Here is a 56,145-nt window from a genome sequence, read left to right as displayed (position 1 = left end):
AGAAGGCGAGGTGTGGATCATCGTTCGGATCGCCGAGACGCCTGCGGCGTCGCGTGCCCCGCTGGACGGACGGCAGCGGCGCGGCGTCGCGGGGATGGCGTCGGTCGTGGTCGTCCTGCACGTTCTCGGGTGGTCGGCGCTGCTGCTGCTCGTTGTCCCCGGTGGATACGTGGTGGACGGTGCGGTGTTCGGCGTCGGCCTCGGCGTCACCGCCTACACGCTCGGCATGCGGCACGCGTTCGACGCCGATCACATCGCCGCGATCGACAACACCACCCGCAAACTGGTCGCGGACGGGCGCAAGCCGCTGTCGGTCGGATTCTGGTTCTCCCTCGGGCACTCCACCATCGTGTTCGTCCTCGTCGCGCTGCTGGCATTCGGCGTCAAGGCGCTGGCGGGCAACCTGCGCGACGAGAACTCCGGGTTGCAACGCTGGACCGGCCTCTTCGGCACCGGCATCTCCGGCACTTTCCTGCTCGCCATCGGGGCGTTGAACCTTGTCTCGCTGATCGGCATCTGGCGGGTGTTCCGTTCGATGCGCCGTGGGAGCTACGACGAGGCCGCCTTGCGGCAGCGGCTGCACGACCGCGGCGCGTTGCAGCGGGTGACCGGGCCGCTGACCCGGGCGGTGCGCGCGCCGTGGCAGATGTACCTCGTCGGGCTGCTGTTCGGCCTCGGCTTCGACACCGTCACCGAGGTGAGCTTGCTGGTGATCGCGGGCGGCGCGGCGGCGACCGACCTGCCGTGGTACGCGATCCTCGTGCTGCCCGTGCTCTTCTCGGCGGGCATGACGCTGTTCGACGCGCTGGACGGCGCGTTCATGAACTACGCATACGGATGGGCGTTCGCCGGACCGCTGCGCACCGTCTACTACAACATCGTCGTCACCGGTCTGTCGGTGGCCGTGGCGCTGCTGATCGGCGCGCAGGAGATGATCTCCTTGCTGGCCGACGAATTCGGCATCGCCGACGGACCGCTGGCGTGGGTCGGCGGGCTGGATCTGGGCGCCATGGGCTTCGTCATCGCCGGACTGTTCCTGCTCACTTGGGCGGTCGCCGTCGGAGTGTGGCGATTCGGCCGGATCGAGCAGCGGTGGTCCCCGGGCCGGGCGGGCGGAGGGCCGTGCTGATGGCGGGCAGCGGAGCGGAGATGTTCGCCCGGTACGCCTACGCGCCCAATCGGCTGGGCTACTGCGGGCCGCCCGACGCGGCCGCCCTGCGCGACGGCTCGGACGAGCAGGTGCGGGCGGTGGCGCGCCGGTTCACCGGAGCGTGGCCGTACCTGCGCGTGATGGCGCGCATGACCGGTGTAGCGGACCCGCTTGACCGCAGGATCGTCGAGGCGTACTGGCTGGGCGGCGGCGTCGGCGCGGAACTGGATGCCCGCGAGTTCACCGCCGAACTGCTGGATCTGCTCGGCCCGGTCGCGGGCGGGTACTGGACGTACCTGACGCCACGGCTGGCCGAGGAGGCGGCCGCCAACCACTGCTTCCACGTCTTCGGTGTGTACCCCTGGTCGCGGCTGCTCGGACACGGCAACGAACATCCCCTGCACGTGCTCGACAACTGCCGGATCGGCTGGGGAACGGTGCTCGACCGCGCCGGCGGCGAGGTCATGTTGGGCTGCCGTGCGCTGAGCTGGGACGGCGAACGTCTCGCGTTGTCGGCGGAGACGGCGCGGTCGGTGCCGATCCGGGTGGACGGGTACGCGGCGCTGCCGGATGTCGCGGTAGGGGAGCGGGTCGCGGTGCACTGGGGGCGGCTGTGCGGGCGCTTGGACGACGCCCAGGTGAGTGCTCTGGAGGTGGGCACGGTGCGTCAATTGGAGCTCACCAACCGACGACTCGCCGCACAAGGGAATTCCGCGATCAGCTGACGAGCACGTGAGTTGCCGGTCGTCCACACCCGACACCGAGGCGGGCTGCTTGCTAACAGCGCCGATATGTCGCGGCGGTTGCCGATGAGAAAGTTTCGATTCCCCGTCAATCGTGGCGAACTCGACGGTTCGCGAATTCGGCAGATCCGCGAGGCGTGTTTGGCTCACCTAGGTGCGCGTATCCTGTATATAGCTGTCGAGCCCGACCTCGGGGAGTGACACGTGTATTTCACCGATAGTCGTCCGGCGAAACTCCGAACCGTTCCCGGATGATTCATCCGGTGTGTCGGCGCGTCCTCCCGCCATCGTGCCCGACGGGCTGATCCGCATTTCGGATCTCACCCGAAGGGAGGTGAACTACAGTGTTGGATCAGATGATGGGGATGATTCGCGACATGTGGAACAACATGTTCCCGGGCATGCCGATGCCGATGCTTCCGATGATGTAGTAGCCATCCCACAAGCCGGAAAACCGCAGTTGTGCAAGCGTCCGACAATTTTGCGTCGAGGCGATGGGTGCGGCTTTTCCGAACGAGGTGTGCAATTTCCGTACGGTGGTACATCCACTTTGTGGCCTACCGTATTCGATGCGATATTCCCGTATACAGGAGAGTGGAATCCGTCGGCCATCTGCGCGGGCGGATTCAAATGACTCGGCGGACCGTGGCCGAGCGACGGCCCCGTGGCCGGTCGGCGCATGCGAAGGCGATCGACCTCGATGGAGGTGCGCCATGACCGAGGATCCGCAGCAGGCGAAGCGGCCGGTGAGCGCCGCGCTGGCCGGCCCGTACGGGCACCCATTCCATCCGATCCTGGTCACCGTCCCGATCGGCGCATGGGTCGCCAGTCTGGTGTTCGACCTCGCGTCCCGAGTGGTGGACGATCCGGAGTTCCTGGTCAAGGGGTCGTCGTGGCTGATCGCGATCGGTGTGCTCGGCGCCTTGGCCGCCGCGACGATCGGGTTCCTCGACCTGCTCGCCATCCCAACGGGTACGCTCGCCTTCCGCACCGGCCTGCTGCACATGACCCTCAATCTGCTGGTCACCGTCGCCTACGCGGTCGGTTTCGTCTGGCGGCGGGGCGCCGACACCACACGCGCGGTTCCGGCCGGGCCGCTGGCGCTGTCGGTGGCGGCCCTGGTGGCATTGGCGATGTCGGGGTATCTCGGGGGCAAGCTCGCCTACCGGTACGGCGTACGTGTCGCCGACGAGGCAACCCAGGCGAGCGGCTTCAAGCGCTGAATCCCTTCCCAACGTCAGGAGGCACACCATGGGCATCGCCGCATTGATCTTCTGGCTGCTCACCGCGGGCGGCGGTTTCTTCCTGCTCGGCACCTGGATCGCCAAGGGCGGCACGCGTCAGCCGAATTCGACCCAGCTGCCCGCGCCGGTATTGTTCGGGCACTTCCTGCTCGCCGTGGCCGGACTGATCGTGTGGATCGTGTACCTCGTCGTCGACAACACGGCGTGGGCCTGGATCGCCTTCGTGCTGCTGATTCCGGTCGCCCTACTCGGATTCACGATGTTGGTGCGCTGGATTCCCACATATCGAGAGCGTTCCGCCGCGGGAACGGTCGAACGCCGCTCCGCCGCGGGAACGGCCGAACCGCCCGAAAAGCACTTTCCCGTTGCCGTCGTCGCCGCACACGGGGTTTTCGCCGTGACGACCGTCGTGCTGGTGTTCCTGACCGCGCTCGGCGTCGGCAGCTGACCTCTCGTCCCAGACGACAGCCACCGGTGGGTGGCCGCGACGGCGGGAGTCCCCAGTCAATTCGCGCAGGCCGCGGGCGGCGAGGGTTGTGTACTGTCGCAGGCCGGGGCGGTGAGGTCGTAGACCGCGACGTTGCCGATGTGTACCGCGCTGTAGTGCGCCGCCACCCACTCGGCGATGTCTTTGTGCCCGGCCGGCCGCCACCATCCGTTGTCCGGGGCGTCGCTCCGGCCGGCCCCTGCGGGCTGGTCGCGCACCCGCCACGAATCGGGCAGCCGCACCTCCTGCGCGAGGTAGTACGTCACCTGATGGGTGCGCACCATGGTCTGGAACTCGTCGAGGGTGGGCACCGGATCGTCGGAAGTGAAGCCGCCGATCGCGACTACCGAGGTGTGGGTGGCGAGTTCCAGCGACGCGGCGACCGAGGACCGGTCCACTGCGGCCGACCAGGGGGTGGAGGTGTCGCGCAACAGCGTGGCGAGTCGGGGTTCGACCTCACCGTCGAGGAACGCGGTCACCTCGCGGCGCATGTCGCTCGACGGATCCGCCGTCGTGGGCCGTGCCGGGCCCACAGTAGGACTGCCGCCCGTGTGCGCCTGCGGCAGAGTGGCCGCGGCGTATGCCGTCGATCCGCCGATCCCGGCGAGCACGCCCACGGCGACGAGCACCGATACGGCTCTGGCTCGCACCCGTCGCGCCCCGGCCGGGAAGGCGGCGGCGACCAGTCCCAGCGCCACCGCCAGCGAGATCGCCACGAGCGTCCAGCGCAGCGGCGGCAGCCACCCGGGATTGCGATTCAGCAGGACGAAAGCCCACAGTCCCGACGTCAGCACCAGTGCGGCGGCGCCGACACGACCGAACGCCTCCGACCGGCGCCGCCACACCTCGGCCACCCCGATGGCGAACATCCCGGCCACGGCCGGACCGATCGCCAACGTGTAGTAGGCGTGCATACCGCCGCGCATCACGGTGAACGCGACGCCGTCGACGACCAGCCACAGCCCGAACGCCAGCGCGGCCGCACGAACCGGGTCCGTTCGTGGCATACCCCGACGGGAGACGAGCACCAGTGCGAAGGCGAGCAGGGCGGCCGGAAGCAGCCAGGAGATCTCGAAACCGATCTCACCGGTGAACAGGCGAGCCGGGCCTGGTCCGCTGAAGCCGCCGAACCCGCCGCCGGTGTGCCCGCCGGAGGTAGGCATCTCGTACCCCGGAGGCAGCGCGAATCTGTTGCCGCCGTGGTGGTTCTGTCCCAGGAAGCGAGCGAACCCGTTGTAGCCAAGCACCAGATCCATGAACGTGTTGTCCGTCGAGCCTGCCAGGTACGGCCGCGCCGTGGCGGGCCACAGCACCGTCAGCAGCACATACCAGCCGGACGAGACGACCAGTGCCGCCGCGGCGGCCGACAAGTGCAGCAACCGGTTCCGCACCGAGGTCGGCGCGACGATCAGATAGGTGAGCGCCAAGGCGGGCAACACCATGAGACCTTCGAGCATCTTCGCCAGGAACGCGAACCCGAGCGCGACGCCCGCCAGCATCAGCCAGCGCGCGCTCGCCTGCCGCGCCGACCGAAGCGTGCAGTACGCGCCCGCGGTCATCAGCAGCACCATCACGGCATCCGGATTGTTGAACCGGAACATCAACGCCACCACCGGCGTTGCCGCCAGCGCGGCTCCGGCGAGCAGACCGGCGGCCCGGCTGGTCGTCGCCCCGGCGACCATCGCGTACATCAATGCCACCGCGGCGACAGCCATCAGCGCCTGCGGCACCAGCATGCTCGCGCTGCCGAATCCGAACAGTTGCCCCGAAACACCCATCACCCATTGCGACACCGGCGGCTTGTCCACCGTGATGAAGTTGCCCGGGTCGAGAGAACCGAACAGCACCGCTTTCCAGTCCCGCGCACCCGACCAGGCCGCCGCGGCGTAGAAGCCGTTGCCCATGCCGTTGACCGTGATGTGCCACAAGTACGCGGCCGCGGTCCCGAGCAGCAATGCCGCCAGCCCTGCGCGCTCCCATAGCCGCGCGGGCGATAATTCCCCCGGCTCGGGACGGGTGGCAATCGGATTCGCATCGGGCAGGGCGGCCTCGGCGGGGATCGCTGTCACCGCAGGAGTCTCGCAAGCGTCCTGGTGAATCTCCTGCGCGCATCCTGGCAATCAGCTGTGAGTACCGGACGTCCACCGGCCGACGAGCATTCGGCCCGCCGACGGTGGATCGTTGCGCCGGGCCGTCAGATCTTGCGGATGACCGTGACGACCTTGCCCAGAATTTGGGCGTCGTTGCCGGGGATCGGCTCGAAGACCGGGTTGTGCGGCATCAGCCAGACGTCCTTGCCGGTGCGCTTGAAGGTCTTCACCGTGGCCTCACCGTCGATCATCGCGGCGACGATGTCGCCGTTCTCGGCGACGTTCTGCTGCCGCACGACCACCCAGTCGCCGTCGCAGATCGCCGCGTCGATCATGGATTGACCGACGACCTTCAGCAGGAACAGCGAACCGTCGCCGACCAGCTCGCGCGGCAGCGGGAAGACGTCCTCCACGGCCTGCTCGGCCAGGATCGGGCCACCGGCGGCGATGCGGCCGAGCACCGGAACGAAGGTGGGGACGGGACGGTCGACGTCGACGGTGATCTCACCGTCGTCGACCGCGGCGACCGGCAAGCTGGTCACCGACCGGACCACTTCGTCCAGGCCCCTGACGTCCACGGCGCGCGGGCGATTCGGGTCCCGGCGCAGGTAGCCCTTGCGTTCCAGGGCGCGCAGCTGATGGGCGACCGACGAGGTGGACGTGAGGCCGACGGCGTCACCGATCTCCCGGATGCTCGGCGGGTAGCCGCGCTCGCTCACCGAGGTGCGGATCACCTCGAGCACTTTGCGCTGACGCACGGTGAGATCCGCCCCGCTACCCGCCGCGTCGGCGCCGCTCTCGGTCTCGTCACCCGTGTCGTCCGTCTGCCTCACCGCAACCGCCCTTTCCTGCTGTGCCAGACCGGTCCGCGCCCGGCATGTGTCTTCTCGGCCTGTCGTGTCTTCGGTCCTTCGAATCTAGTCCGGTAGCGCCGCTGGATCAAACATCTGTTCGACGCATGTCGGGTGTTCTTGCTGACTTTGTCGTCGCGGCGTGGTAGAAATCGAACACCAGTTCTTCGAACATGTGAGCGAATGAGCGCGGAACGTGTGTTCGAACGGCTCGACCGGCAACGGAGCACCCACTACGGAGGTTTGTCCGATGAGCACTGCGATCAGCCATGTCACCCCTTCAATCGCTGCGGCGGAGGCCGAAGCCGAGCGCCGCGTCGCCGATCCGGCCCCGGCGCAGGATGATCTCGGGTACGAGACTGCTCGGCGGCTGCTGTGCGGCGGCGCGCGCCCGCGCACGCTGACGCCCGCGCATCGATCCGCGGTCGATCGGCGTCCGCCCGGCGCGCGTCCCGGTGCGGGCATGCTCGCTTATGACCGGGGCGTAAGCACTTTCGCGCGGCGTCGTCCTCGTGGCGAACATCCCATGCGCCGGGTCGAGCAGGCGCGGATCGGGTTCGCCGCCCTCGCCGTCGCCGCCCTGCTCACCGCTTCGACGGTGGTGGGCTTGATCGCTTTGTCGCATGTGCGCGCGGGTGAGTGGGGCGGTGGGTCCGGCCGGTCGGTGCCGGCCGTGGTGGATGGCTCGAGCGTGCCGATGGGCGGCAATTCGCGCTGAGCACAAGGGAAATCGGCCACCCTGGGCGGCCGGAATTGTTGATCGAAAACTAGAACGTGTTGCTACCGTGCTGAAAACGTGATCCGGGCGACGCCGCCCGAACGATGTCGGGACTTCTCAGCACATGACACTCCTTACCGCAGGGCGCTCGGTTCGCGTCTTCACCCGCGTTGCCGCCTTGTCCCTTTGTCTGGTCTTCGGGCTCGGCGCGGCAGCCATCGCCAGGGCGGAGCCCGCCTACGCGGCGTATCTCGATCTCCCGTCCGTCAATGGCGACGGTGCGGGGCCGGGTGGACTCGATCCGCTTCTCCCGCTGAGCGAATTCGACCTAGCGGAGGCGTTGCGGCAGGCGCGGGCCGACGGAGTGCCGCCGCGCAGATACGCGACGCTGCTGCACCAGTACTGGCTGGTGGTCGCCACCCGCAACGCCGACATCGACCTGGCGGCTTGGGATCCCGGTCGGGGCCCGCGCGCGAACGAACGCACGTTCAATCAGGTGTACGTCAACTACCTGCGGCTGGCCACCCAGCACCCGGAGTTCTACTGGGCGGGACTCGCCGGAATCGCGGGCGGATCGTTCGCCTCCGGATTCTTCGACATGAGCGACGCGGGTTTCGTCCTGGACCTGCCCGGCATCCATCGGCTCGGCGACACGGTCGCCGATCTCCTGCGCGCCACTCCACCGGAACTGGCGGCTGCGCTGCCGGAGGACATCCGGCTGCTCGCTACCGAGGGTTCTCGGCTGACCGCGGCGGACGTCGCCTGGTACCAGACCCGCCTGATGATCATGCAGAAGCACATCTTCACGGATCTGGTGCCGATGCACGAGGCCTACGTCGCGCTCGGCATACGCGGAATCGACGAGATGTACGCGGCCGGTGTGCTGGACGACGACATCCACGCCGCTTGGCGGTCGATCGCCTCGGGCACCCGGGACGGCTACATCGACGCGCTGGTCCGGATGACCGATCGGGAGCAGAACCACGTCGTGGCCGACCAGTGGGACGAGACATCGGCGGGTCGCGCGCCGATCGGCCGCGTGCTCACCTATGTCAGCACCATCGCGGGCAAACCCGCTGTCCCGGGCGTTCGCGCGCCAGGCGTGTTCGCCCCGACGGTAGTGAGCGCCGAAGTCGGAGGCCGCGGCCTCGCGCTGCGCGTCCCGTTGCCCGGCTTCAACTGGGCCGACCGCGACACCCGATGGAACTACATCACCGGTGACCTGGTGCCCCGCCACATCGATATGGAGACCGATCCCGTGTCGGCCGGCGCCGTCCTCGGCGAGGCGTTCTGGAACAAGCTGGCGCGCGGTCGCCTGGCCGCCCGCTTACCGGAGCTGCTCGCGGACCTGACCGCGCACTGGCAGATCTCCGGCTGACCGAGCAGCGTCCGACAGCCGGGGTGAGTGCGACAAACCGGAAACTCGGACGGGTATCCTCGAAGTGTTATGCAGGTATTCCGCGTGTCGCACGAGGAATACCTGGTGCCGGGGTATAGACCTCTGTACACGGGCTCGCCGGACCGATCGCCGCGATCGGTGCCCGGTCCGGACGCGAGCACGCGCATCGACGAAGGATTTCTCGGATGCATTGCCCGTACTGCCGACACCCCGACTCCCGGGTGGTGGATTCGCGCGAGGCCGACGAAGGCGCGGCCATCCGTCGCCGTCGTGCCTGCCCGCAATGTGGGCGGCGGTTCACCACGGTGGAGACGGCCATTCTGTCGGTGGTCAAGCGTAGCGGCGTCACCGAGCCGTTCAGCCGTGAGAAGGTCATCCGGGGTGTGCGCCGGGCCTGCCAAGGCCGTGAGGTCGACGACGACGCGCTGAACCTGCTCGCTCAGCAGGTGGAAGACGCGGTGCGGGCGAAGGGTTCTCCCGAGGTGCCAAGTCACGAGGTGGGCTTGGCCATTCTCGGCCCGCTGCGGGATCTGGACGAGGTGGCCTACCTGCGCTTCGCCTCGGTCTACCGATCGTTCACCTCGGCCGACGACTTCGAACGCGAGATCAGGGAGATGCGCCGGGCGCGTGCGGAAGCGTTGTCGGCCGCCGACTGACTCAGCGCCGCACAGCGGCGATCGCCTTCTCGATTCGCTTGGCCGACACCGGAAACGGGGTGCCGAGCTTCTGCGCGAACAGGCTGACCCGGAATTCCTCGATCATCCACCAGATTTCGGTGACCGCGGGTGCATGCTTGCGGTTCTCCGGTAGCGACGCGACCAGGCGGTCGTAGGCGGCCAGCGCCCGATCGAGTTCGGCCATGCCCTGCCGATCGCGAACGGCGGAGCCGGGCAGCGCCTCCAGTCGCGTCACCGCGGCTTGGAGATAACGGGGCAGCTCGCGCAGCCTCGTCGCGCCGGTCTCGGAGACGAAGCCGCGGAACACCAGGTTGTCGAGCTGATGACGGACGTCATCGGCGATGTCGCGCTCGCTCGTTCGCTCCAGCGCCGCGGAGACCTGGTGTGCGCCGGCGAGGATCGGCACGACCAGGCGCACGAAACGAGCGATGGTAGCGGTGAAATCGGGCCGAATCCGGACGACGAGCGCGTCGAACTTCGCCGGGTCGTGCACCGGCCCGCCCGCGGCCGCGAGCAATTCGTCGGCGGCGGCCGCGCGGCAGTCCTCGAGCAGCGCCTCCAGCGAGCCGTACGGATTCTGACTCAGGGCGAGGCGGTCCGCGGGCGACAGGCCCGCGGTGGCGGAGCGGACCGACGTCGGCAGTGCGTGCAGCAGCAACTTTCTGGTGCCGAGGCGCATGGCGGCGGCCTGCTCCGCGGGGGAGCTGAGAACCCGGAGCGCCACGCCGTCCCCTTCGGCGACGAGCGCGGGATATCCGGTGACGGTCTGGCCCGCCACCTCGCGCCGCACCGTCGGCGCGATGGTGCCCAGCGATTCGGAGGTCCACACCGTGGCCGGAGGGCGTTCCGCGCCCGCGGTGGCCCGGGCGACCGAGGCGGAGACCTGTTCGGCCAGCTGCGTTTTCAGCGCGACGAGGCTCTTGCCGCGCGCGAGCGTAGCCCCGTCGCCGCCGACGGCCGCGAAGGTCATGCGCAGGTGGTCGGGCAGCGCGGCGGTGTCGAAGTCGGTGGGGGCGATCGGCACCGAACCCAGCCGGGACAGCTCGCGTGCCAGCCCCGCGCGCAGCGGCTCCGCACGCGGGGTGAGCGCCGCCAAGGCGGCGGCCGCGAAATCGGGGGCGGGAACAACGCTGCGCCGCAAGGCCTTCGGCAACGTCTTGATCAGAGCGGCGGCCAGTTCTTCGCGCATGCCCGGCACCAGCCAGTCGAAACCGACGGCGCGAACGTGGGCGAGCTGTTCCACCGGGATCCGCACGGTGACGCCGTCGTCCTCGTTGCCCGGTTCGAACTGGTAGGAGAGCGGGAAACTGAGTTCGCCCTGCCGCCAGGAGTCGGGGAACGCCGCCGGGTCCAGCGCGGCCGCGCCCTCGTTGACCACGGTGGAGGTGGAGAAGTCCAGCTGCGCCGGGTTCTCCCGGCGTGCGGCGCGCCACCAGCTGTCGAAGTGCCGCACCGAGACGATGTCGGCGGGCAGGCGCTTGTCGTAGAACTCGAACAGCACCTCGTCGTCGACCAGGATGTCGCGGCGGCGGGCGCGGTGCTCCAGGTCGGCGACATCGTCCAGCAGCGCGCGATTGCGGTGGAAGAACTCGTGCCGGGTCTGCCACTCGCCCTGCACCAGGGCATGGCGGATGAACAACTCGCGGGACAGCTCCGGGTCGATGCGGCCGTAATCCACGGGCCTGCCGGTGACCAGGGGGATGCCGTACAGCGTCACCCGTTCGTAGGCGCGCGCCGCGCCTCGCTTGGCCGACCAGTGTGGTTCGGAGTAGGTGCGCTTGACGAGGTCGCCCGCCAGCCGCTCGGCCCATTCGGGCTCGATCTTCGCGGCCATCCGCCCCCACAGCCGTGAGGTCTCGACCAGTTCGGCGGCCATCACCCAGCGGGGCGGCTTCTTGGCCAGCGACGAACCGGGGAAGATCATGAACTTGGCGTTGCGGGCGCCGAGGAACTCCCGGGTTTCCGCCTCTCGGACGCCGATGTGCGACAGCATGCCCGCCAGCAGCGCCTGATGGATGGCGGTGGCATCCCAGGGGAGTCCGTCGTCCACGACGGCCGCGGTGGCGGACCTGCCAGGCTCGGAGCCTGCGCGTCCGTCGCCGCCGCGACCCCTGCGTGACCTGTTGCCGGACTTGCGATCCGGTGCCGCCGCTTCGGCTCGGTCCGGTTTCGCACCGTCCTCCGCGTTCTCCGTGCGCGTCGACCAGCCGAGGCCCCTGGTGATCGTGCGCAGCTGCCCGTGGAGATCCTGCCACTCCCGGATCCGCAGGTAGTGCAGGAACTCCTCCCGGCACAGACGGCGGAACTGATTGGACGACAACGACTTGCGCTGTCCGCCGAGGTATTCCCACAGGCGCAGGTAGGCCAGGAAATCGGAGCCGTCGACGGTGAACCGCGCGTGCTTGGTGTCGGCGGCCTGCTGCTGATCGGCGGGCCGCTCGCGGACGTCCTGGATCGACAGCGCCGCGACGATGACCAGCACGTCGGCCAGGCACCCGGTGCGCTGCGCCTCCACCAGCATCCGCGCCATCCGGGGATCGACGGGGAGCTGGGCCATCTCGCGGCCGATCGGCGTCAGCGACAGTGCGGCGTCGTCGCCACTCGCCCTGGCCCCGCCGTCCCGCCGCGCGAGTGCGCCGAGCTCCTCGAGCAGGCCGACGCCGTCGCGGATGGCGCGGCGGTCCGGCGCCTCCACGAACGGGAAGTTCTCGATGTCACCGAGTCCGAGCGCGGTCATCTGCAGGATCACCGCGGCGAGGTTGGTGCGCAGAATCTCCGGATCGGTGAAGGTGGGCCGGGATTCGAAGTCGTCCTCCGAATACAGGCGGATGCAGATGCCGTCGGCGACGCGACCGCAACGCCCGGATCGCTGCCGCGCCGATGCCTGGGACACCGGTTCGATCGGCAGCCGTTGCACTTTGGTCCGCATGGAATAGCGCGAGATCCGCGCGGTGCCCGGGTCGACGACGTACCGGATCCCTGGCACCGTGAGCGAGGTCTCCGCGACGTTCGTCGCGAGCACCACCCGGCGCCCGGTGTGCGGGGCGAACACGCGGTGCTGCTCGGCGGTGGACAGCCGGGCGTACAGCGGAAGGATCTCGGTGCGCGGCAGCTTCAGATCGCGCAGCGCGTCCGCGGTGTCGCGGATCTCGCGTTCGCCGGACAGGAATACCAGCACGTCGCCGTCGCCCGCGGCGAACAGTTCGGTCACCGCGTCACCGATGGCGTCCACCGGGTCTCGGTCGACGATGCGGGTATCTTCGTCGTCTTCGTCCTCGGCGGCGCTCGGCAGCTCCAGCGCGAGCGGCCGGTAGCGGATCTCCACCGGGTACGAGCGCCCGGAGACCTCGACGATCGGTGCCGGCGTGCCATGTTCGTCCGCGAAATGCCGGGCGAACAGCTCGGGATCGATGGTCGCCGAAGTGATGATCACCTTGAGGTCGGGCCTGCGGGGCAGCAGCTGTTTGAGGTAGCCGAGCAGGAAGTCGATGTTGAGACTGCGTTCGTGCGCCTCATCGATGATGATCGTGTCGTAGCGGCGCAGCAGCCGGTCGCGCTGGATCTCCGCGAGCAGGATGCCGTCGGTCATCAACTTGACCAGCGTGTGTTCGGAGGCGTGGTCGGTGAACCGCACCGTGTAGCCGACCACGTCGCCGAGTTCGGTACCCAGCTCCTCGGCGATGCGTTCGGCCACGGTGCGCGCGGCGAGCCTGCGGGGCTGGGTGTGCCCGATGGTGCCGCGGATGCCGCGGCCGAGTTCGAGGCAGATCTTCGGGATCTGGGTGGTCTTGCCGGAGCCGGTCTCGCCCGCGACGATGACCACTTGGTGCTCGGCGATGGCAGCGGCGATGTCCTCGCGGCGGGCGGTGACCGGTAGCTGCTCCGGGTAGCGGATCTCCGGCACCGCGGCGCGCCGCGCTGCGACGCGCAGTTCGGCCGCTGTGATCTCGGTCTCCACCTCGCCCAGGTCGCCGCCGCGCGCTTTGTCGAGCCTGCGCCGCAACCGGTGTTCGTCGCGAAGGGAAAGATTCGCCAGGCGGGTGCGAAGGTCGCGGAGATCGGTGGCGGCTGTCCTGGTCATTGCATCGACCAGCCTAGCGAAATCCGCCAGCGGATTTTTCCACCAGGCGGTGCGTCCGGTAGCCGAGAGTAAGCCGGAGGTGCGCGACCGGCGCGGTGTCTCGCCCGAATATGCGCTGTTCAGCGCCGGTGCGCGCGGTGTATGCGTCCGGTTCGCGGAGCGGTCGCGGTATTCGAAGGTATGGACCGCGGCCGGGGAACCGGTAAAGGTGGAAGACATGAACGCGCTATGGCATGGCTTCGCCGACATGGGCGCCGTCGAGCGGGACGGAGCGTTCGTGGTCGCCCGCGGGGAGGGCGCCTACGTCTTCGACCGGGCGGGCAACCGCTACCTGGACGCCACCGCGGGCCTGTGGTTCGCCAACGTGGGCCACGGGCGCGGCGAGATCGCCGACGCGGTGGCCGCGCAGCTGCGCACGATCGCGCACTACTCCAATTTCGGCGACATCACCGAGCCGGCCACCCAGGAACTCGCCGAGCGGCTCGCCGGGCTCGCGCCGGTTCCCGGCAGCAAGATCTTCTTCACCTCGGGCGGCTCCGACTCCGTCGACACCGCGACCAAGCTCGCCCGCCGCTACTGGCACGAACTAGGGCAGCCGGGCAAGACGATCATGGTCGGGCGGCGGATGGCCTATCACGGCATGCACGTGGGTGGCACCGCGCTCGGTGGCCTCCCGGGAAACCGCGAAGGCTATGGCGAGCTGATGCCCGCGGCGCGCACCGTGGAATGGGACGACGCGAAGGCACTGCTCGCCCTCATCGAGGAAGTCGGCGCCGAGCGGATCGCCGCGTTCTTCTGCGAACCCGTCATCGGCGCGGGCGGTGTGTATCCGCCACCGGCGGGTTACCTCGCCGAGGTGCGCCGGATCTGCCGCGACCACGACATCCTGTTCGTCGCCGACGAGGTGGTCACCGGTTTCGGCCGCATCGGCGGAGCGTGGTTCGCCTCGTCCCGGCTCGCGCTCGAACCCGATCTGATGACCACCGCGAAGGGGCTGACCTCCGGATATCTCCCGATGGGCGCGGTATTCGCCGCCCCGCGCGTGGCGGAGCCGTTCTTCGCGGGCGGCGTCTGGTGGCGGCACGGCTACACCTACGGCGGCCACGCGGGCGCGGCGGCCGCCGCGTTGGCGAATCTCGACATCGTCGAGCGGGAAGACCTGCTCGCGGCCGCTTTGCGCCTGGAATCCAGCCTGCACGATCAGCTGTCGGTGCTCGCCGAACACCCCAGGGTCGCCGAGGTGCGCAGCGGATTCGGCGCCGTCGCGGCCATCCAGCTCACCGATCCCGCCGAAGGGCCGCGACTGGTCAAGACGTTGCGTGCGCACGGCATCTCCGGTCGCGCCGCGGGCCAAGGGGCCATGCAGGTCTCCCCGGCCTTCGTCATGACCGACGACCAGGTCGCCGAGCTCGTCGAGGGATTCACCCGCGCGTTGAACGATGCTTGACGTCAGAGGTCACGGCTCATGAAGACGCTGTGTGGATCAGGGCGGTAGTCACCGAACGGCGGGCAGTGGGCGAAGCCGTGGGCGGCGTAGAGCCGTCGTGCGGGCCGGAAGAAATCATGCGCACCCGTCTCGAGGCTGAGGCGGCGGTAGCCGCGCGCGGTGGCCTCGGCGAGCAGATGACGCAGCAGGGTGGTCGCGATACCGCGGCGTTGGTGCGTCGCGGCGGTGCGCATGGATTTGATCTCGGCGTGGTCGTCGTCGAGGCGCTTCACCGCGGCGCATCCGGCGAGGGCCGCACCGTCCCATGCGGTCCAGAACGTGACGTCCGGATGACGCAGCGCCGCCAGGTCCAGCGCGTGCATGCTCTCCGCGGGCGAGTGCGCGGCCATCTCGGCAAGGTGCTCGGTGAGCAGTGCCGCGACCTCCGGGCCGGTGAGGTCGTCGACGACGATGCGCAGACCGTCGCGCTCGATCTCGGTGACGTGTTTGCCGGCCTGGTGGGACATGACTCCATCATGGCGGGTCGCTCGGTTCCATCCGCATCCCGCCACTGACTCGGCATCTCGCCGAGGCCGCACCCGAGCGTTCCCCGGGCGGCCTCGAATCGAAGAGCGCCGCGCGGAGCCGACTTCCGCGACACGGCGGAGCACGCTGCGAAGTCGTCGCCGGGACGGCAGGCCGTGCTCAGAACTGTCCGACAGCAGCCTTCAACAGCATCGAAGTAGCACGCTGTCAGCGCTGTCTTCAGGGTAGATCGAAACCACTGTCGTTCAACCGAATCCGCGATGCGGCGCGCACCTCGGAACTCGGCCATGAGGGCAGGCGATCGAACTGCTGAGGTATGGCTTCCCTCTGCGTCCTACATGATGTGCGCGATTTGAAAATGACACCTCGAACGCTCCGGGATGCGAGCATGGAAGGGCGACGACCGTGGTCGCCGTGCTGAGAGGTGGTGGGGTGTGGCGCAGTTCGTGCAGGAGTATGCCGTATTGCGGTGGATGATGGTGGCGGCGTTCGTGATCGCCGCGGGGATCGTGCTGTCGCGGGTGGCGGCGGCCGCGACGTCGTCGACCGGGTCCGTCGCGCAGACGCGGCCACCGTCGGACACCTCGGCCGGGCACTCCGAATCCGATGCGGCCCACCTGGTGATGTGCCTGGTGATGCTCGGCATGCTGGTGTTTCCCTCGGGCGCGAGCCCGCATGCGGTGCGCGGCGTACTGACGGCGATGGCCGTGGTGTTCGCCGGGTTGCTGACGATCCGTGCCGTGGAGCACGCCACCCAGGGGCGGCCATTGCCGATCGACCGGCTGGTACCGCTCGGCTACCACATCGTCGCCGCCGCGGCGATGCTCTACGCGATGTCCGGCCATACGGGTTCCGGCCATGCGGGCGGTCCGTCCACCGGACCGGCGCTCGTTCTCGCCGTCCTGTTCCTGCTCGACGCGCTTCTGGTGACCTTCACCGCCTGTACCGGCCGGACCCGGGCGCACGTGCCGGGGCCGCTGGGGCTGCTGGTGCGTTCCAGCGGCTGCGTCGCCGCCCTCACCGGTCCCGCGAAACCGTGGGCGGCGGTGCCGCATGTGGTGATGGACGCGGGCACCGCATACATGCTCGCGGCCGTGATCATTCGGTGACCGTGACCAATCCGGTTTCCCGCGCATACCGAACCCCTGTGCATGCAGGCACGGGATTCGGCCATGAGCAACGAACACGGTTCTGCTTCACCCCATCGCTCCGGCGGTCCGGCACGTGCGCGCGAGGAAACCGATGCCCCGGCGCTCGCGTGCCCGCTGCCCACCGGCTACGACCGAGCAGGGGCGACCCGCGCGAGCCGTGAGCTCGCGGCGCTACTCGCCGCCGCAGGCGCGGGCGATCGCGGCGCGTTCACCGAGTTCTATCAGCTGACCAGTCCGCGGGTGTTCGGGCTCGCGGTGCGAGTGCTGCGCAGTCATGCCGCCGCGGAGGAGGTGACCCAGGAGGTCTACCTCCAGGTCTGGTCGATGGCCCATCGCTACGATGCCACGCTGGCCAGTCCGGTCGGCTGGCTCATGATGCTCGCCCATCGCAGGGCGGTGGACCGGGTTCGCGCGGAGAGTTCGGCCACCAGCCGGGACCTCGTCTACGCGCACGAGCAGCTCGGGCGCGCCCACGATGTCGTCGCCGAATCGGTCACCCAGCGCATCGAGGAGCAACAGGTGGCAGGCTGCCTGGAGAGGTTGACCCCCACGCAGCGCGAAGCGATCGTGTTGGCCTACTACGGCGGGTGGACCTACCGGGAGGTCGCCGATCGTCTCTCGGTGCCGCTGCCCACGATCAAGACCCGCATCCGCGACGGGCTGAAACGATTGGAGCAATGTTTGTCCGGGGAAGGCAGCGATGGTTGACACCTCGCCGCGCTCGGAGGCGGACCTCATCGACCTCGCCTACCCCTGCGCGCTGGACGCGGTCGCCGATATCGAACGCAGGCACATCGATGCCCGTCTGGCGGCCGCGGACCCGGAAGTACGCCAGGCGTTCTCCGACACCGTGTGGCAGGTGCGTGACGTCATGGGGCGGCTGGCCGTGCTCGGTGAGCTCGCGCCGCCGCCGGAGCTGGAACGCCGCATCCTGGCCGCGCTGCCCGACGAGCGCGCCGAGCGGTCGAGCACGCGGATCGCGTCGTGGCGGCGCTCGCTGCGCTGGGTGGCCCCGATCGCGGCCGTCTTGTGCCTGGTGATCGGCGGCAGTGTGGTGACCGCGCAGCTCCTCGGCTCCCACTCGGACCCGGCCGCCGCCGATCGGGTGCACATGCGGACGGTGAACGGATCGTTCGCCGGGGGTGGGCTGCTCGTCGTCGACGCCTCACCCGAACTCGGACGCGCGGTCGTCGTCTTCGATCGGGTCGCTCCGCCGCCGCTGGGCCGGGTGTATCAGGTGTGGCTGGTCGGTTCCGACGGGCAACCCCGCTCGGCGGGATTGCTGAGCGACGTGCCGTCGACCGAGCGGCCGTTCGTCACCGGTTTCCGGTCCGGCGAAGTGCTGGCGGTGAGCGTCGAACCGGACGGCGGTTCGGACGCACCGAGCGGCGATCCGATCGTGGGCGTGACCCTGCCCTGAGCGGCGTCAGATCTCCACCGGCTGGTCCGCGGCGACTCGGCCGCCCAGATGCACCCAGCCGTCGGAGTCCCACCGGGTGAACAATTGCGAGCCTTTGCCCTGGGTGATGACCAGTCCCTTGCGCAGCAGCGCCGTCAACGCCACGGCCGCGGCTCCGGTCGCCTCGTCCTCGGTGATGCCCATGGTCGGCGCGAACATGCGCGATCGCAGGGCGGCGCGATGCTCGTCGGTCCACGCCCACAGGTAGTGCGGACCGCCGGGAAACTCCTCCGGCCGCAAGGTGGCCAGCTCCTCGGCGTCGTCCAGTTGATGGAAGGTGAACGCGGGCGCCCACTCGCCGCGAGCGGTGATCCAAGTCAATCCCTCGGTGAGTTCCACGGCCACCGGGCCCGCGGGGACGTCCAGTGTCCGCACCGCAAGGCCCTGCGACGCGAACCACCACGCCGTCCCCACCGAGGGGTGCCCGGCGAACGGAAGTTCCATAGTGGGGGTGTAGATCCGCACCGCGGCGGTGCCGTCCACCGGCTCCTCGACGACCACGGTCTCGCTGTATCCGGCCTTGGCGGCCAGCGCCTGCCGATCGGCCGCGGCCACGTCGGCCGCCCGTGCGATACCCAACTCGTTGCCGAAGCGTCCGGCGGCGTCGGTGAACACTCGCACCACATCGACCTGTGTGCTCATGCTCGCCGAGCCTACTCGGATGCCGCGGGCGCGAGCTGTCACGCAGACCACAATGGAACGCGAAAGAGGCCCCCGTCGCAGGACAGGGGCCGCTTTCCCAGCGAAATCAGATCGCGGCCGCGGTGAGGGCCTCGGTCGACTGCACCGCCTGGCCGACTCCGGCCACGATCGCGGCGGCGCGCAGCGATTCGAAGATCACTTCGCGGGATACGCCCGCTTCGCGCAACGTGTGCTCGTGCGCCTCGAGGCAGTGCGCGCAACCGTTGATCGAGGAGACCGCGAACGACCACAGCTCGAAGTCGGCCTTGTCGACGCCCGGCGTGCCGATGATCTGCATGCGCAGCCCGGCCCGCAAGTCGTCGTAGCGACCGCCGAGGAACGCCTTGCCCCGGTAGAACACGTTGTTCATGCCCATGATCGAGGCGGCGCCGAGCGCGGCGTTGTACGCCTCCGCCGACAGCGCGTCGGCGGCTTCCTCGGCGATCTCGCGCAGCGTGGTCGTCGACCGGGTGGCGGCCGCCGACGCGAGCAGGGTGCCCCACAACTGCTGTTCGTTCAGCACCGTGGTGCGCGCGATGGATGACAGATTGAGCTTGAGGTCCTTGGCGTACTCGGGAAGGGAGTTCTTCAGGTTCTCAATGCTCATGCGGCGATTCCTCTACTCGAAGCGATCCCGTGCGGGGACCAGGTCGGTTCTCGATGGTGTGGGGTTGGGACGTACCAGGAAGTCCGGATGCGACTGCGGTTTTCAGACGCTGGCGGACAGGAGTTCGCCCGCGTTGATGGTGGGGTCGCCCTTCTTCCAGTTGCAGGCGCACAGCTCGTCGGACTGCAGGGCGTCGAGCACGCGCAGCACCTCGTCGACGTTGCGGCCGACCGAACCCGCGGTCACGGAGACGAACTGGACCTCGTTGTTCGGGTCGACGATGAAGGTGGCGCGGTCGGCGACGCCGTCGGCGTTGAGCACACCGGTGGCCGCGGCCAGTTCCCGCTTGAGGTCCGAAAGCATGGGGAAGGGGAGGGTCTTGAGGTCCTCGTGCTGAGCGCGCCACTGGAAGTGCACGAACTCGTTGTCCACCGACGCGCCGAGCACCACGGCGTCCCGGTCCTCGAATTCGTCGTTGAGCTTGCCGAACGCGGCGATCTCCGTCGGGCACACGAAGGTGAAGTCCTTCGGCCAGAAGAAGACGATCCGCCACTTGCCCGCGTGGTCGTCGCTGGTGATCCGGGTGAAGTAGTCGTCGGGCTGCTGAGCGTCGACCTTCGACAGGTCACCGCCGATGACCGCGGTGAGGTTGTATGCCGGGAATTGGTCGCCGATGGTCAGCAGGGCCATGCTCGTCTCCTCGTCATTTGATTGCCAACTGTGTTCTGCGGTATTGCCGAACCGTTGCCGTGAAAGTCGGCCACCGACTCGAATTCAGCACTCACACCGCGGGTGAAAAGCTCATGGGCGATCTTGCCCAAGGGGCGGTAAAAGGTAAAGGTGATCAGTCGCACTACACTGATAGGGGTGACTGATCAGACTTATCAGCCCACCCTGTCACAGCTGCGTGCGTTCGCGGCGATCGCGGAATACCGCCATTTCGGCACCGCGGCTGCCCGTCTCGGTGTGAGTCAGCCCACGCTATCGCAGGCGCTCGCCGCCCTGGAACACGGGCTCGGGCTCCAGCTGATCGAACGCAGCACCCGGCGCGTGCTGGTGACCGCCGCCGGGATGCGGTTGCTGCCAAAGGCGATGGCGACGCTGGAGGCCGCGGACCGTTTCGTCGCGTCGGCCACCGGTGACGGGCTCGGCGGCACGCTGCGGATGGGCATCATCCCGACGGTCGCCCCCTATGTGCTGCCCGGGTTGCTGCCGGAATTGCGCAAGCGGCTGCCCGAACTGCGCCCGCAGATCATCGAGGACCAGACCGCCCGGCTGCTGGACGGGCTGCGCACCGGCGTGCTGGACGTCGCGCTGCTGGCGGTCCCCACCGAGATGCCGGGCCTGGTCGAGATTCCGCTGTACTCCGAGGAATTCGTGCTGGTCACGCCGCGCGGCCACGAACTGGCCGGGCGTGGCGACCTGGCGGCGTCGGTGCTGGACGCCCAGCCGCTGCTGCTGCTGGACGAGGGGCACTGCCTGCGCGATCAGACCTTGGAGGCGTGCCGCTCGGCCGATGTGCATCCCGCCGCCGTCGGCGACACCAGGGCCGCGTCCCTGTCCACCGTGGTCCAGTGCGTGGCGGGCGGGCTCGGTGTCACGCTGATCCCGCAGATGGCGGTCGCGGCGGAGACCGCCCGCGGCACGTTGGACGTGGCGCACTTCTCCGCTCCCGCACCCGGCCGCACCATCGGCCTGGTTTTTCGCACGTCCAGCGCCCGCGCCGACGATTACGAATACCTGGCCGCCATCATCCGTGCTCAGCGGCCGATGTAGCTGCGTCGAACGCGCCGGCCGGGCACAGTGGAGGCCGGTGAGAGGAGAGGCGAGTTGGCATCGGCGGCGCTGGGAGAGGGGCGGCTCGGCCGCCTGTCCGGATCGAACCATGCGTTGTTCGTCTACGGCACCCTGCAGTTCCCCGAGGTGTTGACGACGCTGCTCGGGCGAGTGCCATCGCTCGAACCGGCCGAGCTGGCCGGGTGGCGCGCCGCCGCGCTGCCGCGGCGGTTGTATCCGGGACTGGTCGCCGCGGCGCACGGGCGCGCCCGCGGCGCCCTGCTGACCGGTCTCAGCGCGACGGAGTGGAAGATTCTCGACGCGTTCGAGGATGACGAGTACGACCTGCGCCAAGTGCGCCTCGAGGGCCGGAACGCTCCGGTGTGGACCTACGTCTGGACGGTGGCGGCGGACTCGGCGGACTGGGAACGGGACCGGTTCGCCGCCGAGCATCTCGCGCGTTTCGCCGTCCGGTCCGCGCGGTGGCGGCAGGACCCCGCGAGCTTCTCGGACTCGGCCGGACCCGGCTGGTCGGATCCCTCGGCGTGAGGCCATATGTGCGGCTGTTGCAATTCCAAGACGACCGGTCGTATATTCACCGCATGGCACGACCGCGACGCAGCCAGGACACCCGGCGTCTTCTCGTCGAAGAGGGCGCCGCGGGGTTTCTGACCAACGGCTACCACGGCACGGGTATCAAACAGATCCTGGACAAGGTCGGTGTGCCGAAGGGCTCGTTCTACAACTACTTCGACAGCAAGGAGAGCTTCGGTCGCGCGATCATCGAGCACCATTCGGTCTGCGTACAGCGCAATCTGACCGAGGCGTTCGGCGCGGAGCCGGACCCGGTGAGCGGCTTGCGGGCGTTCTTCGGACGGCTGATGGACGATTTCGTCGCGGCGGATTTCACCGGCGGGTGCCTCATCGCGAATCTCGGGGGCGAGCTGGAAGGCAGTGAGCTGTTGCGGGAATCGTTGTCGGTGGCTTGGCGCGCATGGCGCGATCGCGTCGCCGAGCAACTCCTGCAGGCGCAGCGCCTCGGCATGATCCGCGCCGACATCGAGGCGGTCGAACTGGCCGATCTCCTGCTCGAATCCTGGGAAGGGGCGGTCATCAGGATGAAGATGGAGCGCACCCTCGCGCCGCTGCACAAGTGCCTCGATCGCCTGCTGGGCGATTACTTCCTGCCCTGATTCCAGGGGCAGCACCTGTCCGGCGTCTTCGTCTACCCGTTCCAAGACGACCGGTCGTATATAAGAAAGGATCACCATGGTGAAGACCGTCATCGTGACCGGTTCCTCGAGCGGAATCGGTCGCGATATCGCACGGGCGTTCGTGGAACGCGGCGACAACGTCGTGCTCAACGGCCGAGACGAGGAAAAGCTGACCCGGGTGGCTGCTGAACTCGGTGCGCCGGAGCGTGTGGCTACGGTGCCGGGCGATATCGGCGCCGCCACGACCGCGGCGACCCTGGTGCGCGTCGCGGTGGAGCGATTCGGTGGCGTGGACGTGCTGGTCAACAACGCGGGCATCTTCGGAGCCAAGCCGTTTGTCGAGGTGACCGAGCAAGACCTGGACGTCTATCTGAACGGCAACCTCAAAGGCACCTACTTCACGACGCAGGCCGTGGTGCGGCAGTTCCTGACGCAAGCCAGGGGCGGCAGCATCGTGAACATCGGCACCGTGCTGATCGATCACGCCCTCGCCGGGTTGCCCGCCACCGCGGCTTTGGTCAGCAAGGGCGGCATACACGCGTTGACCACCAGCCTCGCCGCCGAACTCGCCGCCGAGGGCATCCGGGTCAACGCTGTCGCCCCCGGCATCATTCGCACACCGCTGTTCGGCGACGGCGACGAGCCTGCTTCGGGCAGACTCGCGCTGTTGAACCGCATCGGCGAAGTCGCCGAAACGACGGCCGCGGTCTTGTATCTCGCCGACGCGGCCTTCACCACCGGACACATCCTCCCCGTCGACGGCGGGTTCATCTCTGGAAGGGCGGCCTGAAATGCCTTATGTGAACATCAAAGTCACCGACGAAGGCGTGACCCGCGAGCAGAAGGCGCGGCTGATCAAGGGCGTCACCGATCTGCTGCAGGACGTGCTCGGCAAATCGCCCGCGAGCACGTACGTCGTGATCGACGAGGTCGCGCTGTCGAACTGGGGCGTCGGCGGCGTCGACGTCGAGCAGTGGCGCGCGCAGCAGCGCTCCTGAACCAACCGGGACCAGCCGCCCGTCGACCCGGCGCGGCTCTGATCGGACACGAAACGCCGAATGCGCCGGTTCCGGATCCGGAACCGGCGCATTCGGGCGCCGTTGCCTAGACCCGCAGGGCGTGCGGTTCGATCGCGCCGCGCTCCAGCGCCCTGGCGTCGATGGTCTCGGGCTGGTAGGGCAGCTGCGCCAGGCGATCGGTCATCCCGCCGACCGGGTCGTCGATCTCCTCGACCAGGCCGAACAGGAACGACCACTCGTGTTCGTCGCTGCCGTAGTGCACCACGGTGCCGAACTGCTCGTGGAAACGCTGCCAGGACCGCTTCAGGGTCTCGTTGCGCCACATCGTCGCGCAGCCCGCCTGGGCGCACAGCACACCGCCGGGCGCGAGCAGCGCACGACATCGGGACAGGAACTCCGCCTCGTAGAGGCGGTTGTGCTGCGCGTCCTCGACGCGCTCGTCCGGCAGGTCGATCACGATGACGTCGTACCGGGTGCCCGCCCGCTCGGCCTCGGCCAGGAAATCCCAGCCGTCGGCGTAATGGACCTTGATCGGCCCCTCACCCTTGACCGCGGCGGCCAGTTCATCCCTTGTGTAGCCGTAGGGCAGGTGCTCGGCGCACAGCTCGACCTCGAGCTGGTCGATGTCGACGTGGTCGACCAGAGTGGCGCCCGCGGCGACCGACATCTGGCTGGCGACGCCTTCCCCGGAGCCGATGATCAACACCTTGTCCAGCTTCTCGGCCAGCACGAAGGCGGGGACCATCATCGCCTCGTGGTAGGTGACCTGGGAGAACTCGGTGGACTGGCGGTCGTCGTCGGAGAACAGGCTGATGCCCTGCTCGGTCCGCGCGATGATCATGTGCTGGAACGGGGTGTGGGTGTCGACGATCACGTCGTGCAGGTCCCAGATGCGGGTCAGGCCCGCGCCCACCGGCTCCTCGATCCGCTGACTGCCGTGTCCCCTGCGGATGACCTGCATCCGAACGTCCTTGGGCGCCAACGCGTCCCGCAGTAGCTCGACCGCCTTCGACGCGCCAGCGCCGATGCTGCCGCAAGTGAAGACGTCGACGAAGATGTCGCCGGACTCCGGATAGGTGTGAATCGAGGCGTGGGACTCCGACAACAGCGCGAGGACGGTCACCCCCTGCGGTTCGAACTTCTTGTGTACGACATCGCAGATGGTGACGCCCGCCGCGATCAGAGACTCACGCAACGCCGATTCGAGTCGTTCGAGATCGTCGCAGAGGGCTGCGTCGACACCACCGAACTCGGCCAGCACATGCCAACCGGTGAATTCCGCCGTCATGGGCAAACTCACTCTCGCTCAGCGCCCGAGACATGAACGGTCAAGGGCGGAAAACCATTGAAGGACACCGACGAATAGCTCGCGGTATAGGCACCGGTGTCGAGGATTCGAACGCGATCACCGGCTCGCAACGTGGTCGGTAGGAGGACTCGCGTGCGTTGATACAGTACATCGTCGCCGTCGCAGGTCGGACCGGCCACCACCGCCTCGTCGACGGGGTCGCCGTCGCGATCGGTGACGAACCGGTAGGCGATGTACTCGTTCTCTGTCTCGGCCATGCCGTTGTAGCGGCCGATGTCGAGATACACCCAGCGCCGACCGTCCGGCGCGGTGCGGACGCCGACGACCTCGGCGTGAATCGTGCCCGCCGAACCGACCAGTGCCCGGCCCGGTTCGACGACCAATCCGGTATTCCCGGAAAGGAATTCGGCCGCCGCGTGTTTCACCACCGCGGCGATCTCGCCCAGCGCGGGCGCCGCGTCGGCGTAGGAGATCGGCAGCCCGCCGCCGATGTTCACCGAGCCGACCGGGATATCCTTGTCGGCCAATGCCTCGGCGATCCGGCCCGCCTGCTCGATGCCGATCCGCCACGCGGTGGGATCCAGTTGCTGAGAGCCGACGTGGAAGTAGGGTCCGGCGACGACCAGCCCGAGATCCCTGGCCCGGACCAGCAGCCGGAACGCCTCGCCGGGGCTGCAGCCGAACTTCGTGCCGAACGGGGTGCGCGACTCCGGCGCCGAGGCGAGGAAGCGGCACTCCACCTCGGAGCCGGGCGCGTGCTCGGCGATGCGCAGCAGATCGTCCTCGGTGTCGAAGGCGAAGCGGCGCACCCCGAGGGCGTAGGCGCGGGCGATGTGCGCGGCCTTCTTGATCGGGTTGCCGTAGCACAGCCGCTCCGGCGCCACACCGAGTCCGAGGCAGAGGTCGATCTCGCCGATGCTGGCTACGTCGAATTCCGCGCCTTCCTCGTCCAGCAGGCGCACGATCTCCGGCACCGGGCTCGCCTTCACGGCGAAACGGATCCTCGTCGCGGCGCCCGTGCCCGCGGACAGGGCGGCGTCGAGCGCGCGGTAATTCTGGCGGACACGCTCGGGATGGATGACAAGGTACGGCGATTCGGGCATAGTTGATCTTTCGCTTCGGCAGCGGGGGAGAGAGTATCAGCGGCCCCTACCCAGTAACGAATCCGTCCAAACCTGGATTCGCCCCATGGTGGCGCAACCCTGTCATCAGGCCGCGACGGAGCTGCTGACCTGCGGGAACAGGTGGCCGGTAGGCGATGCGGGCTCAGCCGGCGGACACGGTGACGTCGTCGAAGACGACCTCGCCCGCGGCGTCGGACTCGGCCAGATCGACCACCGCGTCGATCGACCAGCCGTGGTCGCCCGCCGGGTCCTCCAGCACCTGCCGTACATGCCAGAATCCGGGTCTTCGTTCCACTTGGAACAGTTGCGGTCCCCTGGCGTCGGGTCCGGTTCCGATGCGCTCGTATTCCGCGTAGTAGTCCGCGAGTGCCTCGGCCCAGTCCGGGCCGGGACCGAGTGCCGCCAGCTCGTCCCAGCGTCGCAGCGCGGCCAGTTCGACCCGGCGGAACATCGCGTTGCGGACCATCACCCGGAACGCGCGTTCGTTGGCGGAGATCGGGCGGACGGTTTCGGCGCCGAACGCGATCTGGTCGGCGTCGGTCTCCGCGCCCGGGTTGGTCAGTTGCTCCCATTCGTCGAGCAGGCTCGAATCGACTTGCCGCACAAGCTCTCCGAGCCACTCGGTGATGTCGTCGAGTTCTTCGGTGCGCGCCGACTCCGGCACGGTGCGCCGCAGCGCGCGATAGGCGTCGGCGAGGTAGCGCAGCACCACGCCCTCGGATCGGGCCAGCTCGTAGAAGGAGATAAGTTCGGCGAAGGTCATGGCGCGCTCGATCATGTCGCGCACCACCGACTTCGGCGCCGGCGCGAACTCCGACACCCACGGGTGTCCGGCTCGGTAGGTCTCGAAGGCCGGTTCGATCAGTTCGGCCAGCGGCTTGGGCCAGGTCACCTCTTCGAGCAGTTCCATCCGCTCGTCGTAGTCGATGCCGTCGGCCTTCATCTCCGCGATGGCCTCGCCGCGCGCCTTGTGCTGCTGGGCCATGAGCAGCTGGCGCGGATCCTCCAACGTGGATTCGATGAGCGACACCACGTCGAGGGTATAACTCGGGGACTGTTTGTCCAGCAACTCCAGCGCGGCCAGCGCGAACGGTGACAGCGGCTGGTCGAGGGCGAAGTCACGCTGCAGGTCGACGGTCAGGCGGGCGCGGCGCCCCTGCGCGTCGGGTTCGGGCAGTTGCTGCACCACCCCGGCGTCGCGCAGCGCCCGATACAGCCGGATGGCGCGCAGAATGTGCCTGCGCTGGGCGGGCCGCGGCTCGTGGTTGTCTTCGAGCAGATGGCGCATGGCGGTGAAGCAGTTGCCCGGCCTGGCGATCACATTCAGCAGCATGGCGTTGGTGACCGTGAAACGCGACACCATCGGCTCCGGCTGCGCGGCGACCAAGCGGTCGAAGGTCTCCTCACTCCAGGAGACGAAGCCTTCCGGCGGTTTGCGCCGCTGCACCTTGCGCTGCTTCTTGGGATCGTCGCCCGCCTTGGCCAGCAGCCGAGTGTTCTCCACCTCGTGCTCCGGAGCCTGCACGACGACGGTGCCCATGGTGTCGTAACCCGCCCGGCCCGCGCGGCCCGCGATCTGGTGGAACTCCCGCGCCTTGAGCCTGCGTGTGCGCACGCCGTCGAATTTGGTCAGCCCGGTGAGCAGCACCGTGCGGATGGGCACGTTGATGCCGACGCCGAGGGTGTCGGTGCCGCAGACCACCTTCAACAGGCCGTCCTGGGCCAGGCGTTCCACCAGTCGCCGGTACTTCGGCAGCATGCCCGCGTGATGTACGCCGATGCCGTGCCGGATCAGCCGCGACAGCGTCTTGCCGAACCCGGCGGCGAACCGGAATTCGCCCAGCGCGTCGGCGATCGCGTCCTTCTCGGCGCGCGTCGCGAAATTCACACTCGTCAGCGCCTGCGCGCGTTCGAGCGCGGCGGCCTGCGTGAAGTGCACGACGTACACCGGAGCCTGGTGGGTGGTGACCAGCTCTTCGAGCGTCTCGGTGATCGGGGTGCGGGCATAGGAGAAGCTCAGCGGCACGGGGCGCTCGGTGCCCGCGACGATCGCGGTGGAGCGGCCGGTCCGGCGCTCCAGGTCACGGGCGAAAAAATCGACCTCCCCGAGGGTGGCCGACATGAGCAGGAACTGGGCGCGGGGAAGTTCCAGCAGCGGGACCTGCCAGGCCCACCCCCGATCGGGGTCGGCGTAGAAATGGAATTCGTCCATCACCACTTGGCCGACGGCGGCGTCCGCGCCTTCGCGCAGCGCCAGATTGGCCAGGATCTCCGCGGTCGCGCAGATGATCGGCGCGTCCGGATTCACCGCGGCGTCGCCGGTGACCATGCCGACGCGTTCGGCGCCGAATACCTCGCACAGGGCGAAGAATTTCTCGCTCACCAGCGCCTTGATCGGAGCGGTGTAGTACGTGCGCAGGCCCTGGGTGAGGGCGAACAGATGCGCGCCGACCGCGACGAGTGACTTTCCGGAACCGGTTGGGGTGGCGAGGATGACGTTGGATCCGGATGCCAGCTCGAGCAGCGCCTCGTCCTGCGCGGGGTAGAGCGGGGTGCCCTGCTCGGCGGCCCAGATGCCGAACGACTCGTAGAGCGCGTCGGCGTCGGTCCCCGGGATGTCGAGCAGTTCGGTCAGATCCACTCCGACAACCCTACGGCCTCGCCCGTGAGCACGTTTGCAGGGGCGATCGGGACCAGGCGGCCGGGCGGATCAGTCCTGTTCGCCCTCGTCGTCGCCGGTGTAACGGCCTTGCTCGGCGAGGAATCGTTCGAATTCGGCGCCCAGCTCGTCGCCGCTGGGCAACTCGCCGTCACCGACCAGCAGGCTCGACTGGCGTTCCTGCGCGGTGACGAAGCTGTCGTACTGCCGCTCCAGCGCGTGCACGACGGTCTCGACCTCGGCATTGCCCGCGATGTGCTCGTTGACCTGTTCGCGTACCCGGGCGGCGGCCTCGCCGAGCGCGGCCAGCGGGAACTCCAGGCCCGCGTTGTCGGCGACGTTCTCCAGCAGCGTCTGCGCGGCCTCCGGGTAGGCGGTCTGTGCCAGGTAGTGCGGCACGTGCACCGAGAAGCCGACCGACTCGTGACCGTGCTGCGCCATGCGGAATTCCAGCAGCGACGACGCGCTGCCAGGAACCTGCAGCTCGCCCGGCCACCGCTGGTGCTCGGAGATCAGGTCGCGGTTGGAGGAGTGCGCGGTCACGCCCAGCGGGCGAGTGTGCGGAATCGCCATCGGGATGGCGCTCAGGCCGATGCTGCGCCGCACGCCCAGCTGGTCGGCGAGCAGCCGCACCGCGGTGGTGAACTTCTCCCAGCGTAGGTCCGGCTCCAGACCCGCGAGCAACAGGAACGGGGTCCCCGCGGTGTCGCGCAATGCCCAGAGGTTGAGTTCCGGCTCGGCGTAATCGGAGAAATGATCGGTCTTGAACGTCATGAGCGGGCGCCGCGAGCGGTAGTCCAGCAGCTCGTCCACGTCGAACGAGGCGACCAGTTCGCTTTCGAGGCTTTCGCGCAGGTGCGTGGTCGCCAACCGCACCGCGTGCCCGGCGTCGGTGAAGCCTTCCAGTCCGTGCACCAAGACCGGGCCCGCGCCGTCGGCGGACGACAGCTGCGGAGCGGGGAACTCCAGTTCGTACATTCGCGACTCGTAGTCCATCGCGTACTCCTTCCTGCGCGGCTCCTGCGGCCCGGACGCGTGCCTCACGCGCCAGTGTGGTTGCCTGCCCGATCGTTCGCCACTCCTGGTGGTGCGAGACGAGCAGTCGTCCGAACCGGGGACCACTGTCCATTGTCCCCCATGCCGTCGCGGTCGCCGCGCACGGCCGGACACCGACCCGTACTCCGAGCCAACAGCATCGGTGGGCCGCGCATTCCCGGCCCGGCGGCGTGGCATCGCCGACCGGACACGAGGAGTTTGGCACAGTGGGGATGTGACCGTGGCGGATTCGAGGCGCATGCGGCTGGGCCGGGTGGCACCCGTCGTCTGCGCGGTGCTGCTAGCAGGATGCGGGTCGACGGTACCGGGGCGCCCGGTCTCGTCGGCGCCGACCGCGGTGACCCGGCACGTCAGCGCGGAACTGCCGAGACTGCTACCGGATCCGAGCCAGTTTCCACCGCCGTACGCGGCGGTGGTGCTGCCCCAGGACGCCGTGGCTCAGGCGGCGGGCGACCTGGACGGCATGGGCCGCGGTGCGAACGTCCAGCCCAGCCGGTGCGTGCCGCCGAATCAGGACTTCGGGCCCGATCGCACCGCGATGGCGGTCGGCACGGACGACGCGACCCGCGCGACGCTGACCGTCGAATTGACCCGCAGCGGCGAGCCGCTGGCCGCCCTGCGCGCCCGGCTGGAGCAGTGCGGATCGGTGCGGGTCAACCGAGCGGGCGCCGCTACCACCGTGACGTCCGAGTTGGACTCGCCGCCGCCGATCGACGCCGACGACACCCTCTCGCTGCGCAGGACGGTGCGGCCGGAGTCGGGAGGCGCCCGGCTGACCCAAACGATGCGCACGCACGTCGCGCAAGTGGGGGACGTGCGAATCTCGGTGACCTACATGTCGTTCGCCGAGGGCGAACCGGATACCCCCGCGCTGGATGCGCTGTTCGCCACGGCGGTGCGCAAAGTGCGCGAGAGGTAGCGCGGGCGGCACGGTAGCAGGCGCCTCCGACACGAATCGCGATACCGCCGTCGTGTCGGTCGAGTCGTGCACAGCGCGAAGCGGATTCCCCAGGGCGGCGGAATCGCCAGGTCGGCGTCGAAGATCGGAGTCCACCGAGCCGCATGGTCGAAGCATGACCACTTCCGCGAACCCGTTTCGAGCCCCCGAACCGGTCGATGCCGGACATGCAGGCATGGACGACGAATCGCGGCCGGATGCCGGCCGCAACCATCCATCGAGGTGCGGCGCTCGCTCCGACACCGCGCCACGCGCCGTTCCCGCAGCGATCGCCGCGCCGCACTCGCATTCGCGCGCGGCGGAGGACGGAACAGACGCGTGGACTCCCGGTGGTCGATCTCGGCACGCTCGATGCGGCGAAGATCCTCCGCAGTTCCATGGTGCTCCGGAACATGTTGTGTGCGTAGATGATCCGGCGGAGTTGATTGCCGCGGTGCCCGCGATGCTCGGATTCACCCCGGAACGGTCGGTGGTCGTGCTCGTCCTGCGGCACGGGACGCCCGGCGGTGCGACGGTCGACGCGGTGGTGCGCTTCGATCTGGATTCGCCCGGTGGCCGCCGCGTGCGCGGTGCGACGCTGGCGGCCGCGGTCGCGCGGATCTGCGCGCACGACCAGGCGGCCGAGGTCATGGCCGTCGTCGTCGACGAACGCGCCGTGGAGCCGAGCGCCGACCGGTCGAGATGCGCGGCCGGACGATTCGACGCGCTGGTCGGCTCGCTCGGCAGGCGGCTGGCAGCGTGTGACATCTCGCTGGCCGGGGTCTGGGCGGTGCCTGCGATCGCCGCCGGGCAGCAGTGGTGGACCTTGACGGGACCACGGCGGCGCGGAGTGCTCCGTGATCCTGCGGCCTCTCTGGTGACGCTGACCCACGTGCTGGAAGGCAGGCCGATCCGCGGTTCGCGTTCCGAACTCACCGGTCTGGTCGCGCCCGATCCGCTCGCATGTGCCGAGATGGCGGCGCACCTGCCGGACGCGCTCGCGCGTGCGGGCGAACGCTACGCCCGGGCCGCGCGTCGCGGCGATCCGATCGGATACAGCAGGCAAGCGCTGGACTATGTGCTGTGGCAGATCGCCAACACCGCCTCGGGCGCGGCGCTGATGGCGCCCGAACTCGCGAAGATCACCGCGGCCCTGCGCGATCGGGCGGTGCGGGACACGATGTTCGCACTGGCCGTGGGCGACCACGCCGCCGCGGCGGAGGCGGTGTGGATCGCGCTGACCCGCGCGCTGACCGGCGCGGATCGTGCCGAGGCCGCCGCACTGCTCGGCTACAGCGCCTACGTCCGTGGTGACGGACCACTGGCGGGCATCGCGCTGGAAGCCGCGCTGGAGGCGGATCCGGGGCATCCGATGGCGATGCTGCTCGACACCTCGCTGCGCCTGGGCATGCGCCCGGAACAGTTGCGTCGCCTCGCGTGCAGCGGCTACCGGACCGCCGCTGGTCTCGGTGTCGACCTGGGGGAACCGGCGCCGTGAAGCCGGATATGCGGATCGGTGACAACGAGTTCGCGATGCTGCCCGCGCCGGATCACCGTGACGATTCGGCGGAACACCGTGCTTCGTCCGGGCAGGTGTCGTCGCGGCGCAATCGGCTCCGGGGCCGTTGCGTCGGCGCCGCGGCCCGAGTCGGTGCGGGGTCGACTCGGACCGCAGGTGGCGGATTATCGCGCGCTGTGCGCGCGGGAGCCGAGCGATCGGAGGAAAGCCCAAGCGTCGGTGACGATTTCGTCGAGATCGTTGTGCTCGGGACGCCAGCCCAGCTCGGTGATGGCGCGTTCGCTGGACGCGATGAGCGTCGCCGGGTCGCCGGGACGACGGGGCGCGTCTTGCGCGGCGATCGGCAGGCCGGTGACGCGCTCGCAGGCCGAGATCACCTCGCGAACGGAGAATCCGGTGCCACTGCCCAGGTTGTAGATCCGGTGGGTGCCCGGCTCGGCGGTCGTCAAGGCCAGCAGATGGGCCTGAGCGAGGTCGCGGATGTGGATGTAGTCGCGGACCGCGGTCCCGTCGGGGGTGGGCCAATCGGTGCCGAAGACCGAGATCGCCTTGCGGTGCCCGGCCGCGACTTGCAGGACCAGCGGGATGAGATGCGTTTCCACCACTCGGTTCTCGCCCAGTCCGCCATAGGCGCCTGCGACGTTGAAGTACCGCAGGCTGGTCGCCGCCAGCCCATGCGCGATCGCGTAGGAGGTGATGGCATGGTCGATGGCCAGCTTCGACGAGCCGTACGGATTGGTCGGGCGGGTCGGGGCATCCTCGGTGATCGGCACCTGCTCCGGTTCCCCGTAGACCGCGGCGGTGGAGGAGAAGACCAGCCGCGGCGTTTCCGTGCGCCGCATCGCCTCCAGCAGCTCGAACGTCTTCACGACGTTGCCGTGCCAGTACTTCTCCGGCTGCTGCACCGACTCGCCGACCAGCGACTGGGCCGCGAAATGCAGAACAGCGTCGAAGGGTTCGGCGGCCAGCAGCTCCGGCGCGGCGACCGCCACGTCACCCTGGACGAACCGGGCGGCGGAGGGCACGCCCTCGGCATTGCCGGTGGACAGATCATCGACCACGATCACCTCGTGGCCGGCTTCCAACAGAACTTGGGCGCAGACGCCGCCGACGTAGCCCGCGCCACCCGTGACGAGAAGTCTCACGTGTCAGGCCAGCTTCACCTGGACGGCGTGCGCCATCTCGTCGGGCAGTTCGAAGCCGTCGTGGCCGGGCACGGTGATGATCACCGAACCCTGCCTCGTCTCCACCGTGACGCGGGCGTCGGGCACCACGCCCGCCTCCCGCAGCCGGCCGATGACTTCGGGGTCGGTCTGGATGTGCTCGGCGAGCCTGCGCACGACGACGGCGTGCTGCTGGCCGTTCGGCAGATCCGACAGGCGAAGCAGCGTCTCGTCGGCGGCGGCCGGCGGAATGATGCCCAGTTCGTCCAGGCCGGGAATGGGGTTGCCGTACGGGGAGGTGGTGGGGTGGTTGAGCACCTCGACCAAACGGCGCTCGACGTCCTCGCTCATCACGTGCTCCCAGCGACAGGCCTCCGCGTGCACGTTCTGCCAGTCCAGGCCGATGATGTCGACCAGCAGCCGTTCGGCCAGCCGGTGCTTACGCATGACCGCGACGGCCATGCTGCGCCCCTTCTCGGTCAGTTCCAGATGACGGTCGCCGGCGACCAGCAGCAAACCGTCACGTTCCATGCGCGCGACGGTCTGGCTCACGGTGGGACCACTCTGTTCGAGGCGCTCGGCGATCCGGGCGCGCAGGGGCACCACGCCCTCCTCCTCGAGGTCGTAGATGGTACGGAGATACATCTCCGTGGTGTCGACCAGATCCTTCACCTGTTACCCCTTCGTCGGCACGAATTCTACCCACGCACGACGGCACCCCCGTGTGCCGGATCGTGTCGCTCCACGCTGCGCACGACATCTCCGGCGGCATTGCGGGAACGTGATCGGCGCACGGCAGGCGGCCGTGAGCATACTTTCTTGTATTTGTACTGCATAGGAACGTTTCGCGGGGTTCCTTGCTTCCCGCTAGCGTTGCGATCATGGCCACTGCACCGCGCGGCGAACCTCGGGCGCCGATTTCGCCCGGAACGAGCCGCCCCGCAACTGTCGTCTGGACCGAGCGGTTCCTGGATTACCGCTGGACTCCGGAGCACCCGATGCAGCCCGCGCGCCTGAAGTTCACCATGGCGCTGGCGGAAAGTCTCGGCTTGCTCGATGGCGTCGAAGTGCTCGAGCCCGCCGCCGCGGAACGCCCCGATCTGCTGCGCGTCCACACGCCCGACTACCTGGACGCGGTCGAACGCGCCGTGCCGCCGGTGGGTTCGCCTGCCGCTCCACCCTTCGGTCTCGGTTCCCCGGACAATCCGGTTTTTCCGCGAATGCACCAGGCGGCGTCCACGATCGTCGGCGGCACGCTGGCCGCGGCCAGGGAGATCGCGGAGGGTCGCACCAACCGGGCGGTGAGCATCGGCGGCGGCATGCACCACGCGATGGCCGATTCGGCGGCGGGGTTCTGCGTGTACAACGACGCGGCGGTGGCCATTTCCTGGCTGCTGGACCACGGTTTCGACCGGATCGCCTACATCGATGTGGATGTGCACCACGGCGACGGCGTGCAACGGGCCTTCTACGCCGACCCCCGGGTGCTGACCATCTCGCTGCACCAGCATCCGGCCACCCTGTGGCCCAACACCGGTTGGCCGGAGGAGATCGGCGTTGGCGCGGCGGAGGGCACGTCGATCAACCTGCCGTTGCTGCCGGGCACCCGGGACGCTCAGTGGCTGCGAGGGTTTCATGCCGTGGTCCCGGGCGCGGTGGAGGCATTCCGTCCGCAGATCGTGGTCAGCCAGTGCGGGGTGGACAGCCATCGGGAAGATCCGCTGGCCGACCTGGAACTCACCGTCGACGGACAGCGCGCGGCCTTCCGCGCCATGCGCGAACTCGCCGACCGCTATGCCGAAGGACGCTGGCTGGCCGTTGGTGGTGGCGGATACGGGTTGGTCCGGGTGGTGCCGCGGGCCTGGACCCACTTGCTGGCCACCGCGTTGGATCGCACCATCGATTCCGCGACAGCGATCCCGCAGGACTGGATCGACCTGATCGGCGCGGCGGTGCCGCGGGCGGACCCGCCGCGCACCATGGGCGACGGCGGTGACATCGCCTACCGTCCATGGGACGGCCCCGGCGGCACCGGTGAGACCGGTGACGTACGGGTCGATCGCGCCCAACGTGCCGTCGACATGGCCGTGCTGGCCACCCGCCGAGCGACTTTCGGGTTGCTGGGTCTGGACCCGGAGGATCCTCGTGACTGACTTTCCCGACACCGCGGACACTCCCGCCACCCCGCCCCCGCCGCCGCAGCACTGGTTCGCCGACGTGCTCGCCTCCGACGGTGGCGTCGTACGACTGCGCCCGATCACTCCCGCCGACGCCGAGCGGCTGCAGGAGTTCCACGGCGCGCTGTCGGACCGCACCAGGTATCTGCGATATTTCGGCCCGTACCCCAGGATCTCGCCGAAGGATTTGTATCGCACCACGCATGTCGACTATCACGACCGGGTCGGCCTGGTGCTGGAACTCGGCGAGGCGATCGTCGCGGTGGGCCGCTACGAGTTGCTGGAGCGGGACGGGCCGCGGGCGGCGGAGGTCGCGTTCGTGGTCGCCGACGGCCATCAAGGGCGCGGGCTCGGCTCGATCCTGCTGGAGCATCTGGCCGGCGCCGCCGCCGAGAACAAGATCGAGACCTTCGTCGCCGAGGTGCTCGCGGAGAACACCGTCATGGTGACGGTCTTCCGCGACGCGGGCTACCAGGTCGAGCGCAGCCGGGACGGGTCGGTCCTGCATCTCGAGTTCGCCATCGACCCCACCGAAGCATTGCTGTCGGTGCGTGATTCGCGCGAACGCGCATCCGAAGCGCGCAGCGTGGGCAATCTGCTCACGCCGCGATCGGTGGCGGTGATCGGCGCTACCCCCGCGACCGGGCGGGTGGGCGGGGCGGTGCTGGCGAATCTGCTGTCGGGTCTGTTCCAGGGGCCGGTGTTCCCGGTGAACCCGAACCGCAAGTCGGTGCGCGGGGTACGGGCGTACGCGACGGTCAGGGAGATTCCCGACGAGGTCGATCTCGCCGTGGTCGCGGTGCCGCCCGCGGCGATCGGGTCGGTGCTCGACGACTGCATGGCCAAGGGGGTCAAAGGCCTCGTCGTGCTGACCGCTGGTTTCGGTGAGACCGGCGCCGGGGGGTCGGCGGCCGAACGCGAACTGGTGGCGGCCGCTCGTGGGCACGGCATGCGCGTGGTCGGGCCGAGCGCGCTCGGCATCGCGAATACCGATCCGGCGGTCGCCATGAACGCGACCCTCGCCCCGGTGTTGCCCGGTCGCGGACGTATCGGCTTCTTCTGCCAGTCCGGGCCCTTGGGCGCGGCCATCCTCGGGGAGGCGGCCGCCCGCAATCTCGGTTTGTCGACGTTCGTGTCGGCCGGTAACCGTGCCGACGTCTCCGGCAACGACCTGCTGCAGTACTGGGACAGCGACTCGGACACCGATGTGGTGCTGCTGTACCTGGAAAGCTTCGGTAATCCGCGCAAGTTCTCCCGGATCGCGCGCCGGGTGGCCCGGACCAAGCCGATCGTCGCGGTGAGCAGCGGCCGCTCGGTCGCTCAGCCCGCGGGGGACATGGACCGGTCGATCGTGCGGGATCTGTTCGCCCAGGCCGGAATCGTCCAGGTCGACTCGATCTCCGAACTGTTCGACTGCGCCGCTCTGCTGGGCTATCAGCCGTTGCCGCGCGGCTCGCGGCTGGCGGTCGTCGGCAACAGCGCGGCGCTCAACTGGCTGGCCGTCGACGCGGCGCAGGGGGAGGGCCTCGAGGTCGGCGAGCCGGTCAACCTCGGTCCGCAGGCGACGCCGGGCGCGTATCTGGACGCTCTGGTCGCAGCGTTGCGCTCGGACGAGACGGACGCCTTGATCGTCGTTTTCGCACCTCCGGTGCCGCTGCCGACCGCCGGTTTCGCCGACGCGATCCGAGCGGCGGCGGCCGCGGTGCCCGAGGCGAAGAAGCCGATTCTCACCACGTTCGTCGCCGAGCAAGGGATTCCGAACCTGCTCGCGGTGCGTGGTCCCGGCGCCACGGCGGCGCACGGCTCGATCCCGTCGTATCCGGATCCGGAGCGCGCGGCTCGAGCGCTGGCCCGGGTGCGGCGATACGCCGCATGGCGAACCAGGCCGGTCTCGCCGGTGGTGCGGCCGGAGGGCATCGACACCGACCGCGCGCGTCGATTGGTGGCCGATTGGATGGCCGGTTCGGGCGGTCGGCGGCTCACCGATCTGGAAACGGTGGAACTGCTTGCTTGCTATGGCATCTCGGTCGTCGAGTTCCGCGAGGTGCGCAACGCCGAGGAGGCCGTCGCCGCCGCGGAAGAACTCGGCTACCCGGTAGCGGCCAAGGCGACCGGCGAATTGTGGCGGCGTAGACCGGATCTCACCGGCGTCCGGCTCGATCTGTGGCGTCCCGAAGCGGTGCGACAGGGATACGCGGACTTGGCGGAGTTGTGCGGTGATCCGGTACTGCACATCCAGAAGATGGCCACCAAGGGTGTCGGCTGCATCCTTCGCGTCCAGGACGACCCGTCGTTCGGCTCGGTGATCGAATTCGGCCTGTCCGGTCTGATCATCGAGTTGCTCGGCGACCGCGCCTATCGGGCACTGCCGTTGACCGCCGACGAGGCGACAGCCCTGATCGACGCGCCGCGAGCCGCACCGTTGCTGTCGGGTACGCCGGCGAGTCCCCGCGTGGACAAAGCGGCCCTCGCCGAACTGGCCCAGCGCATTTCGGCGCTGTTCGACGACCTGCCGGAGATGCGGGAACTGTCCTTCGATCCGGTGCTGGCCTCGCCGACATCGGCGGAGATCCTGTACGCACGCGCCCGGATCGGCCCGCAGCCCAGCCGTTTCGACACCGGTCCGCGCCGGTTGGGTTGAGCCTCGGCGGATCCGCCGGGCGAATTCGCTGCGCAGCACGCCCCGCCTATCGCGTGGCACGGCTGAGACATCGGCTCGCACACGTCACACGCGAAATGTCCGATAACGGACGATCGCTTCTGCCGCGATCTGGGGATGTCACGTTCGTCCGTCAGAAAGGCCTGCTCGCCATGAAGATTCGCAGTGTTGCCGTCTTGTCGCTGCTCGCGGCGGCGCTCACCGCGTGTTCCGTCACAATCGGCACCCCGAAGGTGAAGGAGGCCGACTTGGAGAAGTCGGTCAAGGACTCGCTCACCGAGAAGGTCGGGCAGGAACCCGACGCGATCGATTGCCCCGGTGATCTCACTGGCAAAGAAGGGACCACCATGCGTTGCACGCTCACCGCGGCTGGGGACACGCTCGGTGTGACGCTGACGGTGACCTCGGTGGAAGGCGACACCGTGAAATACGACATCGCGGTGGACCAGAGCTGAGCCGACGCGGCGCGGAGAAGGGGATACGACACCGCCGACCGGCCCGCGCGACGCCCGGAGGGGACGGGCACGCGCGCATACCGGTCGGCGCGGGAAGGTGACCCCGGCGGAAGGGTCACCGAGCCGAACGCCGGCGCTGTCTCGGGGCGGCCGGCGCCGGACGATCAGCTGGCGTAGGCGCGGAGCCGGTCGGCCCGCTCACCCTTGCGCAGCTTCGCCATGACTTCACGCTCGATCTGACGCACCCGCTCGCGGGAGAGACCGAAGAGCTTGCCGATCTGGTCCAGCGTGCGCGGCTGGCCGTCGTCCAAGCCGAACCGCAGCCGGATGACCTGCTGTTCGCGCTCGTCCAGGGTGGCGAGCACGCTGCGCACATCGTGGTGCAGCAGACCGGCGATGACCGCGGACTCGGCCGAGGTGGCCTCGGAGTCCTCGATGAAATCGCCCAGCGGGGCCTCTTCGTCGTTGCCGACCGGCATGTCCAGGCTCACCGGGTCGCGGCTGTGGTCGAGCAGATCGGAGATCTTGTCGACCGGGATGCCGGATTCGTTGGCCAGTTCCTCGTCGGTGGCCTCGCGGCCCAGCTGCTGATGCAGTTCGCGCTTGATCCTGGCCAGCTTGTTCACCTGCTCGACGAGGTGGACGGGCAGGCGGATGGTGCGGCTCTGGTCGGCCATGCCGCGAGTGATGGCCTGCCGGATCCACCAGGTGGCGTAGGTGGAGAACTTGAAGCCCTTGGCGTAGTCGAACTTCTCCATGGCGCGGATCAACCCGAGGTTGCCCTCTTGGATCAGGTCGAGCAGCGGCATGCCGCGGCCGGTGTACCGCTTGGCGAGCGAGACAACAAGGCGCAGGTTGGCTTCGAGCAGGTGCGACCGGGCGGCCTGACCATCGCGCACGATCATCGCCAGATCACGCTTGCGGGACGCCGACAGTCGCTTGCCGGTTTCCAGCAGGTACTGCGCGTAGAGGCCCGCCTCGATGCGCTTGGCCAGCTCGACCTCGTCGGCAGCGGTGAGCAGCGCGGTGCGGCCGATTCCGTTCAGGTACACACGTACCAAGTCGGCGGCAGGGCTCTGAGCGTCGAGGTCCGAATCGCTGGTGCGCACACGAGTGGTGGCGGGGCTTGTCATGACTTGCCTCCTGTCGGTGGTGTCTCACTCCGATAAACGGACCCGACAGGGAGAAAGTTCCCCGTTACGGCTGGCATAAACCGCTCTGAGCAGCGGTTTTCGCCCTTCTCGTCTGAGAAGTTCCTGAGAAGCGCCGCAGCGCGGGGACGATCCCCGGCCAGGACCTGCACCGGCCGGCGCGCGGCTGCCGTTTCTCACACGGGCTTGATCAATCCGTGCCGTACCAGGCCGGTGACCACGGACAACGCGTCGGCGGCGAACTCGGTGCCCACCGCATCGGATCCATGGGCGAGCGCCAGCAGTTCGATCAGGTCGTACAACGGCAGGCCGTCGGCGTGCATTCCCGCCAGCAGTGAGATCGTCGCCTCATCCACTTCGTGCTGCCAGCGCGGACCGTCGCCGCGATGCAGTCGCGCGACCTCCGGCGCCCATCCCTCGGCGTCGTGCAGATACACCCGCTCCAGCGCCGTCGCCTCGTCCACGACGAAACGTGAAGACCAGGCGAGATTTTCGTCGCCGGCGACGGCCCGCAACCAGGCCGAGCGCTCGAAATACCGGAAGGCCTCCTCGCCGAGCGGATCATCGAAGCCGCGGGTGAGGTCCTCGGCGAGCAATTCGGTCGGCCCATCGATGGCGCGCAGGTAGACGAACCCGAACCCGATGCCCGCCACGTCGGCTGCCTCGAAAGCGTCCAGCCAGCGCTCCGCGCGGGCCTGCGTGGCGGGATCGCGCGGGTCCGCGCCCGCGTCGCGCAACCAGGTGCCCACGTACAGGGCTGGGTCGGCCACGTCACGTTGCACCACCCAGGCGTCCACCCCGTGCGCGGGCAACCAGGAGGAGACGCGCCCGCGCCAGTCCTCGTCGTCGACATGGACCCACGCGGCGAGCATCGCGGCGGTACCGCCGGGCGCCAGCAAGTCGGCGGCCTGCGAGATGACCAACTCGCTCGCGCCGTCCAGTGCGAGGCCGGAATCGCGATAGGTGTGCTCGACACGCCCCGGGCCCACCACGAACGGAGGATTGGCCACGACCTGGTCGAACCGCCTGCCCCGCACCGGGTCGAACCAGGAGCCTTCCACCAGTTCGATGTCCAGCTCGTTGAGCGCGGCGGTGGCCTCGGCCAGCCACAATGCGCGGGGATTGACATCGGTTGCGGTCACGCGCCGCGCGTAGGAGGCGGCGTGCACCGCCTGCACGCCGCACCCGGTGCCGAGGTCGAGCACCGTGCCGACCGGCCGGGTGGGTGTGGCGCGCAGCAGCGAGAGGGAGGCGTGGCCGACGCCGAGGACGTGATCCTCGGTCAGTGTGCGCCTGCGCATCGAGTCGTCGAGGTCGGAAAGCACCCACCGAGTGCCCGCGCCCGTGTCGAGCGGCCGCAGGTCGAGCGCCGCACGCACCTCGTCGCCCTCGCGCTCCAGCAGGCCCGCCGCGACCGCGCGATCCATCTCGACCGGCGCCAGCGCCGCGGCCACCTCCCGCTCGGGCAGCGCGTCGCCCAGCAGCAACAGACGGATGAGGGTGCCCAGCTCGCCTGCCGCGCGGGCCGCGCGGCGCACCGGTACCGGCTCCGACCGGCCCAGCGCAGCGTGCGCGTCGCCGAGCACCTCGAGCAGGGTGTCGGCGTCGTAGCCCACCCGGGTGAGCGCGGTCCGCAGATCCGGGCACAGCGCGGCGAGCAGCGATCCGGTGGTCGTCGATCGGTTCGTAGGCACACCGGTACTCTGCCACCGCGACCACAGGGCGCGGATCAGGTGCCCGCTGTGTTCCGCGGCACCGCGCTGCCACCTCGGGCCGCCGCCGGAGTCGGTCAGACCCCGCTGGGGTCGCGTCCGGTGACGCAGTACAAGGCGTCGCCGGGATCGCTCAGGACTATCCAGTGTTCGTGACGTTCCACCACGGTCGCACCGAGTGACTCGTGCCACGCGGCGGTGGCGTCGATGTCGGTGGCCGCCAGATCGACGTGCGCGCTGGTGGGGCGGTTCTCGCCGAGGCGCTGCAACAGCAGCTGCGCGGGCAGCTGCCGTTCCTCGGAGCGCAACCGGGCGAACTCCGGCCGTCTGCCCGGTTGATGGGTCCAGCCGGTCAGCAGCGTCCAGAAGCGGGTCTCGACCTCGTGATCGTCGGGGCCGATGTCGAGGCACACCTGGTCCAGGCGCGACAGCGCGCCGTCCGGAGCCCGGACGGCGGGCGCGGGCGTGCTGGTGGCGCGGCCGCTGGGAGTCAGGCAGAACGTCTGGCCGCCGGGGGATCGCAGGACGGCGTAGCCGGGATGGTTGGCGACCAGCTCGGCCCCGAGGCCGAGCGCGGTGCGCACGGCGGAGGGGATGTCGTCGACGTCCAGGTCGAGGTGGACGCCGCCGAGGCCGGTCACCGCTTGCATCTTGACGCTCGCCGCGGCGAACAGCGCCGGGTCCGGCAACAGGGTGAGGAACTCGTCGTTCGCGCCGCGCCGAGGGGAGAGCTCGGTGCCGGTGACCGTGGACCAGAACTTCGCGCAGTCGTCGAAACGCTGCGCCGGGCGGTCCAGGAAGACCCAGATCCACCGAATCATGTGCACTCCTGTCTTGTCGCCCGCAACAAACCGTGGCCGGTGATCGTGGTGCGCGAGGCCTCATGCGACCCTAGGGACGCGTGCCCGCCTTGTCGAGAAAATACCGGCGCCGCCATATTTGGCAGGAATTCAATGTTATGTGGCATTTCAGCCACTCGTTGCGTGAGCATGGTTCGGGCAGGCTCATCGGGTGACCGAACTGCAGACGCCGACTCCCGTTTCCCTGGCTACCGCGCCGCGCCGGCGCTTGCACCCGGCTTGGCCGGTCGCAGGCGTGGGCTTCATCGCCCTGCTGGGCGCGGCCGCGTTCCGTTCCGTGCCCAGCGTGCTGATGGACCCGTTGCACGAGGAGTTCGGCTGGTCGCACGGCACCATCGGGACGGCCGTTTCGCTGAATCTGCTGCTATACGGCCTGATCTCGCCGTTCGCCGCCGCGCTGATGGATCGCTTCGGCATCCGCAGGGTGGTCGCCTGCGCGCTGCTGCTGGTCGCCGCGGGCAGCGGGTTGACGGTCTTCATGTCCCGGCCGTGGCACCTCGTGCTGACCTGGGGCCTGCTGGTCGGTGTCGGCGTCGGGTCGATGTCCATGCCGTTCGTCGCCACGATCACCGGCCGGTGGTTCGTGCGGCAGCGCGGTCTGGTCACCGGCGTGCTCACCGCCGCGGGCGCGACCGGACAGTTGGTCTTCCTGCCGTTGGTGTCGGCGCTGGCGCGCGCCCACGGCTGGCGGCTGCCGTCGCTGATCGTCGCGGGCGCGGCGCTGGCCGTGGCGCCGTTGGTGGTGCTGTTCATCCGGGACTATCCGAGCGATCTCGGCGTGCGAGCCTACGGCGCCGAGCCGGACAGCACGGCGGGCCTGCGCGTACCCGCCGCGGGCGGCGCGTCGCGCGCGCTCACGGTGCTCGGGACGATCGCGCGGCGTCCCGGGTTCTGGCTGCTCGCAGGCGGTTTCGCGGTGTGCGGCGCGTCCACCAACGGGCTGGTCGGCACCCATTTCGTCAGTGCCGCGCACGATCACGGCATGCCGCCGACCGCCGCGGCGAGCCTGCTGGCCGTCGTCGGCGTCTTCGACGTGGCGGGCACCATCGCCTCGGGCTGGCTGACCGACCGGATCGATCCGCGCTACCTGCTGATCGGCTACTACACGCTGCGCGGTCTGTCGTTGCTGATCCTGCCCGCGCTGCTGGGTCCGGACACGCAGCCGAGCCTGTGGGTGTTCATCGTCTTCTACGGCCTGGACTGGGTGGCCACGGTGCCGCCGACCGTCGTGCTGTGCCGCGAACTGTTCGGCGCCGACGGCCCCGTCGCATTCGGCTGGGTGTTCGCCTCGCACCAGATCGGCTCGGCGGTGGCGGCCACCGGCGCGGGCGTGATCCGTGACCTGCAAGGCAGCTACGACCTCGCCTGGTACCTGGCGGGCGCTCTGTGCGGCGCCGCCGCCGTGATGTCGGCCGTCGTCCGCAGGCCTCCGGCAGCGGCGCGGTGAGCCGGTCTTCCCAGCGGACTCAGCCGTCGATGGCGTTGTGCGGACGCGACTCGATGGCCGTGCGCGGACGGTCCCACCTGCTGGGCTCGTCTTTGCGGCGTGGCGGGCGATCGTTGGCGATCAGCACCGCGATCCAGGGCAGCGGAATCGACGCGACGATGATCAGGATGGACAGCAGCGGGTTGCCGAACGCGCTGTAGGCGATCGCGGCGAGGACCAGGCACGGGATGCGGAACGCCATGATGATCGTGTACCTGCGCACCCGGGCCCGGTGCTGATCGTCCAGCGAGGGCGCCGCCTCGGTGATCAACGCGGGGTGCTTGTCGTCGGTGCCTGGGAAGTATCCGGAGGAACGGCGGGGCTGCGTCGGCATCGTCACGTCGGGGTGCTCTTCGCGGTCGCGGCCGTCGGCGGATGGGGAATCGCCGTTCTGCTGCATACCCCGAGTCTTCCACTCGTGGTCCTTCCGCGCACATACGGAGGTGGGGTCGGGTCTGCTCGGCGGTGGCCGGTGATGCGATACCGAGGTGGGGTCGGGTCTGCTCGGCGGTGGCCGGTGATGCGATACCGAGGTGAGACCGTGGTCAGCGGGGTTGTCGCGCGATGCGGCATCATGGAGTGCGTGAGCACCGACACCATGGTTCGCCCGGATACGACGACCGACGAGACGACGGGCGACGACACCCCGAAGTTCTTCCACTACGTGAAGAAGGACAAGATCGCCGAGAGCGCCGTGCTGGGCACCCACGTGGTCGCGCTGTGCGGAGAGGTCTTCCCGGTGACCCGCTCGCCCAAGCCGGGCTCTCCGGTGTGCCCGGAGTGCAAGAAGGTCTACGACGGCCTACGCAAGGGCGACTGAGGCGACGATCTACTCGCCGGACGAGGACCGCGCCGCGCGCAGATCGAGCACGGCGCGCAGGTCGTCGGAGCCCGCGTCGTCCGGACCCGCCGCGGCCTCGTCGGGATCCGTCGTGTCCGCGTCGGTTCCGCTCTCGCCGCGCACCTGATTGGCGATCCACTCCTTGACCTGCTCCATGCGCGTCGCGCGGGCGGGCCAGAACTCCTGCACCGCCGCGTTGAACTCCGCGCCCAGGATCACCGCGAAGCCCAGGAAGAACGTGAACAGCAGGAACGCGATCGGCGTCGCCAGCGCGCCGTAGGTGACGCCGGTGCGGCTGACCCACGACAGGTAGCGGCGCAGCACTTCGCTGGCCGCCATGAAGAACACGCCAGCCACCAGCGCCCCGCCGAAGAGCCGGTGCCAGGGCAACGAGGTGTGCAGTGCCAGCTTGTAGAGGGTGGTGAGCCCGACGATCAGCAGCAGGCCGACGCCCGGGTAATAGAAGAAGTCCAGCAGTTGCAGTCCGGTGGCCCGCCACGCGGTGGGCAGCACCCGCCCGATCAGCGTCGGCCCCAGCGCCACCAGCGGCAGGATGAACACCGACGCCGCCAGGAACAGCAGGTACAGCAACAGCGCGAAGATGCGCTGCCACACCGGGTGCCGCGCGTCCTGCTGGTCGTGGGCCTCCACGATCGAGTCGACGAAGGTCGCCATCGCCGACGATCCGGCCCACAGCGACAGCACGAAGCCCACCGACACCACCGCTCCGCGCCCGCGCCCGAGGACGTCCTGCACCGTGGGCTCGATGAGATCGGACACCACGTTGGCGCTGAACAGCTCCCGGCTGAACGCGATGATCTTGGACTCGACGATCTGCACCGTGTCCGGGCCGAACCATCCGCCGACGTAACCGAGGCTGCCGAGCAGGCCGAGCAACAGCGGCGCCAGCGAGAGCGTCTGCCAGAACGCGGCCGCGGCCGATTTGGCGAAGATGGAATCCGTCCACGCCTTCGCCGCCACCCGCAGGATCAGCGCGGCGGCCCGTCTGCTCAACACCGCTGTGCGCGCGCTCGCGCGGTCGGCCCAAGTGGGAGGGCGCACAGCGGCGGCGCGGGTCGACGGTGTGTCGGTCCGCGGCGGATCCCCCGGAATGGCGTGCTGCTCGGTCATCGTGCTTACAGCATCGCGCACTTCGGCGATCCGCATCGGAGTGTGCGCGCGACGTGTCGGTGGGCATCGGGTGAACTCCCAGCGTCCTGGCTGGTAGCCGTGTGATGCCCGTCGCGCCCGCCGCGTCGGTTTGGCGACACGCCGTGCCGGGCCGCTAGGGTCGTCTGCGTGACTGGGTCGGGTGGCGCCGCTGTGGCGGGTGAGGCAGAGACGCCGGGCGATTCGAAAGTGATCGGCCCCGCCGTCAGCGGCGGTTCCCTCCGCGCCTGGCAGCGACGTGCGCTGACGAAGTACCTGGCCACCAAACCACGGGACTTCCTCGCCGTGGCCACCCCGGGCGCGGGCAAGACCACCTTCGCGCTACGCGTGGCCGCCGAACTGCTGGCCGACCGCACTGTGGACCAGATCACCGTGGTGGCGCCCACCGAACATCTGAAGCACCAGTGGGCACAGTCGGCGGCGCGCTCCGGGATCGCGCTGGACTCGCGGTTCTCCAACTCCACCGGTGGCACCTCGGGTGACTATCACGGTGTCGTGGTCACGTACGCGCAGGTCGCCGCGCATCCCTCGCGCCACCGCGTGCGCACCGAGAATCGCAGGACGCTGGTCGTTCTCGACGAGATCCATCACGCGGGAGACGCCAAGAGCTGGGGTGACGCGACCGCTGAGGCGTTCGGCGACGCGACTCGCCGCCTCGCCCTGACCGGTACCCCGTTCCGCAGCGACGACAGCCAGATCCCTTTCGTCGTCTACGAACCCGACGAGTCCGGTTTCCCGAAGTCCCGCGCCGACCACACCTACGGCTACGCCGAGGCGCTCGCCGACGGCGTGGTGCGGCCGGTGGTCTTCCTGGCCTACTCCGGCGAAGCGCACTGGCGCGACAGCGCGGGCGAGGAGTATTCCGCCCGCCTCGGCGAGCCGCTGAACGCCGAGCAGACCGCCCGTGCCTGGCGGACCGCGCTCGACCCGGCCGGCGACTGGATCTCCGCCGTGCTGCGCGCCGCCGACATCCGGCTGCGCCAGAAGCGCGCCTCCGGCATGCCCGACGCGGGCGGTCTGGTGATCGCCACCGACCAGGACCGTGCCCGCGACTACGCCGAACTGCTGGAACACATCTCGGGTGAGAAGCCGGCGCTGGTGCTGTCCGACGACCCGGCCTCCTCCAACCGCATCGCCGAATTCAGCAACAGCACCCAGCCCTGGATGGTCGCGGTCCGCATGGTGTCCGAGGGCGTCGACGTGCCGCGCCTCGCCGTCGGGGTGTACGCGACCAGCGCCTCCACCCCGTTGTATTTCGCGCAGGCGATCGGGCGTTTCGTGCGTGCCCGGAAGTCCGGCGAGACCGCGACGGTGTTCCTGCCCTCGGTGCCGGTGCTGCTGGATCTGGCCGCGCAACTGGAGTTGCAGCGCGACCACGTCATCGGCAAGCCGCACCGGGAGAAGAACGGCCTGGACGACGACTTGCTGATCGAGGCGAACAAGCAGCAGGACGAACCGGGCGAGCAGGAGAAGTCCTTCGTCGCGCTGGCCGCCGACGCCGAGCTCGACCAGGTGATCTACGACGGATCCTCCTTCGGTACCGCGACCTTCGCCGGAAGCGACGAGGAAGCCGACTACCTCGGGATTCCGGGCCTGCTCGACGCCGAGCAGATGCGCGCGCTGTTGCGTGAGCGGCAGGCCAGACAGGTCGCGGATCGGAGCCTGTCCGCGCCCGTCCCCGATCCCGGTCCACAGGTGGCGGGCGCCGCGGAGCGGGTCGCCACCGCCGATCGGCTCGGCGAGCTGCGGCGCGAACTCAACAGCCTGGTGGCGATGCATCACCATCGCACCGGGAAGCCGCACGGCGTGATCCACGGCGAGCTGCGCCGGGAGTGCGGCGGGCCGCCGACCGCGCTGGCCACCGCCGAACAACTCGGTGAGCGCATCGCGGCGCTGCGCCGGAAGTAGCCCGCGTCAGTCGGCCGGGGCGGGCCAGGCGGCCATGGCGCAGTCGATGGACGCGGTGAGTTCCGGCAGCGCCGCGCCGTCCCGTGCATGGATGGACAACCCGTAGAGGACCGTCGTGTAGAAAGCGGCGAGCGCCGCGCTGTCGGTACCGGGCGGCAGATCGCCCTCGGTGACGCCGCGCTCGAGTCGTCGCCGGATGTCTTCGGTCGTCGCGCGGCGCTTGTCGATCAGGAAATCGCGGATGCCGGTGTTTCTCGTGGTGTAGGTGGAGCCCGCGAGCACGACCATGCACCCGTGCGGCTTGTTCTCCTCGGTGTAGGCCACCGCGTTGTCCCGCAGCATCGCCTCGATGGCCGCCCGCGCGGTGGGTTCCTCGCGCAGCGCACGGGCGGTGTAGCCGCCGTCGGTGTGCCCGTAGAGGTCGACGGCCGCGCGGAACAGCGCCTCCTTGCCGCCGAACGCGGCGTACAGGCTGGGTGAGTTGATCCCCATCGCGGCGGTGAGGTCGTTCATCGACGCGCCCTCGTAGCCGTGTTCCCAGAACACCTCCATGGCGCGGCGCAAGGCCTCGGCGCGATCGAAGGCGCGTGGTCGTCCCCGTTCTGCCATGCCGAACCTTTCTGTGTCGATCGTTAAATATACCCCTTGACACCGCGGCGGCGGATGCGCTTGGCTATTTATGTATTGATCGACACAAAATAGGAGGAGTACCGATGCCGGACCTGACGGGCAAGGTCGCACTGGTCACCGGGGGTAGCCGCGGGATAGGGGCGGCGATCGTGCGCCGCCTCGCCGCGGCGGGCGCGGACGTGGCGCTGACCTACCAGCACGCCGAGGGGCAGGCGAAGACGGTGGTCGGCGAAGTCGAGGCGCTCGGGCGGCGAGCCGTCGCCATCCAGGCCGACAGCGCCGACGCCACCGCCGTGCGCACGGCGGTGGACCGCGCGGCGTCCGAACTCGGCGGGCTGGACATCCTGGTCAACAACGCGGGGATCTTCCCGGCGAAGCCGTTCGAGGAGTTCACCGTCGCGGAGATCGACAACGCGCTCGGTGTGCACGCGCGCGCCGCGTTCGTCGGCGCGCAGGCCGCGGTCCCGCACATGACCGACGGCGGGCGGATCATCAGCATCGGGACCAACCTGACCGATCACGCGCCGTTCGACGGGGTGACGCTCTACAACCTCAGCAAGTCCGCCCTCAACGGCTTCACCAAGGCGCTGGCGCGCGAACTGGGCCCGCGCGCGATCACGGTGAACCTCGTCCAGCCCGGCTCCACCGACACCGACATGAATCCGGGCGACGGAGCGCATGCGGGCAGGCAGCGCGACCTGACCGCGCTCGGGCGCTTCGGCGCCGCCGACGATGTGGCGGCGACGGTGGCCTTCCTGGCCGGGCCGTCCGGTCGCAGCGTGACCGGTGCGTTCCTCACCGTGGACAGCGGTACCAACGCCTGATCGACCCGGCGAAATGCCGCCGCTGCGGGACCACGACCGCCCGCTGGAACGCCGCGACGTACGTGCTCGGCGTCGCAGGACCGATCGGCTCGCGACCCGCGCGAGCGGCATGCCCGTGGCAGAGCAGCGGCAATGATGCGGCCGGGATCCGCGTACGCCACCCGTCAACGAAGCGAACTATCGAGATCGCCTCCGGCGCAGTAATTCCCCGCTTCCGGGGCCAGACGGCGGGGGTGCGATCGGTGGCCGGGATACTCCGAGATGGTTCGGCAGTTCAGCGCGGCGTCGTGGTGAAGAATCGCCGAGAGTCCAGTGCACTGATCGGCGTCCACCGCGTCGCCGGTGCGGACTCGTCCGAGTCCCGCGGCGCGGCGGCGAAATAACCAAGGATCGCCAAGCCCAGTCGCGGATCCTCGTCGACTCGCCGCGCCATCTCGTAGAAGACGGCCAGAAGGTGCACGCATCGTGTCTTGCGCGCGGTGCACGAGCAGTCGGTACCCGCGAGGACGGGTGCGAGGGAAATCCCGGCCGCGCTGATGGCGCGGTGCACATCGTCGGTCGGTACGGGCGGGTCCGGCACGAATCCGGCGATCGCGGTAACGGCGGTCCGGGACATGGGGGCCACCTCCACCTGCGTCACCGACGCCTGACCGCCCCGGTGGATGGTGGCCCGCACGACCTGTCCTTCGACGGTGGCCCGCACGCCGTTGTTGCGCGCGATGCTGCGCGCGCGGGGCAGCAGTGGGTCCGGCCGGGTCTGGCGCAGCGGCTCGGCCAGCCGGACCCAGTCCATGCCCCATGCGGTGTAGCCGAACTCGTTGTCCGCCATCAGTTCTCCCTCTTGCGGCGCAGTATCTCGATCAGTTGGGCGTCGTCCAGTGCGGCCAGCGCCGCGATACCCGCAGCGTCGCCGAGGTCGCGCAGCGCCGCCTTGCGGTCGTGCATGCCCGCGATGTGCTCCTCCACGGTGGTGGTGGAGGTGAGCGTGGTGACGGTGACCGTACGGGTCTGGCCGATCCGGTGCACCCGGTCGGAGGCCTGCGCCTCCACCGCCGGGTTCCACCAGCGATCGAAGTGGACGACGTCGGCGGCGCGGGTCAGCGTGAGCCCGGTGCCCGCCGCGCGCAGGCTGAGCACCAGCACCGGTGGCCCGTCCTCGGCCTGGAACCGGGTGACGATCTCGGCGCGCTCGGCCTGTGAGAGGCCGCCGTGGAAGAACGGCGCATCCACGCCGAACTGCTCGGCGAGATGCCGTACCAGCAGGTCACCGGTCTGCCGGTACTGCGTGAAAATCAGCGTCGGACTGCCGGTTTCGAGATTGGCGGCGACGATGTCGGTGCACAGGTCGAGCTTCCCGGACCGGCCGGCGAGCTCGTCGAGTTCGCCGGTGATCAGGCCGGGATGGTTGCACACCTGCTTCAGGGCGGTCAGCGCCGCGAGCACGCGGCCGTGGCGCTCGATGCCCGCGCCGAATCCGTCGTCCACGGCCTTGTCGAGCAGTTGGTCGTACAGCTGTTCCTGTTCGGCGGTGAGGTCGCAGAGCAGGTCGCTGTGGATCTTCGCGGGCAGGGCGGCGGCGACCTGACGCTTCGTGCGGGCCAGCACCACCGGTTCGATGGTGTCGCGCAACCGTGCCGCGGCGGCGGCCGAACCCTCGTGGATGGGCCGCACGAAGCGCCGCCGGAACTGCGTCCGGTGCCCGAACAATCGGGGTGCCACCAGGTGCAGCAGGGCCCACAACTCATCGAGATGGTTCTCCACCGGCGTGCCGGTCAGTGCGACCGTGGCGGCCGCGTCGATCGCGCGCGCCGCCTTCGCGACCTGGGTGCGGGGATTCTTCAGCGCCTGCGCCTCGTCGAAGACGGCCGTCGCCCACCTCCGCTGCGCCAGCAGCTGCCCATGTAACCGCAGCGTCGGGTAACCGGCGACCACGATCGTCGTGGCGTCGGGATCGACGGCGCCGCCTCGCCACACGACCACGCGCAGCCCGGGCGCGAACCGGCCGATCTCGTGCGCCCAGTTGCCGACCAGCGAGGTCGGGCACACCACCAACTGCGGACCGGCCTCGGCCCGGTCGAGCAGGAAGCCGATGGTCTGCACGGTCTTGCCCAGCCCCATCTCGTCGGCGAGCACCGCGCCGCCGTGCGCGGCCACCGTTTCGCGCAGCCAGCCGACCCCGCGGGCCTGGTAGGGGCGCAGCCGGGCTTTCAGGGTGGCCCGCAGATCCGCCGTGACCGCCTCGGTGTCGCGCAGGACGGCCAATGCTCGTCGCGCGGAGACGATTGCCGTGCGGGACGCGTCCGGCACGGCGTGCGCGGCGATGGGCAGGGCATCGGCGTCCGGGCCGGGCGGCTCACCGGCGGGGTCGGCGAGCGCGGAACGCACCACCTGTTGCCAGACCAGGAACGACTCACCCGGGTGGTCCAGGCTCGAGTCCGCGAACGTCTCGGGATCCACCAAGGCGGCATCGACGTCGATGACCTCGAGGGCTCCGTCCACGCCGATCGGGACGGCCAGCGCGAGGGTCTCGCGGTCACCTGGACCGGTCGGGGCCGGACCGGTGGCGTGTCCGAGCCAGGTCCAGAGCGCGAACATGTGCCGATCCGGTAGATAAGTGGCGTGTGTGCTGGGCAGAGCGCACCCCTTGAATCAACGTATGGTGTACGGAGTAACCGGACAACGGACACCGTACCGGATCGGTTCCGAGGAGCCAGTGAGCGAAGACGTCACATCCGACGAGGCCAGGCGGCTGATGAGCTTGCTGTGGCGGCACGAACTACCGTCGCGTCCGGCGGGGCGCGGTCCGAAGCAGGCGGTCAGCGTGGACGCGGTGGTCGCCGCGGCGGTCGCGCTCGCCGACCGGCAGGGCTATGACAAGGTCTCCATCCGCACGGTCGCCGCCGAACTGGGGCTGCGGCCGATGAGCCTCTACACGTACGTACCGAGCAAAGACGCACTGACGGTGCTCATGGTCGACGCGGTGGCCGAGGAAGACGCGCCGGTTCCCGCCGATCTGCCGCCGCGTGAGCGCCTCGCCGCGGTGGCCCGCCAGGTGCGCGCGGAACTCCTCGCGCACCCCTGGCTGCTCGAGGTGTCGCCGTGGCGGCTCGTGCTCGGGCCGGGACGGATGCGTCGCTACGAGCGCCAGCTCGCCGCGATCGACGGGCTCGGCCTGCCGGACGTGGCGATGGACCGGGCGATCGCCGTGCTGTCGGAGTTCGCCACCGGAAACGCGCGCATGGCGGTGGCCGCAGCCCGCGAGACCGCGCGAATGAGCGACGCGCAGTGGTGGGAAGTGCACGGTCCGCTGCTGAGCGAGGTCATGCCGCCGAGCCGGTTCCCGCTCGCCGCACGTGTGGGGGCGGCGGTGGGTGAGCTGTACCAGGCGCCGGCCGACCCGGACGGCGCGTTCGAATACGGCCTGGCCAGGCTGCTGGACGGCATCCTCGGCGCGGACTGAGCGCCGCCGGACACACCGACAGCGGGCGACCTGTGGGTCGCCCGCTGCCGGTGGAAACGGTGTTCTGTTGTTCGATGCTGTTGTGTCAGGACGCGAGGAGCAGGTCAGAGCGCGGGAGCGGACTCCGTGTCGATCACGGCGTCCAGCTCACGCAGCCGATCCATGTGTTCGTTCGCGTGGTGCTGGCAGAAGAGCAACTCTCCACCTGCGGGCAGTACGGCGCGCACACGGGCCGCCGCCCCGCAGCGGTCGCAACGATCGACCGCGGTCAGTGGGGTGCTTGTCAGGGTTCCTGGCATGACTCCTCCGTCCTGGCTCCCGGTCCCGACGACCGTTCACCTGGTGTGGGGCCCGTGGTCACTCACCACGAGCTCGCTACCGCTACTTCCCAGCAGGGGTATGACTACTCTGTCAGACGTTCGGGACGGGGGACTTTGTTCCCGCGGATGAAGCAGTGTGTTTTCGATAACACGACCAGGGATTTCGCTACGGGCGAACGCCGCTGGTCCTGTCGTAGATGTGCACTGCGTCACACTCTCGATCGGCCGATCCAGTTGTCTACCGGGAGATTACCCGTGACCTATGACACTCACACGCTTGTTCACCTATGCACTTTGGATGAATGGTTATCCGCGCGGCAAACGGGGGAGTACCGAGCGCCCTCCCTCGCCGAGGCAGGGTTCATCCATCTCTCGTCGCCGCAACAGGTGCACCTGCCCGCGAATCGCTTGTTCGCGGGGCGGCGTGATCTGGTGTTGCTGCGGATCGACTCCCGCCGCGTCGGGTCGCCGATCAAGTGGGAGCCGGGCGTCCCGACCGATCCGGAGTCGATACTCTTCCCGCACCTGTACGGCCCCCTGCCGGTGGGCGCGGTCACGGGGGTCGTAGAGTACCTGCCCGCAGCGGACGGGACATTCGCCCCGCTCCCGGCGTGACTACCGGTCGCGGATCTCACGCGCCACGATGGCGGCCTGAACCCGCGACCGCACACCGAGTTTCGTCAGCACCCGGGACACATGTGTTTTGACGGTCGTCTCGCCGATGAACAGCCGACCCGCGATCTGCGCGTTGGACAGGCCGTCGCCGAGGCAATCGAGCACTTCGCGTTCCCGCTCGGTGAGCTCGCCGAATCCGGCGGGAGCCGGTTGCGCGGCAATCTGATTCGACGCGGCGAACGCAGAGATCACCGCTCGCGTCACCTCCGGAGCCAGCACGCCGTCCCCGGCCGCGACCGCGCGCACCGCCTCGACCAGCGCCCGGCCCGACGTGGATTTCAGCACGAACCCGGAGGCGCCCGCGCGCAGCGTGCGAAAGACGTACTCGTCCAGGTCGAACGTGGTGAGGATCAGCACCTTCGCCAAATCGTCCGCGGTGATCCGCTCGGTCGCGGTGATCCCGTCCACCCCCGGCATGCGCACGTCCATCAGCACCACCTGCGGCCGCAGCGCTTTGGCCTGTGCCACCGCGACATCGCCGTCGGCGGCCTCGCCGACCACCTCGATATCGTCCTCGACGTCCAGGATCATCCGCAGGCCGGCGCGGATCGCGGCGTGGTCGTCGGCGATCACCACCCGAATCGTCATGCGGCGCCCACGCAGCCGAGCGGCAGGGTGGCCAGAACTTCCCAGTGGCCGGAATCCGTTCCGGCGCGCAAGCTTCCGCCGAGTGCCGCGGCCCGTTCGCGCATGTTCACCAGACCGCGACGCCCCGCTCGGTCCACGGCCCGGTGGGGCCGCGCGGGCGTTGTCCTGTTGCGGACGGATATGGTCAGTCTCTCCCGCTCTGCGCGCACGTCGATGGAGACCTCCTGTCCCGGGGCGTGTTTCATGGCGTTGGTCAAAGCCTCCTGGACGATGCGATAAGCGGCCTGGTCGACAGCGCTGGGCAGCGCGGCGCCGTCCAGTGATTCGCGCACCCGTACCGAGATCCCCGCCGCGCGTGCGGCGTCCACCAGGATCGGCAACTGCGCGAGGGTGCGCGGCGCGGCTACTTCCGCCGCGCCGTCGTCGCTGTGCAGCAATCCGATCATGGTGCGCATCTCCTCCAGTGCGCTGACGCTGTTGGCGCGGATGGAGCGCATGATGCCGGCCACCGCCGGGTCGGCGTCGCGGCGGGCCAGCACGCCGAGCGCCGCCTCCGAGTGCAGTGCGATGGCCGACAGGTGCCCGGCGATCACGTCGTGCAGATCGCGCGCCATCGTGGTGCGCTCGTCGGCGATGGCCGCGCGCCGGTCGAGTTCGGCGACCAAGGTGAGCGCCTCGGCGCGGGTGCGCTCGGCGTGCGCGACCTCCTTGTGCGTGCGCACCGAGTTCGCCCACCAGATCGGCGTCGCGACGAAACTGAACACCGCCACCAGCGCCAGCGCGACCGCGCGCAGGTCGCCGGTCAAGGCGAGGGTCAGCACCACCACGACGACGGAGAGCGTCGACCAGGACAGCGCCGTGATCCGCGACGCCCGGCGCCCGGCGTACAGCACGGCCGCGTAGATCAAGTCGGCGTAGACGATCCACACCGGCACCGTGGCGCCCAGCCAGATGTCCACGGCCAGCGGCAAGAGCCCGGCAAGCATGGCCGCGACCGGCATCCGGCGCCGGCAGAAGGTCGCCAGGCACAGTAGGGCCAGCACACCGCACCGCACCCACAACGACGCCTGCTCGCCCCGCTCGGTCATGGTGGACAAGCCTGCGAGGTACAGCGCCGCGCCGCCGGCGAACGCGATCACGGCGCCCAGCGCATCCCGTGTCCGCTCCGGCACATCCGCCCACCGCCACACGCCTCCATCACAGCACAGCGACCGCGACGCGCCATCGGCCGAAGTGATGACCGATCCGTTCGTGGACGCGGTGATCCGGCTAATCTGGAGGGCGTGAACGTCGACGTCACCGCACTACCCGGGATCGGTGTCCGGAAGGACTTCGAAGTGCGATCCGGTCGCCGAATCGGCGTGGTCGCCCACCGCGATGGTGATATCGACCTGATCGTCTCCAAACTCGACGATCCCGACGCCTGTGCCGCGCAGATCCCGCTGACCACCGATGAGGCCGCGGTCCTGGCCAACTTGCTCGGTGCGCCGCAGCTGGTCGCCAAGCTCAACGACGACCACCGCGACCTGCCCGGGATCACCACGCGCCAGCTCCCGATCGGGGACGATTCCCCCTACGACGGCCGCACCCTCGGTGAGACCGAGATGCGTACCCGCACGAAGGCCTCCATCGTGGCGGTCATGCGGGCCGGGCAGTTGCATCCCTCGCCCGGACCCGATTTCACCTTCACCGCGAGCGACCTGCTCGTGGTCGTCGGCACTCCGGAGGGCTTGGATGCCGCCGCGAAGATATTGACGCACGGCTGAGCCGTGACGGACACCGCGCTCGCCCTGATCGAGCTCGGAGCGGTTCTCTTCGTTCTCGGCATGCTGGGGCGTGTCGCAGGCCGTGTCGGTATGTCGCCCATTCCGCTGTACCTGCTCGGCGGTGTCGCCTTCGGCCAAGGTGGTCTCATCGAACTCCGGGCCGCCCACGACTTCGGCCATATCGCGGGCGAGATCGGGGTGGTGCTGCTGCTCTTGCTGCTCGGCTTGGAGTACACGGCGGCGGAGCTGGTGACCGGCCTGCGTCGTTCCTGGGCGGCCGGTGTGGTGGACATCGTGGTCAACGCGTCACCGGGGGCGGTGGTCGCGCTGATGCTGGGCTGGGGTGTCGACGGCGCGATCACGATGGCAGGCGTCAC

The 56,145-nt window shown here is 69.3% G+C and carries 54 protein-coding genes (1 of these 54 only partly in view); 29 read left to right on the top strand and 25 right to left on the bottom strand.

Features of this window, described 5'->3' with window-relative positions; translation table 11 throughout:
• Positions 1 to 61: 61 nt before the first annotated feature.
• Positions 62 to 1,129 (top strand): HoxN/HupN/NixA family nickel/cobalt transporter, encoded by a 1,068-nt coding sequence (locus tag ACIHAX_RS05890; protein WP_355071020.1) that lies wholly within the window; start codon positions 62 to 64, stop codon positions 1,127 to 1,129.
• Positions 1,129 to 1,875, top strand: coding sequence for a DUF6390 family protein (locus ACIHAX_RS05885; RefSeq protein WP_397276015.1), 747 nt, complete (start codon positions 1,129 to 1,131; stop codon positions 1,873 to 1,875). The genes ACIHAX_RS05890 and ACIHAX_RS05885 overlap by 1 nt, the downstream gene beginning before the upstream one ends.
• Positions 1,876 to 2,245: 370 nt before the next feature.
• Here ACIHAX_RS05885 and ACIHAX_RS05880 read toward each other — a convergent pair whose 3' ends face one another.
• Positions 2,246 to 2,419 carry a hypothetical protein gene (locus ACIHAX_RS05880; RefSeq protein ID WP_355070284.1) on the bottom strand — a complete coding sequence of 58 codons (174 nt, stop codon included), beginning with the start codon at positions 2,417 to 2,419 and terminating at the stop codon, positions 2,246 to 2,248.
• Between the two features lie 187 nt (positions 2,420 to 2,606).
• On the opposite strand from ACIHAX_RS05880, the gene ACIHAX_RS05875 reads away from it, so the two are divergent.
• Together ACIHAX_RS05875 and ACIHAX_RS05870 are read left to right on the top strand one after the other, a co-directional pair.
• Complete coding sequence (locus ACIHAX_RS05875; protein WP_397276012.1) at positions 2,607 to 3,116, top strand: DUF2231 domain-containing protein; 510 nt, start codon at positions 2,607 to 2,609, stop codon at positions 3,114 to 3,116.
• Between the two features lie 28 nt (positions 3,117 to 3,144).
• On the top strand, positions 3,145 to 3,585 hold the full coding sequence (locus tag ACIHAX_RS05870) for a hypothetical protein (RefSeq protein ID WP_355070288.1): 441 nt from the start codon (positions 3,145 to 3,147) through the stop codon (positions 3,583 to 3,585).
• 56 nt (positions 3,586 to 3,641) lie between these two features.
• Here ACIHAX_RS05870 and ACIHAX_RS05865 read toward each other — a convergent pair whose 3' ends face one another.
• Positions 3,642 to 5,693: a glycosyltransferase family 39 protein gene (locus ACIHAX_RS05865; protein WP_397276010.1), complete on the bottom strand. Its 2,052-nt coding sequence runs from the start codon at positions 5,691 to 5,693 to the stop codon at positions 3,642 to 3,644.
• Between the two features lie 125 nt (positions 5,694 to 5,818).
• Positions 5,819 to 6,547: a transcriptional repressor LexA gene (gene lexA / locus ACIHAX_RS05860; protein ID WP_379251220.1), complete on the bottom strand. Its 729-nt coding sequence runs from the start codon at positions 6,545 to 6,547 to the stop codon at positions 5,819 to 5,821.
• Between the two features lie 268 nt (positions 6,548 to 6,815).
• Here lexA and ACIHAX_RS05855 point away from each other — a divergent pair, with 268 nt between their 5' ends.
• From ACIHAX_RS05855 to nrdR, 3 genes are all read left to right on the top strand, one after another.
• On the top strand, positions 6,816 to 7,283 hold the full coding sequence (locus ACIHAX_RS05855) for a hypothetical protein (RefSeq protein WP_397276008.1): 468 nt from the start codon (positions 6,816 to 6,818) through the stop codon (positions 7,281 to 7,283).
• Positions 7,284 to 7,407: 124 nt separating this feature from the next.
• A complete protein-coding gene (locus ACIHAX_RS05850) occupies positions 7,408 to 8,661 on the top strand; it encodes a hypothetical protein (RefSeq protein WP_364426043.1) in 1,254 nt (417 codons plus the stop codon).
• A 206-nt stretch (positions 8,662 to 8,867) separates the two neighbouring features.
• Entirely contained in the window at positions 8,868 to 9,338 is a 471-nt protein-coding gene (gene nrdR, locus ACIHAX_RS05845) for a transcriptional regulator NrdR (protein WP_355070293.1), read from the top strand.
• Position 9,339: 1 nt separating this feature from the next.
• Here the strand turns inward: nrdR and hrpA are convergent, their stop codons facing one another.
• A complete protein-coding gene (gene hrpA / locus ACIHAX_RS05840; RefSeq protein WP_397276005.1) occupies positions 9,340 to 13,440 on the bottom strand; it encodes an ATP-dependent RNA helicase HrpA in 4,101 nt (1,366 codons plus the stop codon).
• Between the two features lie 217 nt (positions 13,441 to 13,657).
• Between hrpA and ACIHAX_RS05835 the strand changes: the two genes are divergently transcribed.
• Positions 13,658 to 14,887 carry an aminotransferase class III-fold pyridoxal phosphate-dependent enzyme gene (locus tag ACIHAX_RS05835; RefSeq protein ID WP_355070297.1) on the top strand — a complete coding sequence of 410 codons (1,230 nt, stop codon included), beginning with the start codon at positions 13,658 to 13,660 and terminating at the stop codon, positions 14,885 to 14,887.
• A gap of 2 nt (positions 14,888 to 14,889) precedes the next feature.
• Here ACIHAX_RS05835 and ACIHAX_RS05830 read toward each other — a convergent pair whose 3' ends face one another.
• On the bottom strand, positions 14,890 to 15,393 hold the full coding sequence (locus tag ACIHAX_RS05830) for a GNAT family N-acetyltransferase (protein WP_356961540.1): 504 nt from the start codon (positions 15,391 to 15,393) through the stop codon (positions 14,890 to 14,892).
• Positions 15,394 to 15,846: 453 nt separating this feature from the next.
• Between ACIHAX_RS05830 and ACIHAX_RS05825 the strand changes: the two genes are divergently transcribed.
• The 3 genes from ACIHAX_RS05825 to ACIHAX_RS05815 all read left to right on the top strand — a co-directional run bounded on the left by ACIHAX_RS05825 (position 15,847) and on the right by ACIHAX_RS05815 (position 17,983).
• Positions 15,847 to 16,521, top strand: coding sequence for a DUF5134 domain-containing protein (locus ACIHAX_RS05825; RefSeq protein WP_364426037.1), 675 nt, complete (start codon positions 15,847 to 15,849; stop codon positions 16,519 to 16,521).
• 63 nt (positions 16,522 to 16,584) lie between these two features.
• On the top strand, positions 16,585 to 17,271 hold the full coding sequence (gene sigK / locus ACIHAX_RS05820) for an ECF RNA polymerase sigma factor SigK (protein ID WP_364426035.1): 687 nt from the start codon (positions 16,585 to 16,587) through the stop codon (positions 17,269 to 17,271).
• Positions 17,264 to 17,983, top strand: coding sequence for an anti-sigma factor (locus tag ACIHAX_RS05815; RefSeq protein ID WP_356961544.1), 720 nt, complete (start codon positions 17,264 to 17,266; stop codon positions 17,981 to 17,983). The genes sigK and ACIHAX_RS05815 overlap by 8 nt, the downstream gene beginning before the upstream one ends.
• A gap of 6 nt (positions 17,984 to 17,989) precedes the next feature.
• On the opposite strand, the gene ACIHAX_RS05810 is transcribed toward ACIHAX_RS05815, so the two are convergent.
• From ACIHAX_RS05810 to ACIHAX_RS05800, 3 genes are all read right to left on the bottom strand, one after another.
• A complete protein-coding gene (locus ACIHAX_RS05810; protein WP_355070307.1) occupies positions 17,990 to 18,664 on the bottom strand; it encodes a PhzF family phenazine biosynthesis protein in 675 nt (224 codons plus the stop codon).
• 106 nt (positions 18,665 to 18,770) lie between these two features.
• Positions 18,771 to 19,310, bottom strand: coding sequence for a carboxymuconolactone decarboxylase family protein (locus ACIHAX_RS05805; RefSeq protein ID WP_355070309.1), 540 nt, complete (start codon positions 19,308 to 19,310; stop codon positions 18,771 to 18,773).
• A 102-nt stretch (positions 19,311 to 19,412) separates the two neighbouring features.
• Complete coding sequence (locus ACIHAX_RS05800) at positions 19,413 to 20,000, bottom strand: peroxiredoxin (protein WP_355070311.1); 588 nt, start codon at positions 19,998 to 20,000, stop codon at positions 19,413 to 19,415.
• A 177-nt stretch (positions 20,001 to 20,177) separates the two neighbouring features.
• Between ACIHAX_RS05800 and ACIHAX_RS05795 the strand changes: the two genes are divergently transcribed.
• The 5 genes from ACIHAX_RS05795 to ACIHAX_RS05775 all read left to right on the top strand — a co-directional run bounded on the left by ACIHAX_RS05795 (position 20,178) and on the right by ACIHAX_RS05775 (position 23,298).
• The gene (locus tag ACIHAX_RS05795) at positions 20,178 to 21,086 is read left to right on the top strand and encodes a hydrogen peroxide-inducible genes activator (RefSeq protein WP_364426030.1); all 909 of its coding nucleotides are present in this window, start codon (positions 20,178 to 20,180) and stop codon (positions 21,084 to 21,086) included.
• A 54-nt stretch (positions 21,087 to 21,140) separates the two neighbouring features.
• Entirely contained in the window at positions 21,141 to 21,635 is a 495-nt protein-coding gene (locus ACIHAX_RS05790) for a gamma-glutamylcyclotransferase family protein (RefSeq protein ID WP_397276000.1), read from the top strand.
• 53 nt (positions 21,636 to 21,688) lie between these two features.
• On the top strand, positions 21,689 to 22,279 hold the full coding sequence (locus ACIHAX_RS05785; protein WP_364426027.1) for a TetR family transcriptional regulator C-terminal domain-containing protein: 591 nt from the start codon (positions 21,689 to 21,691) through the stop codon (positions 22,277 to 22,279).
• Positions 22,280 to 22,355: 76 nt separating this feature from the next.
• Positions 22,356 to 23,090 carry an SDR family NAD(P)-dependent oxidoreductase gene (locus tag ACIHAX_RS05780; RefSeq protein ID WP_355070319.1) on the top strand — a complete coding sequence of 245 codons (735 nt, stop codon included), beginning with the start codon at positions 22,356 to 22,358 and terminating at the stop codon, positions 23,088 to 23,090.
• 1 nt (position 23,091) lies between these two features.
• A complete protein-coding gene (locus ACIHAX_RS05775) occupies positions 23,092 to 23,298 on the top strand; it encodes a 4-oxalocrotonate tautomerase family protein (protein WP_355070321.1) in 207 nt (68 codons plus the stop codon).
• Positions 23,299 to 23,404: 106 nt separating this feature from the next.
• Here ACIHAX_RS05775 and speD read toward each other — a convergent pair whose 3' ends face one another.
• The 4 genes from speD to ACIHAX_RS05755 form a co-directional block, all read right to left on the bottom strand.
• A complete protein-coding gene (speD, locus tag ACIHAX_RS05770) occupies positions 23,405 to 24,607 on the bottom strand; it encodes an adenosylmethionine decarboxylase (protein ID WP_364426023.1) in 1,203 nt (400 codons plus the stop codon).
• A gap of 8 nt (positions 24,608 to 24,615) precedes the next feature.
• Positions 24,616 to 25,731 carry a type III PLP-dependent enzyme gene (locus ACIHAX_RS05765; RefSeq protein ID WP_397275996.1) on the bottom strand — a complete coding sequence of 372 codons (1,116 nt, stop codon included), beginning with the start codon at positions 25,729 to 25,731 and terminating at the stop codon, positions 24,616 to 24,618.
• Between the two features lie 163 nt (positions 25,732 to 25,894).
• Positions 25,895 to 28,393, bottom strand: coding sequence for a DUF3516 domain-containing protein (locus ACIHAX_RS05760; RefSeq protein ID WP_355070326.1), 2,499 nt, complete (start codon positions 28,391 to 28,393; stop codon positions 25,895 to 25,897).
• Positions 28,394 to 28,462: 69 nt separating this feature from the next.
• Positions 28,463 to 29,407 (bottom strand): PAC2 family protein, encoded by a 945-nt coding sequence (locus ACIHAX_RS05755; RefSeq protein ID WP_355070327.1) that lies wholly within the window; start codon positions 29,405 to 29,407, stop codon positions 28,463 to 28,465.
• 280 nt (positions 29,408 to 29,687) lie between these two features.
• Here ACIHAX_RS05755 and ACIHAX_RS05750 point away from each other — a divergent pair, with 280 nt between their 5' ends.
• Both ACIHAX_RS05750 and ACIHAX_RS05745 read left to right on the top strand, forming a co-directional pair.
• Positions 29,688 to 30,386: a sensor domain-containing protein gene (locus ACIHAX_RS05750; RefSeq protein ID WP_397275994.1), complete on the top strand. Its 699-nt coding sequence runs from the start codon at positions 29,688 to 29,690 to the stop codon at positions 30,384 to 30,386.
• A 436-nt stretch (positions 30,387 to 30,822) separates the two neighbouring features.
• Entirely contained in the window at positions 30,823 to 31,902 is a 1,080-nt protein-coding gene (locus ACIHAX_RS05745; RefSeq protein ID WP_397275992.1) for a DUF4192 domain-containing protein, read from the top strand.
• Between the two features lie 185 nt (positions 31,903 to 32,087).
• Here the strand turns inward: ACIHAX_RS05745 and galE are convergent, their stop codons facing one another.
• A complete protein-coding gene (gene galE, locus ACIHAX_RS05740) occupies positions 32,088 to 33,068 on the bottom strand; it encodes a UDP-glucose 4-epimerase GalE (protein ID WP_355070332.1) in 981 nt (326 codons plus the stop codon).
• 3 nt (positions 33,069 to 33,071) lie between these two features.
• Positions 33,072 to 33,758: an iron dependent repressor, metal binding and dimerization domain protein gene (locus ACIHAX_RS05735; RefSeq protein WP_355070334.1), complete on the bottom strand. Its 687-nt coding sequence runs from the start codon at positions 33,756 to 33,758 to the stop codon at positions 33,072 to 33,074.
• 209 nt (positions 33,759 to 33,967) lie between these two features.
• Here ACIHAX_RS05735 and ACIHAX_RS05730 point away from each other — a divergent pair, with 209 nt between their 5' ends.
• From ACIHAX_RS05730 to ACIHAX_RS05720, 3 genes are all read left to right on the top strand, one after another.
• Positions 33,968 to 35,239 carry an acetoin utilization protein AcuC gene (locus ACIHAX_RS05730; protein WP_397275989.1) on the top strand — a complete coding sequence of 424 codons (1,272 nt, stop codon included), beginning with the start codon at positions 33,968 to 33,970 and terminating at the stop codon, positions 35,237 to 35,239.
• On the top strand, positions 35,232 to 37,904 hold the full coding sequence (locus tag ACIHAX_RS05725; protein WP_397275987.1) for a GNAT family N-acetyltransferase: 2,673 nt from the start codon (positions 35,232 to 35,234) through the stop codon (positions 37,902 to 37,904). Before ACIHAX_RS05730 ends, ACIHAX_RS05725 begins: the two co-directional genes overlap by 8 nt.
• Positions 37,905 to 38,074: 170 nt before the next feature.
• Positions 38,075 to 38,377, top strand: coding sequence for a DUF4333 domain-containing protein (locus tag ACIHAX_RS05720; RefSeq protein ID WP_356961560.1), 303 nt, complete (start codon positions 38,075 to 38,077; stop codon positions 38,375 to 38,377).
• Positions 38,378 to 38,541: 164 nt separating this feature from the next.
• Here the strand turns inward: ACIHAX_RS05720 and ACIHAX_RS05715 are convergent, their stop codons facing one another.
• The 3 genes from ACIHAX_RS05715 to ACIHAX_RS05705 form a co-directional block, all read right to left on the bottom strand.
• Positions 38,542 to 39,510 (bottom strand): sigma-70 family RNA polymerase sigma factor, encoded by a 969-nt coding sequence (locus tag ACIHAX_RS05715; RefSeq protein WP_355070340.1) that lies wholly within the window; start codon positions 39,508 to 39,510, stop codon positions 38,542 to 38,544.
• Positions 39,511 to 39,704: 194 nt separating this feature from the next.
• On the bottom strand, positions 39,705 to 41,222 hold the full coding sequence (locus ACIHAX_RS05710; RefSeq protein ID WP_397275984.1) for a methyltransferase: 1,518 nt from the start codon (positions 41,220 to 41,222) through the stop codon (positions 39,705 to 39,707).
• A gap of 95 nt (positions 41,223 to 41,317) precedes the next feature.
• On the bottom strand, positions 41,318 to 42,061 hold the full coding sequence (locus ACIHAX_RS05705; RefSeq protein ID WP_355070344.1) for a VOC family protein: 744 nt from the start codon (positions 42,059 to 42,061) through the stop codon (positions 41,318 to 41,320).
• A 190-nt stretch (positions 42,062 to 42,251) separates the two neighbouring features.
• Between ACIHAX_RS05705 and ACIHAX_RS05700 the strand changes: the two genes are divergently transcribed.
• Positions 42,252 to 43,547 (top strand): MFS transporter, encoded by a 1,296-nt coding sequence (locus ACIHAX_RS05700; RefSeq protein ID WP_397275982.1) that lies wholly within the window; start codon positions 42,252 to 42,254, stop codon positions 43,545 to 43,547.
• A gap of 19 nt (positions 43,548 to 43,566) precedes the next feature.
• Here ACIHAX_RS05700 and ACIHAX_RS05695 read toward each other — a convergent pair whose 3' ends face one another.
• Complete coding sequence (locus ACIHAX_RS05695; RefSeq protein ID WP_355071024.1) at positions 43,567 to 43,920, bottom strand: DUF3099 domain-containing protein; 354 nt, start codon at positions 43,918 to 43,920, stop codon at positions 43,567 to 43,569.
• A 249-nt stretch (positions 43,921 to 44,169) separates the two neighbouring features.
• Between ACIHAX_RS05695 and ACIHAX_RS05690 the strand changes: the two genes are divergently transcribed.
• A complete protein-coding gene (locus tag ACIHAX_RS05690) occupies positions 44,170 to 44,406 on the top strand; it encodes a DUF3039 domain-containing protein (RefSeq protein WP_039799212.1) in 237 nt (78 codons plus the stop codon).
• 9 nt (positions 44,407 to 44,415) lie between these two features.
• Here the strand turns inward: ACIHAX_RS05690 and ACIHAX_RS05685 are convergent, their stop codons facing one another.
• On the bottom strand, positions 44,416 to 45,558 hold the full coding sequence (locus ACIHAX_RS05685; protein WP_397275980.1) for a YihY/virulence factor BrkB family protein: 1,143 nt from the start codon (positions 45,556 to 45,558) through the stop codon (positions 44,416 to 44,418).
• 192 nt (positions 45,559 to 45,750) lie between these two features.
• Here ACIHAX_RS05685 and ACIHAX_RS05680 point away from each other — a divergent pair, with 192 nt between their 5' ends.
• Positions 45,751 to 47,505 carry a DEAD/DEAH box helicase gene (locus tag ACIHAX_RS05680; RefSeq protein ID WP_397276055.1) on the top strand — a complete coding sequence of 585 codons (1,755 nt, stop codon included), beginning with the start codon at positions 45,751 to 45,753 and terminating at the stop codon, positions 47,503 to 47,505.
• Between the two features lie 6 nt (positions 47,506 to 47,511).
• Here ACIHAX_RS05680 and ACIHAX_RS05675 read toward each other — a convergent pair whose 3' ends face one another.
• A complete protein-coding gene (locus tag ACIHAX_RS05675) occupies positions 47,512 to 48,114 on the bottom strand; it encodes a TetR/AcrR family transcriptional regulator (RefSeq protein WP_364426006.1) in 603 nt (200 codons plus the stop codon).
• A 104-nt stretch (positions 48,115 to 48,218) separates the two neighbouring features.
• Here ACIHAX_RS05675 and ACIHAX_RS05670 point away from each other — a divergent pair, with 104 nt between their 5' ends.
• Positions 48,219 to 48,959, top strand: coding sequence for an SDR family oxidoreductase (locus tag ACIHAX_RS05670; protein WP_355070350.1), 741 nt, complete (start codon positions 48,219 to 48,221; stop codon positions 48,957 to 48,959).
• A gap of 274 nt (positions 48,960 to 49,233) precedes the next feature.
• Here ACIHAX_RS05670 and ACIHAX_RS05665 read toward each other — a convergent pair whose 3' ends face one another.
• A complete protein-coding gene (locus ACIHAX_RS05665; RefSeq protein WP_397275977.1) occupies positions 49,234 to 49,788 on the bottom strand; it encodes a hypothetical protein in 555 nt (184 codons plus the stop codon).
• Positions 49,788 to 51,554 carry a DEAD/DEAH box helicase gene (locus ACIHAX_RS05660; protein WP_397275975.1) on the bottom strand — a complete coding sequence of 589 codons (1,767 nt, stop codon included), beginning with the start codon at positions 51,552 to 51,554 and terminating at the stop codon, positions 49,788 to 49,790. The genes ACIHAX_RS05665 and ACIHAX_RS05660 overlap by 1 nt, the downstream gene beginning before the upstream one ends.
• Positions 51,555 to 51,711: 157 nt before the next feature.
• Between ACIHAX_RS05660 and ACIHAX_RS05655 the strand changes: the two genes are divergently transcribed.
• A complete protein-coding gene (locus tag ACIHAX_RS05655) occupies positions 51,712 to 52,419 on the top strand; it encodes a TetR/AcrR family transcriptional regulator C-terminal domain-containing protein (protein WP_364426097.1) in 708 nt (235 codons plus the stop codon).
• A 104-nt stretch (positions 52,420 to 52,523) separates the two neighbouring features.
• Here ACIHAX_RS05655 and ACIHAX_RS05650 read toward each other — a convergent pair whose 3' ends face one another.
• Entirely contained in the window at positions 52,524 to 52,718 is a 195-nt protein-coding gene (locus tag ACIHAX_RS05650; RefSeq protein WP_036538000.1) for a hypothetical protein, read from the bottom strand.
• 276 nt (positions 52,719 to 52,994) lie between these two features.
• Here ACIHAX_RS05650 and ACIHAX_RS05645 point away from each other — a divergent pair, with 276 nt between their 5' ends.
• Positions 52,995 to 53,354, top strand: coding sequence for a DUF952 domain-containing protein (locus ACIHAX_RS05645; RefSeq protein ID WP_355070356.1), 360 nt, complete (start codon positions 52,995 to 52,997; stop codon positions 53,352 to 53,354).
• Here the strand turns inward: ACIHAX_RS05645 and ACIHAX_RS05640 are convergent, their stop codons facing one another.
• Both ACIHAX_RS05640 and ACIHAX_RS05635 read right to left on the bottom strand, forming a co-directional pair.
• Positions 53,355 to 54,002 carry a response regulator transcription factor gene (locus ACIHAX_RS05640; protein WP_364425998.1) on the bottom strand — a complete coding sequence of 216 codons (648 nt, stop codon included), beginning with the start codon at positions 54,000 to 54,002 and terminating at the stop codon, positions 53,355 to 53,357.
• Entirely contained in the window at positions 53,999 to 55,174 is a 1,176-nt protein-coding gene (locus tag ACIHAX_RS05635) for a histidine kinase (RefSeq protein WP_355070359.1), read from the bottom strand. Before ACIHAX_RS05635 ends, ACIHAX_RS05640 begins: the two co-directional genes overlap by 4 nt.
• A gap of 111 nt (positions 55,175 to 55,285) precedes the next feature.
• Here ACIHAX_RS05635 and ACIHAX_RS05630 point away from each other — a divergent pair, with 111 nt between their 5' ends.
• Positions 55,286 to 55,768: a cation:proton antiporter regulatory subunit gene (locus ACIHAX_RS05630; RefSeq protein ID WP_355070361.1), complete on the top strand. Its 483-nt coding sequence runs from the start codon at positions 55,286 to 55,288 to the stop codon at positions 55,766 to 55,768.
• A gap of 3 nt (positions 55,769 to 55,771) precedes the next feature.
• Positions 55,772 to 56,145, top strand: the 5' portion of a protein-coding gene (locus tag ACIHAX_RS05625; protein ID WP_397275972.1) for a cation:proton antiporter. It continues 811 nt past the right edge of the window; 374 of the gene's 1,185 nt are visible here — the first part of the coding sequence; its start codon is at positions 55,772 to 55,774; its stop codon lies off the right edge, out of view.

This window comes from Nocardia sp. NPDC051929 (assembly GCF_044548645.1).
GTDB lineage: Bacteria > Actinomycetota > Actinomycetes > Mycobacteriales > Mycobacteriaceae > Nocardia > Nocardia sichangensis.
This window is presented reverse-complemented; position numbering and strand designations above follow the sequence as displayed.

Bases quoted from the DNA above. Each gene is read 5' to 3' on its own strand.
- hrpA (WP_397276005.1), bottom strand. From the start codon at position 13,440: ATGACCAGGACAGCCGCCACCGATCTCCGCGACCTTCGCACCCGCCTG.
- ACIHAX_RS05800 (WP_355070311.1), bottom strand. From the start codon at position 20,000: ATGGCCCTGCTGACCATCGGCGACCAATTCCCGGCATACAACCTCACC.
- ACIHAX_RS05755 (WP_355070327.1), bottom strand. From the start codon at position 29,407: ATGGACTACGAGTCGCGAATGTACGAACTGGAGTTCCCCGCTCCGCAG.
- ACIHAX_RS05685 (WP_397275980.1), bottom strand. From the start codon at position 45,558: ATGACCGAGCAGCACGCCATTCCGGGGGATCCGCCGCGGACCGACACA.
- ACIHAX_RS05855 (WP_397276008.1), top strand. From the start codon at position 6,816: ATGAGCACTGCGATCAGCCATGTCACCCCTTCAATCGCTGCGGCGGAG.
- ACIHAX_RS05835 (WP_355070297.1), top strand. From the start codon at position 13,658: ATGAACGCGCTATGGCATGGCTTCGCCGACATGGGCGCCGTCGAGCGG.
- speD (WP_364426023.1), bottom strand. From the start codon at position 24,607: ATGACGGCGGAATTCACCGGTTGGCATGTGCTGGCCGAGTTCGGTGGT.
- ACIHAX_RS05665 (WP_397275977.1), bottom strand. From the start codon at position 49,788: ATGGCGGACAACGAGTTCGGCTACACCGCATGGGGCATGGACTGGGTC.
- ACIHAX_RS05715 (WP_355070340.1), bottom strand. From the start codon at position 39,510: ATGACAAGCCCCGCCACCACTCGTGTGCGCACCAGCGATTCGGACCTC.
- ACIHAX_RS05775 (WP_355070321.1), top strand. From the start codon at position 23,092: ATGCCTTATGTGAACATCAAAGTCACCGACGAAGGCGTGACCCGCGAG.
- ACIHAX_RS05670 (WP_355070350.1), top strand. From the start codon at position 48,219: ATGCCGGACCTGACGGGCAAGGTCGCACTGGTCACCGGGGGTAGCCGC.
- ACIHAX_RS05875 (WP_397276012.1), top strand. From the start codon at position 2,607: ATGACCGAGGATCCGCAGCAGGCGAAGCGGCCGGTGAGCGCCGCGCTG.
- ACIHAX_RS05655 (WP_364426097.1), top strand. From the start codon at position 51,712: ATGAGCTTGCTGTGGCGGCACGAACTACCGTCGCGTCCGGCGGGGCGC.
- ACIHAX_RS05765 (WP_397275996.1), bottom strand. From the start codon at position 25,731: ATGCCCGAATCGCCGTACCTTGTCATCCATCCCGAGCGTGTCCGCCAG.
- ACIHAX_RS05720 (WP_356961560.1), top strand. From the start codon at position 38,075: ATGAAGATTCGCAGTGTTGCCGTCTTGTCGCTGCTCGCGGCGGCGCTC.
- ACIHAX_RS05705 (WP_355070344.1), bottom strand. From the start codon at position 42,061: ATGATTCGGTGGATCTGGGTCTTCCTGGACCGCCCGGCGCAGCGTTTC.
- ACIHAX_RS05870 (WP_355070288.1), top strand. From the start codon at position 3,145: ATGGGCATCGCCGCATTGATCTTCTGGCTGCTCACCGCGGGCGGCGGT.
- ACIHAX_RS05785 (WP_364426027.1), top strand. From the start codon at position 21,689: ATGGCACGACCGCGACGCAGCCAGGACACCCGGCGTCTTCTCGTCGAA.
- ACIHAX_RS05675 (WP_364426006.1), bottom strand. From the start codon at position 48,114: ATGGCAGAACGGGGACGACCACGCGCCTTCGATCGCGCCGAGGCCTTG.
- ACIHAX_RS05805 (WP_355070309.1), bottom strand. From the start codon at position 19,310: ATGAGCATTGAGAACCTGAAGAACTCCCTTCCCGAGTACGCCAAGGAC.
- ACIHAX_RS05830 (WP_356961540.1), bottom strand. From the start codon at position 15,393: ATGTCCCACCAGGCCGGCAAACACGTCACCGAGATCGAGCGCGACGGT.
- ACIHAX_RS05660 (WP_397275975.1), bottom strand. From the start codon at position 51,554: ATGTTCGCGCTCTGGACCTGGCTCGGACACGCCACCGGTCCGGCCCCG.
- ACIHAX_RS05850 (WP_364426043.1), top strand. From the start codon at position 7,408: ATGACACTCCTTACCGCAGGGCGCTCGGTTCGCGTCTTCACCCGCGTT.
- sigK (WP_364426035.1), top strand. From the start codon at position 16,585: ATGAGCAACGAACACGGTTCTGCTTCACCCCATCGCTCCGGCGGTCCG.
- nrdR (WP_355070293.1), top strand. From the start codon at position 8,868: ATGCATTGCCCGTACTGCCGACACCCCGACTCCCGGGTGGTGGATTCG.
- ACIHAX_RS05695 (WP_355071024.1), bottom strand. From the start codon at position 43,920: ATGCCGACGCAGCCCCGCCGTTCCTCCGGATACTTCCCAGGCACCGAC.
- ACIHAX_RS05640 (WP_364425998.1), bottom strand. From the start codon at position 54,002: ATGACGATTCGGGTGGTGATCGCCGACGACCACGCCGCGATCCGCGCC.
- ACIHAX_RS05885 (WP_397276015.1), top strand. From the start codon at position 1,129: ATGGCGGGCAGCGGAGCGGAGATGTTCGCCCGGTACGCCTACGCGCCC.
- ACIHAX_RS05810 (WP_355070307.1), bottom strand. From the start codon at position 18,664: ATGAGCACACAGGTCGATGTGGTGCGAGTGTTCACCGACGCCGCCGGA.
- ACIHAX_RS05730 (WP_397275989.1), top strand. From the start codon at position 33,968: ATGGCCACTGCACCGCGCGGCGAACCTCGGGCGCCGATTTCGCCCGGA.
- ACIHAX_RS05815 (WP_356961544.1), top strand. From the start codon at position 17,264: ATGGTTGACACCTCGCCGCGCTCGGAGGCGGACCTCATCGACCTCGCC.
- ACIHAX_RS05780 (WP_355070319.1), top strand. From the start codon at position 22,356: ATGGTGAAGACCGTCATCGTGACCGGTTCCTCGAGCGGAATCGGTCGC.
- ACIHAX_RS05650 (WP_036538000.1), bottom strand. From the start codon at position 52,718: ATGCCAGGAACCCTGACAAGCACCCCACTGACCGCGGTCGATCGTTGC.